Origin of the sequence: Caulobacter sp. UNC279MFTsu5.1 (assembly GCF_900114015.1) — a bacterium.
Taxonomy (GTDB): domain Bacteria; phylum Pseudomonadota; class Alphaproteobacteria; order Caulobacterales; family Caulobacteraceae; genus Caulobacter.
The window spans coordinates 1-53,529 of record NZ_FORN01000021.1 but is presented as its reverse complement, the minus strand read 5'-3'; the positions used below and the strand labels follow the sequence as shown (position 1 = coordinate 53,529).

60 protein-coding genes, 1 tRNA gene, 1 other RNA gene and 1 pseudogene (1 of these 63 only partly in view) are annotated in these 53,529 nt (G+C 69.0%); 28 read left to right on the top strand and 35 right to left on the bottom strand.

Annotated elements, in window-relative coordinates; translation table 11 throughout:
* The 5 genes in view from BM066_RS13545 to cobA are tightly spaced (at most 5 nt apart) and all read right to left on the bottom strand, a layout consistent with a single transcriptional unit that may run on beyond the window.
* On the bottom strand, window positions 1-328 hold the 5' end (the start) of the coding sequence (locus BM066_RS13545; RefSeq protein ID WP_255367581.1) for a phosphoadenylyl-sulfate reductase. Its footprint begins 464 nt before the window's first position; 328 of the gene's 792 nt are visible here — the first part of the coding sequence; the start codon lies at window positions 326-328; its stop codon lies beyond the left edge, outside the window.
* The gene (locus tag BM066_RS13540) at window positions 328-846 is read right to left on the bottom strand and encodes a DUF934 domain-containing protein (protein ID WP_089928835.1); all 519 of its coding nucleotides are present in this window, start codon (window positions 844-846) and stop codon (window positions 328-330) included. The genes BM066_RS13545 and BM066_RS13540 overlap by 1 nt, the downstream gene beginning before the upstream one ends.
* Window positions 830-2,488, bottom strand: a complete 1,659-nt coding sequence (locus BM066_RS13535) for a nitrite/sulfite reductase (protein ID WP_089928738.1) — start codon at window positions 2,486-2,488, stop codon at window positions 830-832. Before BM066_RS13535 ends, BM066_RS13540 begins: the two co-directional genes overlap by 17 nt.
* A gap of 5 nt (window positions 2,489-2,493) precedes the next feature.
* Window positions 2,494-2,871: a DUF2849 domain-containing protein gene (locus BM066_RS13530; RefSeq protein ID WP_089928737.1), complete on the bottom strand. Its 378-nt coding sequence runs from the start codon at window positions 2,869-2,871 to the stop codon at window positions 2,494-2,496.
* Complete coding sequence (gene cobA, locus BM066_RS13525) at window positions 2,868-3,812, bottom strand: uroporphyrinogen-III C-methyltransferase (RefSeq protein ID WP_089928735.1); 945 nt, start codon at window positions 3,810-3,812, stop codon at window positions 2,868-2,870. The genes BM066_RS13530 and cobA overlap by 4 nt, the downstream gene beginning before the upstream one ends.
* A 221-nt stretch (window positions 3,813-4,033) precedes the next feature.
* Here cobA and gcvA point away from each other — a divergent pair, with 221 nt between their 5' ends.
* Together gcvA and BM066_RS13515 are read left to right on the top strand one after the other, a co-directional pair.
* Window positions 4,034-4,990, top strand: a complete 957-nt coding sequence (gene gcvA / locus BM066_RS13520; RefSeq protein ID WP_089928733.1) for a transcriptional regulator GcvA — start codon at window positions 4,034-4,036, stop codon at window positions 4,988-4,990.
* Between the two features lie 71 nt (window positions 4,991-5,061).
* Window positions 5,062-5,391: a chorismate mutase gene (locus tag BM066_RS13515; protein WP_089928730.1), complete on the top strand. Its 330-nt coding sequence runs from the start codon at window positions 5,062-5,064 to the stop codon at window positions 5,389-5,391.
* Window positions 5,392-5,442: 51 nt separating this feature from the next.
* On the opposite strand, the gene BM066_RS13510 is transcribed toward BM066_RS13515, so the two are convergent.
* Together BM066_RS13510 and BM066_RS13505 are read right to left on the bottom strand one after the other, a co-directional pair.
* Window positions 5,443-6,270, bottom strand: coding sequence for a TIGR00266 family protein (locus BM066_RS13510; RefSeq protein ID WP_089928728.1), 828 nt, complete (start codon window positions 6,268-6,270; stop codon window positions 5,443-5,445).
* A 95-nt stretch (window positions 6,271-6,365) separates the two neighbouring features.
* The gene (locus BM066_RS13505) at window positions 6,366-6,704 is read right to left on the bottom strand and encodes an Hpt domain-containing protein (RefSeq protein ID WP_177218457.1); all 339 of its coding nucleotides are present in this window, start codon (window positions 6,702-6,704) and stop codon (window positions 6,366-6,368) included.
* Between the two features lie 81 nt (window positions 6,705-6,785).
* Between BM066_RS13505 and BM066_RS13500 the strand changes: the two genes are divergently transcribed.
* Window positions 6,786-6,861: transfer RNA gene (locus BM066_RS13500), tRNA-Lys, on the top strand.
* Window positions 6,862-7,234: 373 nt separating this feature from the next.
* Complete coding sequence (locus BM066_RS13495) at window positions 7,235-7,726, top strand: hypothetical protein (RefSeq protein ID WP_089928724.1); 492 nt, start codon at window positions 7,235-7,237, stop codon at window positions 7,724-7,726.
* Window positions 7,727-7,742: 16 nt separating this feature from the next.
* Here the strand turns inward: BM066_RS13495 and dxs are convergent, their stop codons facing one another.
* The 6 genes from dxs to BM066_RS13465 form a co-directional block, all read right to left on the bottom strand.
* A complete protein-coding gene (gene dxs, locus BM066_RS13490) occupies window positions 7,743-9,659 on the bottom strand; it encodes a 1-deoxy-D-xylulose-5-phosphate synthase (RefSeq protein ID WP_089928721.1) in 1,917 nt (638 codons plus the stop codon).
* 17 nt (window positions 9,660-9,676) lie between these two features.
* The gene (locus BM066_RS13485; protein WP_089928719.1) at window positions 9,677-10,561 is read right to left on the bottom strand and encodes a polyprenyl synthetase family protein; all 885 of its coding nucleotides are present in this window, start codon (window positions 10,559-10,561) and stop codon (window positions 9,677-9,679) included.
* Window positions 10,558-10,908 carry a tRNA-binding protein gene (locus BM066_RS13480; protein WP_089928718.1) on the bottom strand — a complete coding sequence of 117 codons (351 nt, stop codon included), beginning with the start codon at window positions 10,906-10,908 and terminating at the stop codon, window positions 10,558-10,560. Before BM066_RS13480 ends, BM066_RS13485 begins: the two co-directional genes overlap by 4 nt.
* Window positions 10,908-11,150, bottom strand: a complete 243-nt coding sequence (locus tag BM066_RS13475) for an exodeoxyribonuclease VII small subunit (RefSeq protein WP_089928716.1) — start codon at window positions 11,148-11,150, stop codon at window positions 10,908-10,910. The genes BM066_RS13480 and BM066_RS13475 overlap by 1 nt, the downstream gene beginning before the upstream one ends.
* 119 nt (window positions 11,151-11,269) lie before the next feature.
* Window positions 11,270-11,914, bottom strand: coding sequence for a histidine phosphatase family protein (locus BM066_RS13470; RefSeq protein WP_089928714.1), 645 nt, complete (start codon window positions 11,912-11,914; stop codon window positions 11,270-11,272).
* A 50-nt stretch (window positions 11,915-11,964) separates the two neighbouring features.
* Complete coding sequence (locus BM066_RS13465) at window positions 11,965-12,885, bottom strand: histone deacetylase family protein (RefSeq protein WP_089928832.1); 921 nt, start codon at window positions 12,883-12,885, stop codon at window positions 11,965-11,967.
* Window positions 12,886-12,901: 16 nt separating this feature from the next.
* On the opposite strand from BM066_RS13465, the gene BM066_RS13460 reads away from it, so the two are divergent.
* Window positions 12,902-13,435, top strand: a complete 534-nt coding sequence (locus tag BM066_RS13460) for a GNAT family N-acetyltransferase (protein WP_089928712.1) — start codon at window positions 12,902-12,904, stop codon at window positions 13,433-13,435.
* 122 nt (window positions 13,436-13,557) lie between these two features.
* Complete coding sequence (locus BM066_RS13455) at window positions 13,558-14,736, top strand: vWA domain-containing protein (protein WP_089928710.1); 1,179 nt, start codon at window positions 13,558-13,560, stop codon at window positions 14,734-14,736.
* A 101-nt stretch (window positions 14,737-14,837) separates the two neighbouring features.
* Here the strand turns inward: BM066_RS13455 and BM066_RS13450 are convergent, their stop codons facing one another.
* Entirely contained in the window at window positions 14,838-15,662 is an 825-nt protein-coding gene (locus BM066_RS13450; protein ID WP_255367580.1) for a DUF2306 domain-containing protein, read from the bottom strand.
* 103 nt (window positions 15,663-15,765) lie between these two features.
* Here BM066_RS13450 and BM066_RS13445 point away from each other — a divergent pair, with 103 nt between their 5' ends.
* A complete protein-coding gene (locus tag BM066_RS13445; protein WP_089928706.1) occupies window positions 15,766-16,776 on the top strand; it encodes an AraC family transcriptional regulator in 1,011 nt (336 codons plus the stop codon).
* A gap of 3 nt (window positions 16,777-16,779) precedes the next feature.
* Here the strand turns inward: BM066_RS13445 and BM066_RS26460 are convergent, their stop codons facing one another.
* Both BM066_RS26460 and BM066_RS13440 read right to left on the bottom strand, forming a co-directional pair.
* Window positions 16,780-16,926 carry a hypothetical protein gene (locus BM066_RS26460; RefSeq protein WP_177218456.1) on the bottom strand — a complete coding sequence of 49 codons (147 nt, stop codon included), beginning with the start codon at window positions 16,924-16,926 and terminating at the stop codon, window positions 16,780-16,782.
* Between the two features lie 34 nt (window positions 16,927-16,960).
* Window positions 16,961-17,836: a transglutaminase family protein gene (locus BM066_RS13440; RefSeq protein WP_089928704.1), complete on the bottom strand. Its 876-nt coding sequence runs from the start codon at window positions 17,834-17,836 to the stop codon at window positions 16,961-16,963.
* 126 nt (window positions 17,837-17,962) lie between these two features.
* On the opposite strand from BM066_RS13440, the gene BM066_RS13435 reads away from it, so the two are divergent.
* Complete coding sequence (locus tag BM066_RS13435) at window positions 17,963-18,640, top strand: UdgX family uracil-DNA binding protein (RefSeq protein ID WP_089928701.1); 678 nt, start codon at window positions 17,963-17,965, stop codon at window positions 18,638-18,640.
* Here the strand turns inward: BM066_RS13435 and BM066_RS13430 are convergent.
* The 4 genes from BM066_RS13430 to BM066_RS13415 form a co-directional block, all read right to left on the bottom strand.
* A complete protein-coding gene (locus BM066_RS13430) occupies window positions 18,637-19,989 on the bottom strand; it encodes a PepSY-associated TM helix domain-containing protein (protein ID WP_089928699.1) in 1,353 nt (450 codons plus the stop codon). The two genes, BM066_RS13435 and BM066_RS13430, sit on opposite strands and share 4 nt — an antisense overlap.
* 8 nt (window positions 19,990-19,997) lie before the next feature.
* Complete coding sequence (locus tag BM066_RS13425) at window positions 19,998-22,091, bottom strand: TonB-dependent siderophore receptor (RefSeq protein ID WP_089928697.1); 2,094 nt, start codon at window positions 22,089-22,091, stop codon at window positions 19,998-20,000.
* 317 nt (window positions 22,092-22,408) lie between these two features.
* Window positions 22,409-23,062 carry a TetR/AcrR family transcriptional regulator gene (locus BM066_RS13420; protein WP_177218458.1) on the bottom strand — a complete coding sequence of 218 codons (654 nt, stop codon included), beginning with the start codon at window positions 23,060-23,062 and terminating at the stop codon, window positions 22,409-22,411.
* A 190-nt stretch (window positions 23,063-23,252) separates the two neighbouring features.
* Window positions 23,253-23,558, bottom strand: coding sequence for a UvrB/UvrC motif-containing protein (locus BM066_RS13415; RefSeq protein WP_089928692.1), 306 nt, complete (start codon window positions 23,556-23,558; stop codon window positions 23,253-23,255).
* Window positions 23,559-23,653: 95 nt separating this feature from the next.
* On the opposite strand from BM066_RS13415, the gene BM066_RS13410 reads away from it, so the two are divergent.
* Together BM066_RS13410 and BM066_RS13405 are read left to right on the top strand one after the other, a co-directional pair.
* A complete protein-coding gene (locus tag BM066_RS13410) occupies window positions 23,654-25,111 on the top strand; it encodes an MFS transporter (RefSeq protein ID WP_089928690.1) in 1,458 nt (485 codons plus the stop codon).
* A gap of 144 nt (window positions 25,112-25,255) precedes the next feature.
* On the top strand, window positions 25,256-26,200 hold the full coding sequence (locus tag BM066_RS13405; RefSeq protein ID WP_255367579.1) for an MBL fold metallo-hydrolase: 945 nt from the start codon (window positions 25,256-25,258) through the stop codon (window positions 26,198-26,200).
* A 115-nt stretch (window positions 26,201-26,315) separates the two neighbouring features.
* Here BM066_RS13405 and BM066_RS13400 read toward each other — a convergent pair whose 3' ends face one another.
* The 6 genes from BM066_RS13400 to BM066_RS13375 form a co-directional block, all read right to left on the bottom strand.
* On the bottom strand, window positions 26,316-27,377 hold the full coding sequence (locus BM066_RS13400; protein ID WP_089928688.1) for a Leu/Phe/Val dehydrogenase: 1,062 nt from the start codon (window positions 27,375-27,377) through the stop codon (window positions 26,316-26,318).
* Between the two features lie 130 nt (window positions 27,378-27,507).
* On the bottom strand, window positions 27,508-28,539 hold the full coding sequence (locus tag BM066_RS13395) for an alpha/beta fold hydrolase (RefSeq protein WP_089928686.1): 1,032 nt from the start codon (window positions 28,537-28,539) through the stop codon (window positions 27,508-27,510).
* Entirely contained in the window at window positions 28,536-29,123 is a 588-nt protein-coding gene (locus BM066_RS13390) for a uracil-DNA glycosylase family protein (RefSeq protein WP_089928683.1), read from the bottom strand. Before BM066_RS13390 ends, BM066_RS13395 begins: the two co-directional genes overlap by 4 nt.
* A 54-nt stretch (window positions 29,124-29,177) precedes the next feature.
* Window positions 29,178-29,813: a glutathione S-transferase family protein gene (locus tag BM066_RS13385; protein ID WP_089928680.1), complete on the bottom strand. Its 636-nt coding sequence runs from the start codon at window positions 29,811-29,813 to the stop codon at window positions 29,178-29,180.
* Window positions 29,814-29,887: 74 nt separating this feature from the next.
* Entirely contained in the window at window positions 29,888-30,181 is a 294-nt protein-coding gene (locus tag BM066_RS13380; RefSeq protein ID WP_089928677.1) for a DUF3253 domain-containing protein, read from the bottom strand.
* Complete coding sequence (locus tag BM066_RS13375) at window positions 30,178-31,035, bottom strand: hypothetical protein (protein WP_143093728.1); 858 nt, start codon at window positions 31,033-31,035, stop codon at window positions 30,178-30,180. The genes BM066_RS13380 and BM066_RS13375 overlap by 4 nt, the downstream gene beginning before the upstream one ends.
* Window positions 31,036-31,180: 145 nt before the next feature.
* On the opposite strand from BM066_RS13375, the gene BM066_RS13370 reads away from it, so the two are divergent.
* A complete protein-coding gene (locus BM066_RS13370) occupies window positions 31,181-31,630 on the top strand; it encodes a PaaI family thioesterase (RefSeq protein ID WP_089928672.1) in 450 nt (149 codons plus the stop codon).
* A gap of 1 nt (window position 31,631) precedes the next feature.
* On the opposite strand, the gene BM066_RS13365 is transcribed toward BM066_RS13370, so the two are convergent.
* Complete coding sequence (locus tag BM066_RS13365) at window positions 31,632-32,249, bottom strand: glutathione S-transferase family protein (protein ID WP_089928669.1); 618 nt, start codon at window positions 32,247-32,249, stop codon at window positions 31,632-31,634.
* A gap of 63 nt (window positions 32,250-32,312) precedes the next feature.
* Entirely contained in the window at window positions 32,313-33,593 is a 1,281-nt protein-coding gene (locus BM066_RS13360) for a NupC/NupG family nucleoside CNT transporter (RefSeq protein ID WP_089928827.1), read from the bottom strand.
* 214 nt (window positions 33,594-33,807) lie between these two features.
* On the opposite strand from BM066_RS13360, the gene BM066_RS13355 reads away from it, so the two are divergent.
* Genes BM066_RS13355 through BM066_RS13345 form a run of 3 tightly spaced genes read left to right on the top strand, consistent with a single transcriptional unit; the run spans window position 33,808 to window position 36,724 of the window.
* Window positions 33,808-34,950, top strand: a complete 1,143-nt coding sequence (locus BM066_RS13355) for an ABC transporter permease (protein WP_089928666.1) — start codon at window positions 33,808-33,810, stop codon at window positions 34,948-34,950.
* Window positions 34,947-35,726, top strand: a complete 780-nt coding sequence (locus BM066_RS13350) for an ABC transporter ATP-binding protein (protein ID WP_089928663.1) — start codon at window positions 34,947-34,949, stop codon at window positions 35,724-35,726. Before BM066_RS13355 ends, BM066_RS13350 begins: the two co-directional genes overlap by 4 nt.
* Window positions 35,727-35,731: 5 nt before the next feature.
* Complete coding sequence (locus BM066_RS13345; RefSeq protein ID WP_089928660.1) at window positions 35,732-36,724, top strand: HlyD family secretion protein; 993 nt, start codon at window positions 35,732-35,734, stop codon at window positions 36,722-36,724.
* On the opposite strand, the pseudogene BM066_RS27020 reads toward BM066_RS13345, so the two are convergent.
* A pseudogene (locus BM066_RS27020) lies at window positions 36,721-36,828 on the bottom strand (hypothetical protein); the annotation flags it as partial. The gene BM066_RS13345 and the pseudogene BM066_RS27020 overlap by 4 nt on opposite strands.
* An 82-nt stretch (window positions 36,829-36,910) precedes the next feature.
* Here BM066_RS27020 and BM066_RS13340 point away from each other — a divergent pair.
* Entirely contained in the window at window positions 36,911-37,819 is a 909-nt protein-coding gene (locus tag BM066_RS13340) for an SDR family NAD(P)-dependent oxidoreductase (RefSeq protein ID WP_089928658.1), read from the top strand.
* Between the two features lie 277 nt (window positions 37,820-38,096).
* On the top strand, window positions 38,097-39,407 hold the full coding sequence (locus BM066_RS13335; protein ID WP_089928656.1) for an outer membrane protein transport protein: 1,311 nt from the start codon (window positions 38,097-38,099) through the stop codon (window positions 39,405-39,407).
* Between the two features lie 91 nt (window positions 39,408-39,498).
* On the opposite strand, the gene BM066_RS13330 is transcribed toward BM066_RS13335, so the two are convergent.
* On the bottom strand, window positions 39,499-40,611 hold the full coding sequence (locus BM066_RS13330; protein WP_089928654.1) for an Mrp/NBP35 family ATP-binding protein: 1,113 nt from the start codon (window positions 40,609-40,611) through the stop codon (window positions 39,499-39,501).
* Window positions 40,612-40,720: 109 nt separating this feature from the next.
* Here BM066_RS13330 and hflK point away from each other — a divergent pair, with 109 nt between their 5' ends.
* The gene (gene hflK / locus BM066_RS13325; RefSeq protein ID WP_089928651.1) at window positions 40,721-41,830 is read left to right on the top strand and encodes an FtsH protease activity modulator HflK; all 1,110 of its coding nucleotides are present in this window, start codon (window positions 40,721-40,723) and stop codon (window positions 41,828-41,830) included.
* Complete coding sequence (hflC, locus tag BM066_RS13320) at window positions 41,827-42,678, top strand: protease modulator HflC (protein WP_089928648.1); 852 nt, start codon at window positions 41,827-41,829, stop codon at window positions 42,676-42,678. Before hflK ends, hflC begins: the two co-directional genes overlap by 4 nt.
* Window positions 42,679-42,816: 138 nt before the next feature.
* Here hflC and BM066_RS13310 read toward each other — a convergent pair whose 3' ends face one another.
* The 3 genes from BM066_RS13310 to BM066_RS13300 are packed head-to-tail and all read right to left on the bottom strand — an operon-like array spanning window position 42,817 to window position 44,879.
* On the bottom strand, window positions 42,817-43,482 hold the full coding sequence (locus BM066_RS13310; RefSeq protein WP_089928642.1) for an HAD family hydrolase: 666 nt from the start codon (window positions 43,480-43,482) through the stop codon (window positions 42,817-42,819).
* Window positions 43,479-44,348 (bottom strand): phosphoserine phosphatase SerB, encoded by an 870-nt coding sequence (gene serB, locus BM066_RS13305; protein ID WP_089928639.1) that lies wholly within the window; start codon window positions 44,346-44,348, stop codon window positions 43,479-43,481. Before serB ends, BM066_RS13310 begins: the two co-directional genes overlap by 4 nt.
* A 57-nt stretch (window positions 44,349-44,405) precedes the next feature.
* Window positions 44,406-44,879, bottom strand: a complete 474-nt coding sequence (locus tag BM066_RS13300) for a hypothetical protein (RefSeq protein WP_018061603.1) — start codon at window positions 44,877-44,879, stop codon at window positions 44,406-44,408.
* A 56-nt stretch (window positions 44,880-44,935) separates the two neighbouring features.
* Here BM066_RS13300 and miaA point away from each other — a divergent pair, with 56 nt between their 5' ends.
* From miaA to BM066_RS13270, 7 genes are all read left to right on the top strand, one after another.
* Entirely contained in the window at window positions 44,936-45,865 is a 930-nt protein-coding gene (gene miaA, locus BM066_RS13295; protein ID WP_018061604.1) for a tRNA (adenosine(37)-N6)-dimethylallyltransferase MiaA, read from the top strand.
* An 85-nt stretch (window positions 45,866-45,950) separates the two neighbouring features.
* Window positions 45,951-46,433, top strand: coding sequence for a CinA family protein (locus tag BM066_RS13290; protein WP_018061605.1), 483 nt, complete (start codon window positions 45,951-45,953; stop codon window positions 46,431-46,433).
* A 118-nt stretch (window positions 46,434-46,551) separates the two neighbouring features.
* A complete protein-coding gene (locus tag BM066_RS27355) occupies window positions 46,552-46,599 on the top strand; it encodes a hypothetical protein (RefSeq protein WP_369744215.1) in 48 nt (15 codons plus the stop codon).
* 122 nt (window positions 46,600-46,721) lie between these two features.
* Entirely contained in the window at window positions 46,722-48,527 is a 1,806-nt protein-coding gene (locus BM066_RS13285; protein ID WP_018061606.1) for an acetolactate synthase 3 large subunit, read from the top strand.
* 160 nt (window positions 48,528-48,687) lie between these two features.
* Entirely contained in the window at window positions 48,688-49,236 is a 549-nt protein-coding gene (ilvN, locus tag BM066_RS13280; RefSeq protein WP_028039908.1) for an acetolactate synthase small subunit, read from the top strand.
* Window positions 49,237-49,238: 2 nt separating this feature from the next.
* Complete coding sequence (locus BM066_RS13275; protein ID WP_018061601.1) at window positions 49,239-50,096, top strand: hypothetical protein; 858 nt, start codon at window positions 49,239-49,241, stop codon at window positions 50,094-50,096.
* 93 nt (window positions 50,097-50,189) lie between these two features.
* On the top strand, window positions 50,190-50,630 hold the full coding sequence (locus BM066_RS13270) for a hypothetical protein (protein WP_018061600.1): 441 nt from the start codon (window positions 50,190-50,192) through the stop codon (window positions 50,628-50,630).
* A gap of 174 nt (window positions 50,631-50,804) precedes the next feature.
* On the opposite strand, the gene BM066_RS13265 is transcribed toward BM066_RS13270, so the two are convergent.
* Window positions 50,805-51,467 (bottom strand): aquaporin, encoded by a 663-nt coding sequence (locus BM066_RS13265; protein WP_089928637.1) that lies wholly within the window; start codon window positions 51,465-51,467, stop codon window positions 50,805-50,807.
* Window positions 51,468-51,591: 124 nt separating this feature from the next.
* Complete coding sequence (locus tag BM066_RS13260; RefSeq protein ID WP_026176496.1) at window positions 51,592-52,500, bottom strand: AraC family transcriptional regulator; 909 nt, start codon at window positions 52,498-52,500, stop codon at window positions 51,592-51,594.
* Window positions 52,501-52,745: 245 nt separating this feature from the next.
* Between BM066_RS13260 and BM066_RS27015 the strand changes: the two genes are divergently transcribed.
* From BM066_RS27015 to ssrA, 3 genes are all read left to right on the top strand, one after another.
* Window positions 52,746-52,874 (top strand): hypothetical protein, encoded by a 129-nt coding sequence (locus BM066_RS27015; protein ID WP_018061597.1) that lies wholly within the window; start codon window positions 52,746-52,748, stop codon window positions 52,872-52,874.
* Window positions 52,871-53,170 (top strand): Atu4866 domain-containing protein, encoded by a 300-nt coding sequence (locus BM066_RS13255; RefSeq protein ID WP_018061596.1) that lies wholly within the window; start codon window positions 52,871-52,873, stop codon window positions 53,168-53,170. Before BM066_RS27015 ends, BM066_RS13255 begins: the two co-directional genes overlap by 4 nt.
* Window positions 53,136-53,500: a transfer-messenger RNA gene (gene ssrA, locus BM066_RS13250) on the top strand. The genes BM066_RS13255 and ssrA overlap by 35 nt, the downstream gene beginning before the upstream one ends.
* Window positions 53,501-53,529: the final 29 nt, after the last annotated feature.

Sequence of the window (53,529 nt, the reverse complement as noted above, 5' to 3'; positions counted from 1 at the left end):
CGTCGGTCAGGCCGAGCTTGGCGGCCAGCGACTTACGGTAGTCCAGGGTCTGGCCGAACAGCATGCCGGTGTCGAGGAACAGCACGGGAATGGCCGTCGACACCTGGCTGGCCAGGTGCAGCAGCACCGCCGACTCCGCCCCGAACGAGCTGACCAGGGCCAGCTTGTCGCCGAACGTTTCGTAGGCCTTGCGCAGGATGGTCAAGGGATGAGCGTCGCGCAGCTCGGCGTCCAGCCGCGCCGCCAGGTCGGCGGCCCCGTTTTTCGGGACCAGGGGTTGCGTCGCGGCGGTCGGCTTCACCTCGGTCACGGTCTGGTCGTAGGCCATCAGACGGCCCTTTCCTCGAAGGCTTCGCGTTCTTCAAAGGCTGTCGGACGGCTGTCCGCGGCCCGCTGGTAGACATGGCGGTAGCGATGGGCGGCCTTGGTCCAGGCCTCGGGCGTGGCGCCGTCGTTGGGCTCGAAGGCGTCGAAGCCGCAGCGAACCATGAATCCGGCCTGCTCCTGCAGCACGTCGCCGACCGCCCGCACCTCGCCGGTGAAGCCCAGGCGCTCGCGCAGCAGGCGGGCCGAGGTGTAGGCGCGGCCGTCGCGGTACTTCGGGAAGGCCAGGGCCACCACCGACAGGCGCGGCAGGTCGTAGGCCAGGGCCTCGACCTCCTGGTCGGGCTCGATCCGCACGCCGACCCGGCGGCTGTTGGACAGCAGGATCTCGCCCTCGGCCTGGAAGCGGGCCAGGGACAGGATCACGTCGCCCTCGGGCAGAGCGTCGTCGTCGCCGACATGGGTGAAGATGTCTTCGGCCCACTCCGCCGCATCACCGGCGAGCTTAATCAGCTTGGGCATAGACCGCCTCCTTGAAGGGCTCGAGGCCGACGCGGCGATAGGTGTCGAGGAAGCGCTCGTCGTCGGCGCGGATGTTCAGATAGGCGTCGACCAGGGCGTCGATCGCCGGGGCGACCTTGTCGGCCGACAGGCCCGGACCCAGGATCCGGCCGATGCTGGCGTCCTCGGCCCCCGAGCCGCCCAGCGACAGCTGGTAGAATTCCTCGCCCTTCTTGTCGACGCCCAGGATGCCGATGTGGGCCACGTGGTGGTGGCCGCAGGCGTTGATGCAGCCGCTGATCTTGATCTTCAGCTCGCCCACCTTCTCGGCGCGATCGGGATCGGCGAACTTCTTGGCGATGTCCTGGGCGATCGGGATGGCGCGAGCGTTGGCCAGGGCGCAGTAGTCCAGGCCCGGGCAGGCGATGATGTCGCTGGCCAGGTCGATGTTGGCGGTGGCCAGGCCCGCGGCCTCCAGCGCCGCGTGCACGGTCGGCAGGTCGTCCAGCTTGACGTGCGGCAGGACCAGGTTCTGGGCGTGGGTCACGCGCAGGTCGTCCAGGCTGTAGCGCTCGGCCAGGTCGGCGACGACCTCCAGCTGCTCGGCCGTGGCGTCGCCCGGGGTCTGGCCGATGGCCTTCAGCGACACCTCGACGATGGCGTAACCGCTCTGCTTGTGCGGCTTGACGTTGTTGCGGACGAAGCGCTGCAGGGCCGGGCTGGCGGCGCGGGCGGCCTCGAAGGTCTCCGACACGGCCGGCAGGGCTTCGAAATTGGTCTGGGCGAAGGCGGCGCGGACCCGGGCCAGCTCGCTGGCCGGCAGGTTGGCGCGCGCGGCGTCGATCTTGCCCCACTCTTCCTCGACCTGGCGGGCGAACTCCTCGGCGCCCAGGGCGGCGACCAGGATCTTGATCCGGGCCTTGTAGATGTTGTCGCGCCGGCCGTGGCGGTTGTAGACGCGCAGGATCGCCTCGACATAGCTGAGCAGGTGCTCGGCCGGCAGGTAGGAGCGGATGGTCGGGCCCACATAGGGCGTGCGGCCCTGGCCGCCGCCGACGATCACCTCGAAGCCGATCTGGCCGTCACGACCCTTTCGCAAGATGAGCCCGATGTCGTGCACCTTGACCGCCGCGCGATCGGTCAGGGCGCCGGTGATGGCGATCTTGAACTTGCGCGGCAGGAAGCTGAACTCGGGGTGCAGGGTCGACCATTGGCGCAGGACTTCCGACCAGACGCGCGGGTCGTCGATCTCCTCGGCCGTGGCGCCGGCGTAGGGGTCGGCGGTGACGTTGCGGATGCAGTTGCCGCTGGTCTGGATGGCGTGCAGGTCCACCTCGGCCAGGGCGTCCAGGATGTCGGGCGCGTCCTTCAGCTTGATCCAGTTGAACTGGATGTTCTGGCGGGTGGTGAAATGGCCGTAGCCCTTGTCGTAGGTGCGGGCGATCCAGGCCAGGCGGCGGGCCTGGCGGGCGTTCAGCGAGCCGTACGGAATGGCGATCCGCAGCATGTAGGCGTGCAGCTGCAGATAGAGGCCGTTCATCAGCCGCAGCGGCTTGAACTGGTCATCGGTCAGCTCCCCGGCCAGGCGGCGGGCCACCTGATGCCGGAACTCGTTGGAGCGATCGATCAGGAATTCGCGGTCGATGGGGTCGTACAGGTACATGCGGCTTACTTCCTGCGGATCAGGTCGACGCGGCCGGTCGAGCGGGCCGCGCCCGCGGCGTGGCGCAGGGCCTCGATCACCTCGCCGCCGACGGCCTGCTTGCCGTGGGTGGGTTCGTTGGTGGGCCCCAGGGCCCGGATACGCTCGCGGTAGCTGACCGGGGCCAGGCCGCCGTCCACGCTTCCTGGGACCGGGGCCAGGTCGATCGGATAGGGATCGACGATCACGGTCGGCTGGGCCTTGGCGGCCGCCACCACGGTCTCGACGTCGGCATCCTGGGCGTCGTCGAACAGCTGGGCGTCTCCGAAGCCCTCGACCCAGGCGCCGGCCTTCCAGAACACGACCTCGCCGTCGATCAGGCGATTGGCGGTGATGGCTTTCATTTCAACTCTCCTCCCCTGCGAAGCGGGGGAGGTGTCATGGCGCCGATAGGCGACATGACGGAGGGGGCGTGCGCGGTGGACGCCCCCTCCACCACTTCGTGGTCCCCCTCCCCCGCAAGCGGGGGAGGAGTTTGAACTTCCGCCATCGCCATGGCCTCGCCGACCATCAGCAGCGCCGGGCCCTTCAGGCCCTCGGCGGCGACGGCCAGGCCGGCCAGGGTGGTCAGGATGCGGCGCTCGTCGGCGCGGCTGGCGTTCTCGACGACCAGGGCCGGGGTCGCGCCGGCCCGGCCCGCGGCGGTCAGGCGCTCGGCGATCAGGCTGGCGGTCGAGACGCCCATATAGACGACGACGGTCTGGTTCGGGCGGGCCAGGGCGGTCCAGTCCAGGTCCGGCTCTCCCGTCTCTCCATTTTGGGAGGCCCCGTGGCCGGTGACGAAGGTCACGGCCTGGGCGCTGCCGCGATGGGTCAGGGGCGCGCCGGCCCCGGCCGAGGCGGCCAGGGCGGCGGTGACGCCGGGCACGACCGCGCAATCGACGCCCGCCGCCCGGCAGGCGGCCAGCTCTTCGCCGCCGCGGCCGAACAGGAACGGATCGCCGCCCTTCAGCCGCACGACCGTCAGGCCTTCCAGGGCCAGGGCCACGATCAGCTGGTTGATATCGTCCTGCGGCAGGGTGTGGCGCGACTTGCGCTTGGCGACGTCGATCCGCCGCGCCGCGACGGGCGCCAGGTCGAGGATCTCGTCGGAGACCAGGCCGTCATGGACGACCACGTCGGCGGCCTGCAAGGCCTTCAGCGCCTTGATCGTCAGCAGCTCCGGATCGCCGGGACCGGCGCCGACCAGGGTCACGCGGCCGGGAACGCGCGCGCCCGCCCCGCCGCCGAGGGCGACGAGACCGGCCTTTGGCCGCGAAACGGATCGGACCGTGGGCCGAGCCATGCGATTCAGGTCCTCTATAAGCCAGACGCCACGCCCGACACGCCGGACCGGCGACCTCGCCAAACCGGTTACGCGCAAAGCATTGCGGGGCGAACCCTAGGGTCCGCCCCGCTCGCGTTCACCGACGAAAAGGGCCATCTCCGTCAGCGAACGCTTGCAAATTGGGCGGCGACGGGCCAATTCGCAAACAAGGTCTTCTGCCGGGGCGTTCAGTAAAACTCATGGAAAGACAGTCCGAACGGCGCCGCCTTCCGCCCTTGAACGCCCTGCGTGCGTTCGAGGCGGCTGCGCGTCACCTGAACTTCAGCCGCGCCGCCGACGAGCTGTCGGTGACGCCCGGCGCTGTGAGCCAGCAGATCCAGAACCTGGAGGACTATGTCGGCGCGGCGCTGTTCAAGCGCACGCCCAAGGGCCTGCTGCTGACCGACGCGGCCCAGACCGCCCTGCCCGCCCTGCGCGAGGCCTTCGACCGCCTGGCCGAGGCCGCGTCCCTGCTGACCGCCGCCGTAGACGGCCGCCGCCTGACCCTGACCGCCGCCCCCTCGTTCGCCGCCAAATGGCTGGTGCCGCGCCTGGGCAAGTTCGAGCAGGCCCAGCCCCAGGTCGACGTCTGGTTGTCGGCCGGCATGGAGGTCGTCGACTTCGCGGCCGGCGAGGTCGACCTGGCCATCCGCTACGGCTCGGGCCGCTATCCGGGGCTGGAGGTCATCCGCCTGCTCAGCGAGACGGTGATCCCCGTCGCCTCGCCGGAGCTCCTGGCGTCCAACCCCTTGGAATCGCCCGAGGATCTGGCCCGCCATATCCTGCTGCACGACGGCTCGCCCGACGCCGACGACAGCTGCCCGGACTGGGCCATGTGGCTGGCCGCGCGGGGCATCAAGTCGGTCGACGGGGCGCGCGGCCCGCGCTTCAACCAGTCCAGCCTGGTGATCGAGGCGGCCGCCAACGGCCGCGGCATCGCCCTGGCCAAGCAGACCCTGGCCCAGGCCGATCTCGACGCCGGCCGGCTGGTGATTCCGTTCGAGATCCCGACCGCCGTCGACTTCGCCTATTACGTCGTCCACCCCAAGGCCAAGGGCCGCCTGCCGCAGGTCAAGGCCTTCGTCGCCTGGCTCAAGGAAGAGGCCGCCGCCCATGAAGCGGCGCTGCTGACCATGGACAACGGCGCGGGCATCTAGGCCCGCTCAAGCTCAGAGCCGCGGTCAGGTTTGGGATGGCCCCGGCCGCTCAAACCGGCTTAAAGGGGCGCATGATCAAGACGACTCTCGAGGTCGACGCGCGCCTCGCCCCCGCCGACTGCCAGACCATGCCCGACGTTCGCCAGGGTGTGGACGCCCTGGATCGGGCGCTGGTGGCGCTGCTGGCCGAGCGCCAGGGCTACATGGACGCCGCCGCCCGCATCAAGGCCGACCGCTCCAAGGTGTTCGACCGCGCGCGGATCGAGGACGTGGTCGACAAGGTCAAGGCCGCCGCGCGCGAATCGGGCCTGTCGGAAGCCATCGCCGAGCCGGTCTGGCGCACCCTGATCGACCGCTGCATTGCGTACGAGTACGACAGCTGGGACCGGACGAAGGGCTGAGAAAGCCCTGTTGCTTCCTTCCCTCCCCTTCATGGGGAGGGACAAAGATGATCAGTTCCCGTCGATTAGGTTGCCGATCTGCCCCAGGATCGAGCCCTCGCCGCGATTGCCGCCGCCGCCCTGCGCCGCCGCCAGCATCCGTCCCGCCAGGCGCGAGAACGGCAGCGACTGGATCCACACCTTGCCCGGTCCACGCAGCCGCGCGAAGAACAGGCCCTCGCCGCCGAACAGCACGCTGCGCACGCCGCCGGCCGTGATCAGGTCGAAGTCGACGCCGGGCGTGTAGGCGGCCAGGCAGCCGGTGTCGACGTGCAGCTCCTCGCCGGCCTTCAGCTCGCGCTCGACGATCGTGCCGCCCATCTGGACGAACACCCAGCCGTCGCCGTCCAGGCGCTGCATGATGAAGCCCTCGCCGCCGAACAGGCCGGTCATCACCCGCTTCTGGAACTGGATGCCGATCGACACGCCGCGCGCGGCGGCCAGGAAGCTGTCCTTCTGGCAGATCAGGGTCCCGCCCAGCTGGCCCAGGTTGATCGGCAGGATCGCGCCCGGCGTCGGCGAGGCGAAGGCCACGCGGGCCTTGCCCGAACCGGTGTGGGTGAAGACCGTGGTGAACAGGCTCTCGCCGGTGACCAGGCGCTTGCCCGCCCCCAGCAGCTTGCCCATGAAGCCGCCGCCAGTGTCGCCCGAACCGTCGCCGAACACCGTGGTCATCTGGATGCTGGCGTCCTTCCAGACGAACGCCCCGGCCTCGGCCACGGCGCTTTCGCCCGGATCGAGCTCGATCTCCAGGAACTGCAGCTCCTGGCCCTTGATCTCGAAATCGACGTCGTCGGCGACGCTGGCGCTGCGCTGGTGCGACCAGGGGCTGTTGGTCATGGGATAGAGGCTCCGATTGAGGTGGGCGCAGCCTAGGCGAGCGGCGCGCATCGGGCCAATTACAGGTTCGTAAGTTGATGCGGCGCGCCCCAGCCCTACCCCTTCAGCGACCGCAGCGCCCGCTCGTGCGCATAGGCGGCGATGTCCAGCAGCGCCGCGTCGAGGGCGGTGCGCACCTCGCCCAGGCTCCGGGTCCCGGCCTCCGCTCCGGCGCAGACGTCGCCCAGGGCGAAAGCCCCGACGCCCCGCGCCGCGCCCTTGACCGTATGGACCGCGTCCATCCAGCCCGGATGGCTCTTGTCGAGCATCGGCGTCCACAGCGCGGCCTGTTCGCGGAACAGGGCCAGCACCTCGTCGATCACCGTGGAATCGTCCATCGCGAACCCTTCCAGATAGGCGAAATCCACGGCTCCGCTGATATCTCGTCTAGCCAAAAAATAGTCCCTTGCGTTCCAAGATTCTTTGCGTATGTTCCGCGCCTCGCCGCCGGGGCAAACCACTGCTTCGGGCCGAGCGGGCGCATAGCTCAGTTGGTAGAGCAGCTGACTCTTAATCAGCGGGTCGTAGGTTCGAATCCTACTGCGCCCACCATTTCCTCCCGAAAACCGATCCTCCAGACACTCCCCTCCGGGGATCCCGTCGCTTGCGGCGCGGAGGACGATAGCTCAATCCGTCGCGACTGACGCCCCTCGAAATCGCGTCCATCCCTAGGTTTTCGCCGGGAAGGTGGGATCGGCGATCTCGCGCAGGGTCAGGCGCTTGAAGGTCTCGACCAGCGCCGGCAGCTTCGAAGTCTATCGCCCGCACCGCGACCACCGGCGTCTGGAGCGCCTGAACAGACCGGCGCGGGGCCTTCCCGATCGGCCGAACAGGGACCTTGCGCGCAAGCGGCGGCGGGATCCTGGACTGGCGGCCCTGAACCCCTGGGGTGGGGCGGCGTTTCCCTTTCCGAAGGAACCCGTCCATGTCCCGCCGCATCCCGTCGCGCCGCCGCCTGTCGAACGCCGTGCTCTTGGTCCTGACCCTGGGCGGACTGACGTTGGGGGCCTGCGCCTATCATCGCCTCGGCGAGGCGGGCTACGCCTGGAACTACATGAACAGCGCCGAGGAAGGCCCCAAGCTGGCTTATGGCCGGCCTGACAGCGACGACGTGGTGCTGATGCTGGCCTGCGCGCCCCGCGCCCCGGCCGTGACCCTGACGGCGACGGGTCTGGCGGGCGACCGGATCGCCCTGGCCTCCGGCCGCTCGGTCAGTCGCCTGGCCGCCCAGGCCGCGCCCTCGGCCATGGGCGACGGCGTGCTGGAAGCCCGCACGACGGTGGACGCCTCGGCGCTGCGCGCCTTTCGCCGCACAGGGCGCCTCGACCTGTTGACGGCCGACGCGCGCCACAGCCTCGACGCCGTCCCCACCGACCAGGGGAAGGTGAAGGCGTTCTTCAAGGCGTGTTCGGTCTAGGGCATGCCCCGGACCGTCAGGCCCGCCGCCCCGCCGCGCTGACATTGTCGACGCCCAGGGCCGCGAGACAGCCGCGCAGGACGCCCTCGGCGTCGAGGCCGGCCTGGGCGTACATGGCGTCGGGCTTGTCCTGGTCCTGGAAGACGTCGGGCAGCACCAGGGTGCGGATCTTCAGGCCGCGGTCCAGGGCCCCGTGTTCGGCCAGGGCCTGCAGCACGAAGGCGCCGAAGCCGCCCATGGCGCCCTCCTCCACCGTGATGATCGCCTCGTGCTCGCGCGCCAGGCGCAGCAGCAGGTCGATGTCCAGCGGCTTGGCGAAGCGGGCGTCGGCGACGGTCGCCGAGAGACCGCGCGCGGCCAGCAGGTCGGCCGCCTTCAGGCACTCGGCCAGGCGCGTGCCCAGCGAGACGATTGCGACGCTGGTCCCTTCGCGGACGATGCGGCCCTTGCCGATCTCCAGCGGGGCGGCCAGGTCGGGGATGGTCAGGCCCAGGCCCTCGCCGCGCGGATAGCGGAAGGCGCTGGGGCGGTCGTCGATGGCCACGGCGGTCGAGACCATGTGGGCCAGCTCCACCTCGTCGGCGGCGGCCATCAGCACCATGCCGGGCAGCGCCCCCATGAAGCCGATGTCGAACGTGCCCGCGTGGGTCGGGCCGTCGGCGCCGACCAGGCCGGCGCGGTCCATGGCGAAGCGCACCGGCAGGCGCTGGATGGCCACGTCGTGGACCACCTGGTCGTAGCCGCGCTGCAGGAAGGTGGAATAGATCGCCGCGAACGGCTTCATGCCGTCGGCGGCCAGGCCGGCGGCGAAGGTCACCGCGTGCTGCTCGGCGATGCCGACGTCGAAGGTGCGGTCCGGGAAGGCCTTGCCGAACAGATCCAGCCCCGTGCCCGAGGGCATGGCGGCGGTGATGGCCACAATCTTGTCGTCGATCGCGGCGTGCTTGATCAGCTCCTGGGCGAAGACCTTGGTGTAGCTGGGCGGGCCGGCCGCCGGCTTCTGCTGCTGGCCGGTGACCACGTCGAACTTGACCACCGCGTGCAGCTTGTCGTCGGCGCCCTCGGCCGGGGCGTAGCCCTTGCCCTTCTGGGTGACGACATGGACCAGCACCGGCTTTTCGTCGAAGTTTTTGGCGTTGCTGAGCACGCTGACCAGGGCGTCCATGTCGTGGCCGTCGATCGGGCCGACATAGTGGAAACCCAGCTCCTCGAAGAAGGTGCCGCCGGTGACCATGCCGCGGGCGTATTCCTCGGCCTTGCGGGCCGCGTCGCGGATCGGGGTCGGCAGCTTCTCGACCACCGTCTTGCCCAGCTTGCGCGCCTTGCGATACGCGCCGCCCGAGACGAGGTTGGCCAGGTAGGCGCTCATGCCGCCCACCGGCGGGGCGATCGACATGTCGTTGTCGTTGAGGATGACGATCAGCCGCCTGGTGGTGTCGGTGGCCGCGTTCATCGCCTCGTAGGCCATGCCGGCGCTCATCGAACCGTCGCCGATCACGGCGATGACGCTGTTGTCCTCGCCCTTGGCGTCGCGCGCGGCGCAGAAGCCCAGGGCGGCCGAGATCGAGGTGGCCGCGTGGGCCGCGCCGAACGGGTCGTATTCGCTCTCGGCGCGCTTGGTGAAGCCCGACAGCCCGCCGCCCTGGCGCAGGGTGCGGATGCGGTCGCGGCGGCCGGTCAGGATCTTGTGCGGATAGGCCTGGTGGCCGACGTCCCAGATGACGATGTCCTTGGGCGTCTCGAACACGTGGTGCAGGGCGACGGTCAGCTCGACCACGCCCAGGCCCGCGCCCAGGTGCCCGCCGGTCACCGAGACGGCGTCGATGGTCTCGGCTCGCACCTCGTTGGCCAGTTGCTTCAGTTCGGCCACGCTGAGGCCGCGGGTGTCGGCCGGTGACGAGATGGTGTCGAGGAGAGGGGTCAAAGCAGGCATATCCGAAGAAAGCGCGGTCAGTTGCGGCGGTCCAGCACGAAATCCACGCTACGACGCAGATGTTCGGCCCGTTCGCCGAAAATATCGAGATGTGACCGGGTTTGAGCGGCCAGGAGGTTGACTCGTTCCTTGGCGGCCTCGAGGCCCAGCAGGGTGACGTAGTTGGCCTTGCCCTTGGCGGCGTCCTTGCCGCCGGCCGCCTTGCCCAGCACCGCTTCGTCGCCCTCGGCGTCGAGGATGTCGTCGACGATCTGGTAGGCCAGGCCGAGGTCCTGGGCGAATCCCATCAAGGCCGCCCGCTCCTCGGCCTTGGACCGCGCGATGATCAGCGGGATCTCGAAGGCGAAGGCGATCAGGGCGCCGGTCTTCAGGCGCTGCATGCGGGCCACGGCGCCCAGGTCGTCGCGGACGCCCAGCAGGTCGATCATCTGGCCGCCGCACATGCCCCTGGCGCCCGAGGCGATCGCCAGCTTGCGCACCAGCTCGGCGCGGACGTGGCCGTCGTCGTGGGTGTCGGGATGGGCCATGATCTCGAAGGCGGCGGTCTGCAGGGCGTCGCCGGCCAGGATCGCGGTGGCCTCGTCGTACTGCACGTGCACGGTCGGACGGCCGCGGCGCATGTCGTCGTCGTCCATGGCCGGCAGATCGTCGTGCACCAGGCTGTAGGCGTGGATGCATTCCAGGGCGCAGGCGGCGCGCAGGACCGGCCGCTCGGGCAGGTCGAACATCTTACCCGTCTCCAGGGCGAAGAACGGCCGCAGCCGCTTGCCCGGGCCCAGGGCCGCGTAGCGCATGGCCTCGGTCAGCCGGCTCTCGGGACCGTCGGCCCGGGGCAGCAGCTCGTCGAGCGCCACGGTGACGATGTCGGCGGCCTGGACGATGCGCTTTTCGAGGTCGATCAAAACAGCTTCCCCCCATTGGGAACGTCACGGTCCACGTCGACCAGCACCACGCCGCCCTCGGCGTCCGGAAAGCCCAGGCACAGGACCTCGGACTTCATCGGACCGATCTGGCGCGGCGGAAAATTGACCACGGCGGCCACGCGACGACCGATCAGTTCGCCCAGGCCGTAGTGCTTGGTCACCTGGGCCGAGGATTTCTTGACGCCGATCTCGGGGCCGAAATCGATGGTCAGCTTGTAGGCCGGCTTGCGCGCCTCCGGAAACGGCGTGGCCTCGATCACCGTGCCGATACGAATATCGACCCGTTCGAAGTCCTCGTAGCCGATCTGCGGCGACGCCTGACCCATCAGTTGAACTCGGCCGGTTCGGCGTTCACGGCTCCACCCTGACCCAGCACGATCTTCTCAACCTTCAGGCGAGCCGCCTCGAGCTTTTTCTCGCAGTGGGCCTTGAGGGCCGCACCGTCCTCGTAGATCTCGATCGAGCGCTCGAGCTCGGCCTTGCCGGACTCCAGTTCGCCGACGATCTGCTCCAGACGGGCCAGGGCCTGCTCGAAGCTCATGCCTTCAAGATCCTGTGGACTGATCATTTCTACTCCGGAGCGAATGGGCGCACCCTAGTGGCGGGCCGCGGCGCGGGCAACGCCGTTGGCGGGGCTTTTGGTGAACAGGGTCCGGGAGCTGGGGTCCCGGACGCTCGCGAAGGCGCCTAGAGCCGCTCGAAGCGCTTCACGCACCAGTACTGGAAACCCTGGTCCTGCGTCTTCTTCAGGCCGCGCTTCTGCAGCGACAGGCCGATCATGGTGTTGAAGAAGCCGTGGGCCACCAGCAACACCTCCTGGCCGTTCTTGGACAGGTCGATCAGCAGGTCGGCGGCCTGGTCGGCGCGCAGCTCGGCCTGCGCACGGCTTTCCTGGCCGGCGTGGTGATCGAAGAACCACCACCAGAACCGGGCGAAGAAGCCCCAGTGCTTGGGCGACATCTTGATCCAGCGCGGCCAGGGCGGCGGCGGCAGGGGCGCCTCGATGAACAGCGGGTCGGTGGCGAAGGCCTTGCCGTCGGCCACGGCCGCGGCGGTCTCGATCGAGCGGCGGCGGGTCGAGGCGATCATCGCCCCGGCCCGCCTGGCCGTGGCCTTCAACGAGTCCGGCGGGGTCTGGCCGGGCAGCAGGCCGCCTTCCTCATAGCGCGCCCACCATTCGCCGTAGGCCGGGGCGTTGAAGCGGACCTTGCGCGACAGGGCCGGCTCGCCGTGGCGGGCCAGGGTGATGGCGCCGGGCCGGACGCCAACGGCTCCGGAGGTCGCCGGTTCGGATTCCGGGGAGGAAAAGCGGTCGGCGGATTCGTCGGCCATAGATCTTGGAGGTCCGGCTTGTCGCCACCGGCGACTGATATCTGGACCTCTCACCCCTCCTGCAACGCTTTGACATGCGCCGCCGCCGAGCGGCCGAGCGCCTCTAGGTCGTAGCCGCCCTCGAGCGAGGAAACAATACGCCCGCCGCAACGGTGGTTGGCGACCGAGGCGATCGCCCGCGTCGCCCAGGCGAAATCCTCGGCCTCCAGGCTCTGGGCGGCCAGCGGATCGCGGACATGGGCGTCGAAGCCGGCCGAGACCAGGACCAGCTCGGGGGCGAATCCGTCGACCCTGTCCATCAGCCCCTCGAAGCGCCGCCGCCAGGTTTCGCGGGGCGCATGCGGCGCGACCGTGGCGTTGGCGATGTTGCCGACCCCGGTCTCGGACGGATCGCCGGTGCCGGGATACAGCGGCGACTGGTGGATCGAAGCGAAGAACACCGTCGGATCGTTCTCGAACGTCGCTTGGGTGCCGTTGCCGTGGTGGACGTCGAAATCGACGATCGCCACCCGCTTCAGCCCGAAGGCCTGGGCGGCCCGGGCCGCCACGGCGATGTTGGAGAACACGCAGAAACCCATCGCGGCGCTCGGCTCGGCGTGATGCCCCGGCGGCCGCACCGCGCAGAAGGCCCGCGTCCCCCGCCCGCCTGCCACCGCCCGGGTCGCGGCGACCACCGCCCCGGCGGCGCGCCGCGCGGCGGTCAGGCTGCCGGGCGACAGGATGGTGTCCGGGTCCAGGGCCCGGCGACCGCTGCCGGGCGCGGCGTCCAGCACGCCGTCGATGAAGCCCTGCGGATGCACCCGGGCCAGGTCGGCCAGCTCGACCAGCGGGGCGTCGAAGCGTTCCAGGTCCAGCGTCGCGTCGTCGTCCAGCGCGTCGACCACCGCCCGCAAACGCTCCGGCCGCTCGGCGTGGTTGTCTCCGGGCCGGTGGTCGAGCATATCCAGGTGGGTATAGAGCGCGACAGCCATGCCAGGATCGTATCCGTTGAACACCGCCCCGACCATCCTCTCCCCGACGCTCCGGCGCGCCACCGTCGACGACGCCGGCGCCGTGTCCAGCCTGGGCGCCCGCACCTTCACCGAGACCTTCGCCCACCTCTATCCAACACAGGACCTGGAGACCTTCCTGGCCTACGCCTACGGCTTGGAGCGCACGCGGCGCGACCTGGCGGATCCGGACAAGGCGACCTGGCTGCTGGAGCTGGACGACGAGGCGATCGGCTACGCCACGGCCGGCCCCTGCGGCCTGCCGCACGACGCCGTGAAGCCGGGCGACGGCGAGCTGTATCGGATCTACGTGCTCAAGGCCTTCCAGGGCGGCGGGCGCGGCAGCCTGCTGCTGAAGACGGCCCTGGACTGGCTGGAGAAGGACGGCCCGCGCCCCCTGTGGATCGGCGTGTGGTCCGAGAACTTCGGGGCGCAGAAGCTGTACGAGAGCAAGGGCTTCGAAAAGGTCGGGGAGTACCATTTCCCGGTCGGCGAGACGCGGGACCTGGAGTTCATCCTGCGGCGGGGGTGACCCCCTCAGTCGGCTTCGCCGACAGCTCCCCCAAAGGGGGAGGTGGCCCGGAGGGCCGGAGGGGGCCGTTGCGCAACACGCCATAAACCGCCATCCTTCGAACAACCGTTCGAAAGCCCGCCATGTTCCTGCGCTTCTTCTCCGAGCTCCGCGCCGCCAAGATCCCGGTGTCCCTGCGTGAATACCTCCAGCTCATGGAGGCCCTGGACAAGGACGTCATCGACCGGCGGATCGAAGACTTCTACTTCCTGTCGCGCGCCAGCCTGGTGAAGGACGAGAAGAACCTCGACAAGTTCGACCGGGTGTTCGGCCACGTATTCAAGGGGCTGGAGACCGTCGAGGAGGGCCTCACCGCCGACATACCGGCCGAGTGGCTGAAGGCCCTGACCGAGAAGTTCCTGACCGAGGAAGAGAAGGCCCAGATCGAGGCCATGGGCGGCTTCGAGAAGCTGATGGAGACCCTGCAGGAGCGCCTGAGGGAGCAGAAGGAGCGCCACGAGGGCGGCTCCAAGTGGATCGGCTCGGGCGGGACCAGCCCGTTCGGCAACAACGGCTACAATCCCGAAGGCGTGCGCATCGGCCAGGACAAGAGCCGCCACGGCCGGGCCGTGAAGGTCTGGGACAAGCGCGAATACAAGAACCTCGACGACTCGGTCGAGCTGGGCACCCGCAACATCAAGGTGGCGCTGCGCCGCCTGCGCAAGTTCGCCCGCCAGGGGGCCCTGGACGAGCTGGACCTGAACGGCACGATCCGCGGCACCGCCGAGAAGGGCTATCTGGACATCCAGATGCGCCCCGAGCGGCGCAACACCATCAAGGTGCTGCTGTTCTTCGACATCGGCGGCTCGATGGACGGCCACATCAAGCTCTGCGAGGAGCTGTTCAGCGCCGCCCGGACCGAATTCAAGCACCTGGAGTTCTTCTACTTCCACAACTGCCTGTACGAAGCGGTGTGGAAGGACAATCGCCGCCGCCAGGTCGAGAAGATCCCGACCTGGGACGTGCTCCACAAGTTCCCGCACGACTACAAGGTGATCTTCGTGGGCGACGCGACGATGAGCCCCTATGAGATCACCTATCCGGGCGGCAGCGTCGAGCACTGGAACGAGGAGCCCGGGGCCATCTGGATGAGCCGGGTCACCGACATCTATCAGAGCGCCGTCTGGCTGAACCCCACGCCCGAGCGGCATTGGGACTACACCCAGTCGATCGGGGTGATGAAGCAGTTGATGAACGACCGGATGTTCCCCTTGACCCTGGACGGGCTGGACAAGGCGATGCGGGAACTGGTGCGGGGCTGACCCCCCTCCGGCCCTCCGGGCCACCTCCCCCGGAGGCGGAGGGTCTTGGGCCGCGCTAGATGCTCCCCCTTTGGGGAGCTGTCGCGAAGCGACTGAGGGAGCTACAGCCTGGGCAGCCACATCCCCACGACCGCTCCGAACACGCCGAGCCCAGTCGCCAGCGCCGCCGCCCCGATCAGCCCCGCCATCCCCAGCTTCGCCGCCGCCCCGCCCCGGTCCCGGACCCACTGGTGCAGCTCCAGCACCGCCAGCGGCAGCAGGTAGCAACCGTACGCCCAGAACACGTCGAACGGGCCGTCGAAGCTGTCGGTGTGGCCTGCCGGTCCTCGGTTGACCAGGAACCAGGCCATCAGCCCGACGCGGTAGAACCACACCCCGCTGGCGACCATGAAGGTCCGCATGGCCCAGCGCCGGTGGCTGTCGATCCGGCGGGCCAGGGCCTGACGCCAGGCCATGGCCGCGCAGGCCAGGATCAGCACCCCGTCCAGGCTGATGGCGACGCTCATGATCGACCCGGCGATCGTGCCGCGTTTGGCCACCAGGTAGAAGGCCGCCAGGCTGGCCCCGATCGCCGTCACCACGTAGGCGCGACCGTTCCAGCGATGGAAGCCGATGAACCGCGCCCGGACCCAGGGGACCAGTTGCAGCGGGCCGCCGACGGTGACGATCCCGGCCAGCAGCAGGTGCAGCCCCAGGAACAGGTTGCTCGCCGGCTGGCCGGGGGTCACCCCATGGCCGCCCAGGACCTCGTTCCAGCGCTGGACGTCGCCCAGCACGGCCGCGCGCCAGTAGAAGGCGACGATGTAGGCGGCGAACGCCCCCTGCCCCAGGGCCGCGACCAGGAACCAGGCCGCGCCGGCCCGCTTCAGAATCCTGTCCGCCCCGGCGCCGGCCTCGACGCGCCGGCTCAAGATCGTCTCGCTCACGCTGATCATCCCCCGACTGAGGGCGTCAGCTTGACGTCCCGCGCGGCGCAACGACATGTCCGCCGAGGCCAGAGTCTTGGCCGAACGCGACAGAGGAAACGGGATGTCCGAGCCCACGGTGTCGGCGGGCTACGCCAGGGCGCTGCTGGCGTTCGCGGTCTCGAAGGGCGCGTCCCGCGAGGCGCTGCTCGGCCGCGCCGGCCTGCGGGCCGAGGACCTGGAAGACCAGGACGCCCGCGTGCCGATGAGCCGCTACATCGCCCTGATGACCGCCGGCCGGGACCTGTGCGCCGCCCCCGCCCTGGCCCTGGAGTTCTGCGGGGGCACCCGGTTCGAGGAGTTCTCGGTGGTCGGCCTGATCTGCCAGTCGGCCGACACCATGGGCGAGGCCCTGGCCGAACTGAATCGTTTCCGGCGCCTGGTCATCGAGATCGACGGCCTGGCGCCCGGCGAGCGCTTCAAGCTGACCCCGCGTGACGACGGCCTGTGGCTGGAGGATCAGCGGCCGCCCGACAACTTCCCCGAACTGACCGAACTCGCCTTCGGCCGCTTCATCTGCGAGGTGGCGCGGCACTATCCGGGTACGCCGTTCGTCAAGCAATTGCTCGTCACCCATGCCGCGCCGGCCCATGCCGAGGCCTACGACCGCATCCTCCAGGTCCCGGTGACCTTCGGCGCCGACCGCAACGCCATGCGGATCGACCCCAGCTGGCTGAGCCTGAAGATCCACAAGCCCAACCCGTATGTGTTCGGCGTGCTCAGCGCCCACGCCGCCGCGCTGCTGGAGGAGCTCCAGGCCAGCCGGACGATGCGGGGGCGGGTCGAGCGCCTGATCCTGCCGCTGCTGCACAAGGGCGACACCGTCGGCAAGGCCTTCGTGGCGCGCGAGCTGGGGGTCAGCGGCCAGACCCTCTATCGCAAGCTGAAGGCCGAGGGCGTCAGCTTCGAGCAGCTGCTCGACGACCTGCGCCACCGCCTGGCCGTGCACTATCTGGACGGCCGGAAGGTGTCGGTCAGCGAGACCGCCTATCTGGTGGGCTTCGCCGACGCCAGCGCCTTCTCGAAGGCGTTCAAGCGCTGGACCGGCGCCAGTCCGCGCGGCCGCAAGGCCTAGATCCTAGTGCGCCGGCCGCGGCTCGAACGAGCGCTTCTCCGGCGTCTTCAGGCACTCGGCGTCAGACTGCCGGCCGTGCTGCGGCGTGGGCTCGGGATGCGGCAGGTGGCCGCCGCCCTGGGGCGCCTGTTGCTGGAACGGTTTCATCATAGCGTCTTCCTCCCGAAACCTGTTGTCTTTCTTATCACGCCGCCGCCTCAAGGGCATCGAGCAAACGCACCTCGACCCTGACGCTCAGATGGGTCTCGCCGGGCTCGCCGATGATCGTGCCCGACACCGGCCGGGCTTCGCCCGGGGTGCGGGTGGCGGCCACCCGGATCAGGTCGGGCGACTCCGCCAAGCCGTTGGTCGGGTCGAACTCGGTCCAGCCCAGGTCGGGCAGGAACACCTCGCACCAGGCGTGGGTCGCCCCCGCCCCGCGAATGGTCGCGCCGGGGCTGTGGACGTAGCCGGTGGCGAACACCGCCGCATAGCCCAGCCGCCGCAGGGCCTCGACCATCAACCAGGCGAAGTCGCGGCACGTGCCGGCGCCCAGGGCGATGGTCTCGGCGGGCGTCTGGACGCCCGCCGCCTCGCGCGGGACGTAGTCGAACTGGTCGTGGATCGTACGGTTCATCCGCAGCAGGAAGTCGATCGCCGGCTCGTCGGGACGCTCCATCTGGCCGCGCAGCCAGCGCAGCAACACCCGGTCCTCGTCCTCGGTGGCCGGGGTGATGAACGGATTGAGCACCGCCCGGTCCTCGCGAGCGTAGACGATCGGCGAGACGGTGTGCGGGTCGTCGATGTGCAGGCTGGTCAGGGGCGCGGGAAAGCGGTCGATGACCAGCCGGCTGGTGATGGTCAGGCTGTCGGCCTCGCCCTGGGGCGTGAACCAGCAGACGCAGTTGCCGGCGGCGTCGTAGGTCCACCGGGTCGCGCCCGGCAGCGAGGTCTGCAGCGAGGCCTCGCTGATGCGGATGGCGTGGCTGTCGCGCGGCCGGATCAGCAGGCGATGCGCCCCGAAGCCGACCGGCCGGGCGTAGCTGTACCGCGTTTCGTGAAGGATGCCGAGCCGCGCCATAGGTCTACCATAACCCCAACGGAGCCGCGTTGTTCCGTCACAGGCGGGTGATCGGGCTGGAGGGAACCCGCCTCGCGCCGCAGCCATTCCGACCAGATCGGAAACGCCCGGAACCGCACCGAAACCATGGTCGCCGTCCATCCCGCCAAGCCCTCCGCCCGCGCGCCCAGGCCCGCCAGGCGGCGAGCGCGCGACGGGTCGCTCGGCGAGAGCGACCTGGTCGACCTGGAGGCCGTGGCCGCCGGGATCCAGGCCTGCCGCCGCTGCGACCTGTGGCGCGACGCCACCCAGGGCGTGCCGGGCCTGGGGCCGGCCGGGGCCGCGCTGATGATCGTCGGCGAGCAGCCGGGCGACCATGAGGATCTGCAGGGCGTTCCCTTCGTCGGACCGGCCGGCCGGCTGCTGGACCGGGCGATGGCCGAGGCCGGCGTGGCGCGCGACCGGGTCTTCGTCACCAACGCCGTCAAGCACTTCAAGCACGAGCCGCGCGGCAAGCGGCGTCTGCACAAGACCCCGGACCGGGGCGAGGTCCAGGCCTGCCGCTGGTGGCTGGACGCCGAGCGCCGGCTGGTCCGGCCCAAGGTGGTCCTGGCTCTCGGCGCGACGGCCGTGCGGGCGGTGTTCGGCAAGGCGCTGCCGATCGGCAAGACCCGCGGCCAGCGTCAGGCCCTGGACGGCGGCGAGCAGGGCCTGGTCAGCTGGCACCCGTCCTTCCTGCTGCGCATTCCCGATCCCGACGCCAGGGACCGCGCCTACGCCGAACTGGTCGCGGACCTGAAGCAGGCGTGGAGGATGGCGGGTTAGGCGGCCGCCCGCCTAAATCTCCGACGCCCCGCCCTCGCCCTGCGCTTCTTCAGCCAGATCACCACGCCGGTCACGCTGAGCGCCGCCACGACCACCCCGGTCAGAGAGATCAGGATCCGTCCCGGAACGCCCAGGATGCGCCCCGAGTGCAGCGGGAACTGGGCCTGGACGAAGATGTCGGCGGCCGTGCCCTTCCACGGCTGGGAGACGCCCACCAGGCCGCCGGTCCTGCCGTCGTAATAGAGGTAGGGCGGGCCGACGCCGGCCGCGCCGTGGTCGCCGCCGGGCTCGTGGAAGGCCACGCCGTAGATCCCGTAGTCTGGCGAATAGAAGGCCCCGCCAGCCGGCGCCCGCCAGCCGCGCCTGGCCGCCTCGGCCCGGGCGCTGTCCAGCACCTGGGCGTAGGTGCGGGCGGCGATGATCGGCGCATGATGGTCGGCCGGCTTGCGCAGGTCGAACGGGCCGGGCGTCACCTTCGAGACCTTGGACATGACCGGATAGAACACCTCGCTGTAGAGGTTCAGCGAGAAGGCGGTAAAGGCCACGGTGAACAGCACGCCCCAGAGCCACAGGCCGAACGCGCGGTGGATGTCGAAATTGATCCGGTAGGCGCTGGCCGAGGTCTTGATCATCCAGGCCGGCTTCCAGCGCGCCCAAAACCCCTTGGCCGGCTTGGCGCCGCGCGCCCCGGCCGCCGCCTTCTGGCGCGGCGGCAGGGTCAGGTAGAAACCGATGAAGCAGTCCAGCGTCCACAGGATCGCCACGCCGCCCAGCAGCCAGATCCCCCAGCGGTCGATCCCCCACATCGCCGGGATGTGCAGGCTGTAGTGCAGCACGTAGAGGAACGAGACGAAGGTCTCGCGGGTGATCGGCCAGACCGCGCCCCACTCGCGCCGCCCCTGCTCGGCCCCGGTCGCCGGATCGATGAACACCTGGTTGTAGTGCGGCTCGAACAGCTTGCCGGTGGCGGGGTTGCGCTTGGGCGCGACGCCGAACGCCAGGGTCCCGCCCGGCTCGGCCGCCAGGGGCAGGTAGGTCACCTGCACGCGCGGGTCGCGGGCCTCGATCCGGCGCGCCAGGTCCAACGGCGACAAGGCGGGACCGCCCTTCGACCGGGCGAACATCAGGTGCGGATTGAGCACGTCGTCCAGTTCGTGGTCCCACGAGATCACCGCCCCGGTGACGCCCGACACGAACAGGAATCCAGCGATGAACAGCCCCACCCAGCGATGGAGGAAGGTCAGGACGGGCCGAAGGCTGGACGGCGCGAACCGGGCGGCTCCCGAACGCGCGGGCGCGGGTCCGGCGTAGGGAGGAACCGGGGCGAGATCCTGGGTTCGCGCGTCCATGTCCGTCCTCAGAAGCTGTAGGTCAGGCGCAGCGACGCGCTGCGCGGCGCGGCGTAGTACGACTGGGTCCACATCAGGCTGGTCAGGTACGTCTTGTCGGCCGCGTTATCGACGTTGAGCGTGGCGCGCACCTTGTCGGTCAGGTCGACGCCGGCCATCAGGTCGACGACGCCGTAGGCCTTCTGCTCGACCGGCGCGATGTCGACCATCGACACCGCGCTCTGCCAGCGCACCGCGGCCCCGACCGTCAGGTTGCGCAGTTCGGGGAAGGTATAGGTGGTGGTGGCCTTGAAGGTCTTGCGCGGCAGGTACTCGCGATCCTGGCCGTTCTCGCCCTCGATCTTCAGCTGGGTCCAGCCGGCGCTGAGCGTCCATTGGTCGGTCAGGGCGCCGGTGGCTTCCAGCTCGTAGCCGGTCACCTTGGTGTCGAGACCGTCATAGACGGTCCGGGTTCCGTCCATGCCGACGGCGAAGGCCAGGTCCTTCTGCTCCGACTGGAACACCGCGCCGGTCAGATAGAGGCGATGGTCGAACCACTCGCTCTTGACGCCCGCCTCATAGGCCTGGCCATGGGCGGCGGGCAGGTTCTGGTTGTTCGCGTCCCGCTCGGACTGCGGATTGAAGATGTCGGTGTAGCTGGCGTAGAGCGAGACGTTCGGCGTCAGGTCGTAGACCGCGCCGACATAGGGGCTGACCTTCTTCTCGTCGCGCGGCGTGTCGGCGCCGTAGGAATAGCCCTTCGACTTCAGCTTCAGGGCGTTGAAGCCGGCCACGACCTTGAATGGGTCGGTCACGCTGAAGTGGGCGGCGGCGTAGAAGCGCGACAGGCGGTCGGTCTGGTCCGAGGCCTGGTACGCGCCGGGATAGGTCGGCTCGGCGACCTGCTGCGAGCCCCACAGGCCGACGGCCGGATAGAGGATCGTGTCGCCTGAGAAGTTCTCCCACTCCTTGCCGGTCGACTTGGAGGTCTGGCCGCCCACCACCAGCTGGTGCGTGCGGCCGAACAGCTGGAACGGGCCCGACGCGTAGGCGTCGAGGATGAAGTTCTCGTACTTCGACGGATAGACGCCGCTCATGCCCTTGACGCCCAGGCCGGTGGCCGGGTCGGGGTTGTCGTAGGCGTAGAGCAGCTTGGCGTTCTCGTTGAAGCGCTTGTAGGTGCCGGTGGCCTTGACCTGCCAGCCGTTGTCGAACCTGTAGTCCAGCTCGGTGAAGGCCGTCTGGTCCTTGACGTTCCAGTAGGTCCAGTCGGCCGAAGTGGAGGCCGAACGCGGATAGTCGACCCGCGTCCCGTCCGAATAGAGCAGCGGCAGGGCGCCCCACAGCACGCCGCGCGAGCGGTTGTCCTGCAACGCGTAGCCGGCGGTGGCGGTCAGCTTGGGCGTGACGTCCCAGGCCAGCAGGCCCGAATAGACGTTCCGGTTGACGTGGTAGTGATCCAGATAGGACCCCCTGTCCTCGTTGGCGTAGATCAGCCTGCCGCGCACAGCTCCCGCGGCGTCGAGCGGGCCCGAGACGTCGGCCTCCAGGCGGTAGTTCTCCCACGAGCCGTACTGCAGCGCGGCGCTGGCCTGGAAGCTGTCGGTCGGGCGCTTGCGCACGTAGTTGACCGTAGCCGACGGGTTGCCGGTGCCGGTCATCATGCTGTTGGCGCCGCGCACCACCTCGACGCGATCGAACAGCACGGTGTCCAGATCGCCGAACTGGATGCCCCAGATCAGCGGCAGGCCGATCCCGTCCACCTGGAAGTTGGTGATGTCGAAGCCGCGCGAGTTGTAATAGGTGCGGTCGGTCTCGACCTTCTCGACATTGACGCCGGTCACCTGGGCCAGCAGGTCGTTGACCGTGGTCAGGCCGAAGCTCCGGATCCGCGCCTGATCGAGGATCGTCACCGACTGCGGCGTTTCGCGCAGGCTCATGTCCAGGCCCGTCACCGCCGAGGTGCGAGTGCGGGCCCCTGTGACGACCACGCCGTCCACCTGGTTCTCGGCCACGCCGGCCTCGGCGGCGGGCGCGGTCTCCGCGGCTCGAGCGACGGCGCCGGAAGACAGGGCCAGGACGGCGGCGCCGGCCATCAGCAGGGCGCGCGGGGAGACGATCATGGGACAGGGCTCGCTTGCGAACAATAATGAGTCGCAAATGCAATAGGAGGTAAGGGCGCGGCCTGTCAAACCGCGAGGACGGCTTTACGCGACATTTGTCGGATCAGGGCGCGGGTGTGGGCTCAGACGGCCAGGCGTCCGAAGGCCCGGCTTCAACCAAGGTTGTCGTCCCGGAAAGCGCGCACCGCTTGTCCGGGCTCCGGGGGCGGCTGCACCGTGCTTGCCCAGTCCCCTGGGTCCCGGACAGCCTCTACGAGGCTTCCGGGATGACAACGGCATGACTCTCCGAGCGGCTTCCTTCGGAACGCGATCGGCCCCTAAGCCGAAAACCCCGCCTCGGCGAAGGCCAGCATGCGGCCCAGCAGGGCCTCGACGTCGGCTTCGCTGGTCGCGCCTTCCGACAGCACGTTCAGGCGGTCGAACTCGGCGAAGCGGTTGTTGTGCAGCATGCCCAGGGTGAAGTGCAGCCGCCAGTAGATCTCCTCGGACGGCAGGTCCGGCCGCGCCTTGAGCAGGGCGTCCGAGAAGCGCCGCAGGTGGGTGACGTCGGTCTGCAGCACCTTGCGGATCTCGTCGGTGCCTTCGCTGCGGGCGCGGATCAGGAACTGCAGCGAGATGCGGCGCTCGTGGTCCGGCGCCAGCCACTTCAGCGGCGGGGTCAGCAGGGCGGCCAGGATCTCGCGCACCGGCGGATTGCCCGCATGGCGGTCGGTCGCCTCGTGCAGCTTCTTGGCCCGCTCGCGGTTCAGCTCGACCGTGCGCCGCCGGAAGATCTCGTACAGCAGCGCGTCCTTGGAGCCGAAGTGATAGTTCACCGAGGCCAGGTTGACGCCCGCCGCGGCGGTGATGTCGCGCACCGACACGTTCTGGAAGCCGTGCAGCGCGAACAGCCGCTCGGCGGCGACGAACACCAGGTTCTTGGTGACGGCTTCGTTGTCGACGCCCTCGACATCGGTTTCTGGCGCGGTGATGACGGTCGCGCCGTCGCTCTTCGGACTCACTACGGTATCCCCTTTACCTGTGGGGAAGTCTTACGGCCGTTCGAATTTGGCGCAAGCGTCAAGATGGAACGCGGACGGAGGAATTCTGCAAGCGGGGCCAGGCCGCCATGAAGGCGGGCGCCCCGCGCGCCTGAAAGCAGATCGATGCGCGCCCGCGCTCTCAGCCCCTGGAACGCCGGCCGCCCTTGGAATGTCCCGTCGTCATCGGGTCGGGCTTGGCGGGCGGAACCCAGCCCCTGGGCGGAACATGGCGGGGCTGGTCGGTCCCCAGCCCCATCTTCCCCGGTTCCTGGCGACGAAGATAGGAAGCCTGGGGCGCGTCGGCGCCGGGCTGCTCCATGATCCGCTGGTCGCGCCGGATCTGGTCGATCTGGTCGCGCAGGGCCGAGGCGGTTTCGAAATCCTCGGAGGCGACGGCCTGGGCCATCTCCTCCTCCAGTTCGGACAGATGGGTTTCCTGAGTCATCGCGGGCTCCCGGCGGGTGCATGCATGATAACGCGCGAGACGCCCGATCGGGCCGCGGCTTGAGATCGCCGGCCGACAGGCGTAAGCCGCCCGTCGTGTCGACCGATCAGCCCGCCCCTTCGCCAGACCCGTCGGTTCTTGGAACCCGGCTGATCTCGCTGGCCGTGGCCAGCGCCCTGCTGATGGAGTTCATCGACTCCACAGCTCTGTCGACCGCCCTGCCCACCCTGGCCCACGCCTTTCGCGTCGACCCGATCCACCTGAAGCTGGCCCTGACCTCGTACATCCTGGCCCTGGCGGTGTTCACCCCGGCCAGCGGCTGGGCGGCGGAAAGGTTCGGCGCGCGGCGGGTGTTCCTGACGGCGATGATCGTGTTCCTGACCGGCTCGGCCCTGTGCGGCCTGTCGCGGAACCTGGAGGCCCTGGTCGCTTCCCGGATCCTGCAGGGGATCGGCGGGGCGATGATGACCCCGGTGGCCCGGCTGATCGTGGTCGGTTCGACGCCCAAGGACAAGCTGATCCGAGCCATGGGCTGGTTCACCATGCCCGCCCTGGTCGGCCCGCTGATCGGCCCGCCCCTGGCCGGCTTGGTGCTCAGCGTCGCCGACTGGCCGTGGATCTTCTATCTGAACCTGCCGATCGGCCTGCTGGGCATGACAGCGGTGATGCGCTTCGTGCCCAAGAGCCAGCCCAACAAGGAAATGGGCCGATTCGACACCCTGGGCTTCCTGCTGTCGGCGATCGCCATCAGCGGCCTGGTGGTGGTGGCCGAGACGGCGGGGCTGTCCTTGCTGCCGCCCTGGGCCCAGGCCGCCGTGCTGGCCCTGTCGCTGGGCGCGGGCTGGCTCTATCTGCGCAAGGCCAAGGTCACGCCCAGGCCGATCCTCGATCTGGCCCTGCTCAAGTATCGCACCTACCGCGCCAGCCTGCTGGGCGGGGCGTTCGTGCGGCTGGGCATCGGGGCCAGTCCGTTCCTGCTGCCGCTGCTGCTGCAGGTCGCCCTGGGCTGGAGCCCGCTGAAGGCCAGCGCGGTCACCCTGGGGACCGGGGTCGGCACGCTGATCGCCCGGCCGTTCGCGGCGGCGGGCCTCAAGCGCTTCGGCTTCCGCACCTCGCTGGCGGTGTTCGTGATCGCCACGGCGGTCCTGACGGCCGCGCCCGGCTTCTTCACCCTGGCGACGCCGATGGCGGTGATGGCCGGCGCCCTGTTTCTGGCCGGCTTCGCGCGCTCCAACCAGTTCATCGCCACCAACACCATCGCCTATGCCGACGTGCCCCAGCCCCGGGTGGCCGCCGCCTCGACCCTGGCGGCCGTGGCGCAGCAGGTCGGGCTGGCCCTGGGCGTCAGCTTCGGCGGCCTGATGCTGCACCTGGCGCGCGGCCACCAGGCCCACCTGACCCCGGACCGCTTCACCTGGCCGTTCGTGGCGATCGGCCTGGTGACGCTGCTGGCCCTGCCGGTCTACCTGCGGCTGGACCGGGACGCGGGGGCGGAGATTTCGGGACGGGTCCGCGCGACGGATCCCCTCGCCCAAAGGTCTTCAGACCGGTGACATCGGTGACGGGTGTTTGGAGGCATCCGTGACGGTTGAGACGATCATATCGGCGCCGTGAGCTTCACCGAGAATTTCAGGAGGCGTCTGGCGTCCCCGTCCAGCGAGCCCATATCCCCGGTTCAACTTGGGAGTCGCTCGCTCGTGCCTATCCACACCCTGCGCAATCTCGGTCTGGCGGGACTTCTCGTCCTGGCGACAGGAGTCTCCGCCGATCCGCTTCAGGCCCAGCCTGCCCGATCGGCCGTCGCACCTGCTGTCTTGGCCGCACCCGCGCACGACATCACCCGTTTCAAAATTGGAGCACTCGAGGCGGCGGCCCTGTTCGACGGGACCATCACCGTCGCGAACGACGGGAAGACTTTCGGCGTTGGCCGTTCGCCAGCCGAAGTGGCGGCGGTGCTCAAGACGAACGGGCTGCGGCAGGACCAGTTGGAGCTCGGGATCCAGCCGCTCCTGGTGCGTAGCGCCAGCCGGATCCTGCTCTTCGACACCGGGGCCGGCGACGCCAGCTTCGCCCGCGGAGACGCTCTCCAGGCCTCCCTGCGAGCGGTCGGCGTGAACCCCGCCCAGGTCACGGACATCTTCATCTCGCACGCCCATCCCGATCACGTGGGCGGACTTCTCGGTCCGCGCGGCGGCCTGGCCTTTCCCAACGCCGCCATTCACCTCTCCGCGCCGGAATGGGCGGCCATGAGGGACAACAAGGACCAAAGCGTGCTTGCAGCCGCCATCGCGCCCAAGGTCGTCACCTTTGTCCCCGGCGCCGTCGTCTTGCCGGGCCTGGTCACGGCCGTGCCGGTGAACGGGCACACCCCAGGTCACAGCGCCTACGAAGTCGCGTCGGGGCGAGATCGCCTGCTCTACATCGGCGACAGCGCGCATCACTCGGTGGTTTCGGTGCAGAAGCCGGACTGGACCGTGGAGTTCGACGGCGACGCGGCGACCGCTCAGGCCAGCCGCCGGGCGCTGCTGCGGCGCGCGGCCGATGAGAACCTGCGGCTCTACGCCGTCCACTTCCCTTACCCCGGCCTTGGCCGTGTGAAGGCGCAGGGCGACGGGTTCGTCTGGATCCCGGAGACGCGTTAGAACAAGCCGGGGCTATATCAGGATCCCGGGCTCCGTCCATCACGCCGGTTGGTTCAGATCTGCATCGCCCGCCATACGTCGCGCGGGCCCGCCCACTTCCATGGGAAAGGGCGGGTCAGGAACGCGCCGCCGCGATGCGCGCGCGGGCGATCTCGTCGGCGACCAGGTTTGCGGGGCGCTGGTCGACCAGCGAGTGGTCCAGCACCTCGCCCAGGGTCTGGGCCAGGCGGTCCAGCTTGGCCGCCACCCAGTCCGGATCGAAGGCCGCGCCGGCCTCCAGGGCCCGGATCTCGCCGGCCACGTTGATGATGCCGCCGCCGTTGATCACATAGTCGGGGGCGTAGAGGATGCCGCGCTCGAACACCGCCTGGCCGATGGTCTTGTCGGCCAGTTGGTTGTTGGCCCCGCCGGCGATCACCTTGACCTTCAGGCGCGGCAGGGTCGTGGCCGAGATCGCGCCGCCCAGGGCGCAGGGGGCGAAGACGTCGGCTTCGACGTCGAAAATGGCGTCGGTCGAGACGATCCGGGCGCCGGTCCTGGTCGCCACCTCGTCGAGGGCTTGCGGGTTGACGTCGGCGATGACCAGCCTGGCGCCGGCGGCGTGCAGCTTCTCGGCCAGATAGGCGCCGACATGGCCCACGCCCTGGATGGCGACGGTGACGCCGTTCAGGTCGCGGTTCAGGGCCCGCTGGACGCACAGGCGTACGCCGCGGAACACGCCCTCGGCGGTGACCGGCGACGGATCGCCCGAGGCGGCCGCGTGGCCTTCCAGCCCGGCGACATAGCGGGTGGTCCGGCGCGTGGCGACCAGGTCGGCCGGCGAGACGCCGACGTCCTCGGCCGTCCAGTACCTGCCGGCCAAGCTGTCGACGGCGCGGCCGAAGGCCTCGAACAGCTCCGGGCTCTTCTGGCTGCGGGCGTCGCCGATGATCACGGCCTTGCCGCCGCCGAAGTCCAGGTCGGCCATGGCGTTCTTGTACGACATGCCGCGCGACAGCCTCAGGGCGTCGGTCACGGCGGCGTCGGCGCTGGAATAGTCCCACATCCGGCAGCCGCCGGCGGCCGGACCGCGGGCGGTGGAGTGGACGGCGATGATCGACTTCAGGCCGGTTTTTTCGTCAAAGAACGCGTGAACGCCTTCGTGTCCCTCGAAATCCGGGGAATCGAACAAGGTCATGCCGTCAGTCCTGCCCTAGGTCAGAAAGTTTGCGCGCGGGTGTACGCTGGCGGGGGCTGGGTCACAAGGCCTCACCTCGCCGCACCCAAAAACCCCGCTCATCCCGCGAACGCCGGGATGAGCGGAGGAACTATTGTTTTGAGATCTGCGAGCGCACCACGTTCGGCGCGGTCGGCGCGCCGGGGATCGGCGGGGCGCCGGACGGCAGGTCGGCCTGCGGGTCCTTCAGGAACGAGGCCGCGTCGGTCCACACCACCTGGGCCTGGTTGTCGACCAGCAGCAGGTGCCAGCCGTTGGCGTAATAGGCCGAGCGGTCGTCGGGCTTGAGCCGGCGGACCGCCTCCATGGTCGGCTCCTTGGGGATGATATGGTCGTTGGCCCCGTAGAAATAGGCGACCGGAACCTGAACCTTGCCCAGCGACGCCCAGGCCTTCTCCATCAGCCCGACTAGGCCGTAGAGGGTGTCGGAGCGCGCGCCCCAGATCATCAGCGGGTCGCGGCCCATGCGCCGCAGCTCGTCGATATTGTCGGTGGGCTGGACGTTCCTGACCAGCCATTCCGGCGGCTTGACCACCCAGCCGCGGGTGGTGTGAGCGGTGATCCACAGGCTGGTCTTGTAGGGCAGCGGCTGGTTCGACCAGCCCCAGACGGCCGGGGCGAACAGCAGCACGCGGTCGGCGGCGGGCGGCCGATCCGAGGCCATGGCGACGATGGCCAGGGCCCCGCCCATGCTCTCGCCGGCCAGGGCGACCTTGGCCTCGGGATGGGCCTCGCGGACCAGGGCGACGGCGGTGCGGATGTCTTCGATCACCAGGTCCGGCGGCGCCCAGACGCCGCGGTCGGGCGAACGGCCGAAGCCCCGGATGTCGATGGCGTAGGTGGCGATCCCCTGTCCGGCCCAGAACGGTCCGGACAGGTGGAAGGCGTTGGAATAGTCGTTCATGCCGTGCAGGGCGACGATCACGTGGGTGACCGGCCGCCCCTCGGGCGGCAGCCACTTCATCAGGCCCAGCCTCGTCCCGTCGAAGCTGAACAGGCCGTCCTCGTCCAGCCGGGGGCCGCGATAGCCCAGCTCGCCCGGGCCGGGATGCTGGGTGACCGGGGCGCAGGCGGCCAGGCTGGCCGCGCTGGCCGCCCCGAGAAGAAGAGTCCGACGGTTCATGACGCCAGAATGCCCGCCACTCGGCGGCGAAGATAGGGCGCGACCTCGGCCTCGAACCACGGGTTGCGCTTGAACCAGCCGGTGTTGCGCCACGACGGGTGCGGCAGGGGCAGGACGCCCGCGTCGATATGGTCGCGCCAGGCGGCGACGGTGTCGGTCATGCTGGCCTTCATCCGTTCCCCCAACGCCCAGGCCTGGGCATGGCTCCCGACCAGCAGGGTCAGCTCGACCCTGGGCAAGGCGGCCAGCAGCTGAGGCCGCCACAGGGCGGCGCAGCGGGCCGGCGGCGGATAGTCGCCGCCCTTGGGGTTGGTCCCGGGAAAGCAGAAGGCCATGGCCGCCACGCCGATCTCCTGGCGGCCGTAGAAGGTCTCGCGGTCGATCCCCATCCAGTCGCGCAGGCGGTTTCCGGACGGGTCGTTGAACGGCAGGCCGGTCTCGTGCACCAGCCGGCCCGGCGCCTGGCCGCAGATCAGCAGGCGGGTCGCCGGGCTGACCCGCACCACCGGCCTGGGCGCATGCGGCAGGTACGGCGCGCAGGCCCGGCAGGCGGCGATGTCGGCGAGGAGAGCATCCAGCGGCATGGCGTGCAGTTAGGAGGCCCGCCGCCGCCCGACAAGCGCGACCAAGCGCGGCGCCTAGGCGGCCAGCAGGCGTTTTTCCCTGGCGATCAGTCCGGCGAACGACGGCCGGGCCAGGATCGCCTCGGCATAGGCCCGGGTCCGAGGCCAGGCCGACAGGTCGAAGCCCAGGTGGCCGAGATTGGCGAACGGGCTGGCCACGGCGATGTCCGCCAGGGTGATGCGGTCCTCCAGCAGGAAGCCGCCGCCGTCGGGAACCGTGCGTTCGAGATAGTCCAGCAGCGGCGGGATCGTCTCGCGCTCGGCCTTCAGGCAGACGCCCTCGTCGCCGGTCTTGCCCATGAAGCGCGGGCCGACGATGCGGTTGAAGAACAGCGGCCCGGCGGCGGCGACCACGAGGGTGTCGGCGAACTCCTCGAACCACACCGCCCGCGCCCGGTTGCGCGGGTCCGGCGGGATCAGGTTCGGCTCGGGGTGCAGAGCTTCCAGATAGGTGATGATCGCCGAGGAGTCCGAGATCAGGAAGTCGCCGTCCTTGAACCCGGGAATCTTGCGGAACGGACTGCAGGCCAGGAAGTCGGGATCCGGCTCGCCAGGCCGCGAGACCTTGTTCTCCAGCGTCAGCCCCTTCTCGGCCCCGAAGGCTAGGGTCTTGCGCACATAGGGCGACAACGACGAGCCGTAGACGATCATGGCGGACCCTCCCTTATGAGTTCCCCTCATAGGTCCACGGGTTGGGTTTTAATTCAAGACTTAGGTGACCGGGGCTATTCCTCGCCGCCCTCGTCCGCCGCCTCCTCGAAGCTGGTCGGATCGCCTTCCTGGCGCAGGCGCAGCCGGTAGACGCCGCGGAACTTCTCCGGATTCACCGGCTTGTTGTGGCGCAGAATGACGATCTTGCCCTCGCGGGCCAGCTCGACGGCGTTGGTCCGCACGTGGCCCAGCACGCGCTGCCAGCGCTCGGGCTCGATGGCCTTGGCGACCGACATCGGATCGATGGACTTGCCGGCGGCCACGGCGGCCAGTTGCGAGAGGATGGTGTCTTGGATCGGGGTGGTCATGGTTTTCGCTCGAGCACCGACCAGACGCCGTCGTGACGGATGAACATGGTCGTGGAGATGATTTCGGGGTCGCCGGCGATTTGATCGACGAACATCGCGACGCGTTCCAGCCGGTCCTTATCCCCGCCGTCGGCCAGCAGCAAGAGATTGCGCTGCGAGAAGACGGCGACCGGATCGCCGGTCATGGTCACGCCGTGGATCTTCCAGGTCTCGGGCTGGGTGACGAAGTTTAAAGCCAGACTGCTCTCGTTGGTGATCGTCCAGACCCCGGGCTCCAGGGTCTCGATCTCCATGCGTCCCATCTTGGCGCGCGTGTTGGCCTCGGCCCGCGCCCAGGCCGCCGCCACGTCGGGGAACAGCGGCATGATCTTGTCGGCGGGCGTCATCGTGAAGGTTTCCTCCCCGTCGACGGCGACGATCTCGATGAAGTCGCCCGCGAACGGCCGCGTCAGCAGCTTGAAGTTCTCGGCGCCGGGCTGGGTCACGTAGTCCATGGGCCGGATCAGCACGACCAGGCTTTCCGGGGTGACCGCAGCCAGATCGTTGTCGCCCAGCGCCGACCGCGCCATCTGGCCGACGATGGTCTCCAGTTGCTCGGGCTTGTTCAGATAGCGCTGATAGGCGTTGCCGATGAACAATGAGACCCCGTCGTCGGGCTTGGATCCAGGCGGAAAGACGCGCAGCGTGTCGTCGCCGACCATCTCGATCCTGGCCTTCGGCGACATCCGGTGGATGGCGTCGCGCAGCTCCAGCCGGAACTCGAACGGCGACATCACGCCGGCCCAGGCCGGACCCGCCAGCATCAGCGCGACGATCCCCGCCGCGATCCGCGCCATCCACTTTCCAACCGCCATGAGCCCCTCCCGCCGAGTCGCCCGGACTGTGCACGGCGCACCTACGGATCGTCACGCCGATTGTTGCTGACAGCGCCTGGTCCGCGCCGACTTGCGCGCTTCGCCGCCGGGCCTTAGGTCCTCAAAGACAACGAAGGGGCGGAACATGGACGGCGGCAACGAGATCTGGGACGGGCCCAAGCTGGTGACCGACGGCGAATGGGCCGGCTGGCGCACCTGGGCGGGCATGGACGCCTTCGAGGACCAGACCGGGCCGTTCTACTTTCGGGAGGAAAACGGCGTGATCCGCAACGCCTTCCGCGCCGAAACCCGCCACATGAACGGCGGCGGCTTCATGCATGGCGGCTGCATGATGACCTTCGCCGACTATTCGCTGTTCTCGATTTCGTGGGCGCACCTGAAGGACGTGCGGGCCGTGACCGTCAGCCTGAACGGCGAGTTCCTGGGTCCGGCCAAGGCCGGCGACCTGGTGGAATCGACCGGCGAGGTCACCAAGGCCGGCGGCTCGTTGCTGTTCGTGCGCGGGCTGGTGTCGACAGGCGGATCGCCAATGCTGAACTTTTCCGGGGTGATCAAGAAGATCAGGCCGCGCTGACCTACACCCCCGCCTTCGCCGCCGGCCGGGCCATCATGCCCTCCAGCCAGCGCTTGACGTTGACCAGCTCCGGATCCGGGCGGAACCGCGCCATGCGGGCGAAATCGAGACCGGTCGCCGCCAGGATATCGGCGATGGTCAGCCGCTCGCAGGCGATGAATTCGCTGTCGGCCAGGCTACGGTCGAGCATCTTCAAGCCCTTCTCGGCCATGGCCCGGTTGGCGGCGGCGATCTCGGGGAGCTGGGTCTCGATGGCCGCCAGGGCCGGGTGGCTGTGGCGCACCAGCATCATCAGCGGGGTGGCGACCATCATCTCGGCGCGGCGCGTCCACATCTCGATCACCGCGGACTCGCAAGGATCCTCGCCGAACAGGTTGGGCTCGGGATAGAGCGCTTCCAGGTAGCGGCAGATGGCCACCGACTCGGTGATGGTCCGGCCGTCGTCCATCTCCAGGGCGGGCACGTTGGGCAGGCCGGCCTTGGCCAGGTATTCGGACGTGCGGTGCTGGCCGCCGAAGATGTCGATGTCGACGACCTCGATGTCCTCGATCCCCTTCTCGGCCATGAACCAGCGCACGCGGCGGGGATTGGGCGCGCGGCGGCTGTCGTAGAGCTTCAAAAGGAAATCCTCCCGGCTTTTGACCGGGAGGATGCTTCGGTTCCGCGGCGGAAGAAAAGGTGTTTAGAGCCCGAACCAGGCCCGCGGCATCAGGCCGATCAGCGAACCGGTCAGGCAGGTGGCCAGGAAGCCGGCCATCATCGCCTTCCAGACCAGGCCCAGCACCTCCTGCCGGCGGTTGGGCACCAGCACCGAGAAGCCGGCGACGTTCATGCCCACCGAGCCGATGTTGGCGAAGCCGCACAGGGCGTAGGTCATGATGATCCGGGTGCGCGGGTCCAGCAGCTCCGGGCCGGTCTTGGCCATCTGGATGAAGGCGGTGAACTCGGTCAGGATCAGCTTGACGCCCAGCAGGCCGCCGGCCGCGCCGGCTTCCTTCCAAGGCACGCCCATCGCCCAGGCCAGCGGCGAGAAGATCACGCCCAGGATGCGGGCGATGCTCAGGTGTTCGCCGCCCACCATCGGCAGGGCGAACAGGATCTTGTCGACCATGGTGGCCAGGGCGATGAACACGATCAGGGTGGCGCCGACGTTGAGGGCGATCTGCAGGCCGTCGGTGGTGCCCTTCATGACCGCGTCGATCGAGCTGCCATAGGTCTTGTCGCCCTCGGCCAGGTCCAGGTCGTCGGACTTCTCGCTGGGGTCGCCGGGCACCATGATCCGGGCCAGCAGCACCCCGGCCGGGGCCGAGATCAGCGAGGCGGCCAGCACGTGGGCGGCGGCGTTGGGCAGCACGTCGTGCAGGATGGTGGCGTAGGCCACCATGGTCGAGCCGGAGACGCAGGCCATGCCGACCGCGATCAGCATGAACAGCTCCGAGCGGGTCAGGCGTTCCAGATAGGCGCGGATGAAGATCGGCCCCTCGATCTGGCCCATGAAGATGGTGGCGGCGGTCGCGAGAGCGGGCGGGCCGCGCAGGCCCAGGGTCTTCTGGAACAGGAAGCCCAGCCCCTTGGCCAGCCACTTCAGGATGCCCCAGTGCCACAGCAGGGCCGACAGGGCGCAGACCACCAGGATCACCGGCATGACACGGAAGGCGAACAGGAAGCCGGCCCCCGGATTGGTCTCGGCATAGGGCGGCGTGGTGCCCGACAGGTAGCCGAACACGAAGTTGGTGCCCGCCTGGGTCGACGAGGCCAGCCCCTCGACAGCGCCGTTCACGCCCTGCAGGGCGTCGCGCATGGCCGGCAGCCGGAACAGCACGAAGACCAGGATCAGCTGGATGGCGATCGCGCAGACGGCCAGCACCAGCGGGAAGCGCTTGCGGTTCTCGGACACCAGCCAGCAAAGGCCGAGGATCAGCGCCACGCCCGCCAGGGCCTGGACGTTCTCGGGAAGGAAGATCAAGACGGAAGGACCCCAAATGAGCGACGCGCCCCCGCGACGCAGCCAAGGGACCAAATGACTATGAATGGGGGGCGCGACGCAAGCGCCTTGCGACGATCCGGATCGTCGGGCCGCCGATGGCCCCTGCTTGGGCGCCTTACTCCGATTTAACTTGGCCGCTTGAAGTTCGCCGGGCATTGCTGCAACCCTGGATTTGGGGAGCGTTGCGAGCATGTCGTTGGCCTTGGCCACACTGTTGTACGAGTGGCGCCGGTACATGGCGGCCGTGGTCGCCCTGGCGTTCGCGGGCCTGCTGGTCCTGGCGCAGGTCGGCATGTTTACCGGCATAGGCAAGGGCTTCACCGCCACCATCGACCGATCCCCAGCGGACATCATGGTGCTGGGCCCCAAGGCCGAGAGCCTGATGAACGGCGGCAGCGGCCTGCCGCGCCGCGTCATGGCCCAGATGTACATGCATCCCGAGGTCACCGAGGTCGCCGATCTCGATGGCGGCAACGGGCTTTGGACCAACGTCCCCGCGCCGGGCAAGAAGCAGGTGCGCGAATGGATCCAGACCTCGGCGGTCGATCCGCGCTCGGACTCCGTGACTTGGCCCAAGGACTACAACGAAAACATTCGCATCGCCCTGCTCGAGCCCTACGCCGTGGCGATCGACCGGACGGGCATGGCCAAGCTGGGGATCAAGAAGGTCGGCGACACCGCCGCGATCAACGGCCAGACCGTCCATGTCCGCTATATCCTCGACGGCTATCCCAACATGATGCAGCCGACGATCGTCATTTCGCGCGACACCCTGCGCCTGCTGGGCCAGGCTTCGAACGGCAGCCGCGTGGGCCCGCTGATGATCCGCATCAAGCACCCCGAAATGGCCGAACGGGTGCGCGACCAACTCAACGCCAGCTCCGAAAAGAAATATCGCGCCTGGACCCGCCAGGAGCTGTCGGACGCCAATGACGGGGCGATGATGAAGGAGAGCTTCATCGGCATCATGCTGATCTCGTCGCTGATCCTGGGCCTGTTCATCGGCGTGGGCATCACCTCCCAGACCCTGCGCGGCGCGATCCTGGCCAACATCAAGGAGTTCGCCGCCCTGCGCGCCCTGGGCGTCTCGATGGGCTCGCTGCGCATGGTCGTCATCGAGCTGGGCTTCTGGACCGGCGTGGCCGGCCTGGCGGCCACGGCCGTGCTGGTGTTCGGCGTCACCCTGCTAGCCAAGTCCAATGGCGTGCCGATGAGTTTCCCGATTCCGATCGTCATCGGCGTGGCCGTGTTCCTGATCCTGATCTCCGTGCTCTCGGGGCTGATGGCCTTGGGCATCCTCAAGAAAAGCCAACCGGCGGACCTGCTGCGATGAGCGTCTCTTTTCCTGCAGGCAAGCGCGCTGTCGTCGCCAAAGGCCTGAACAAGCGCTTCAAGACCGGGCGCACCTACATCGAAGTGCTCAAGGACGTCGATTTCGACGCCCTGCACGGCGACGTGACCATGGTCATGGGTCCCTCGGGCTCAGGCAAATCGACCCTGGTGGCTTGCCTCTCGGGCCTGCTGCGGCCCGACGCCGGCAAGGTGGAGGCCTTAAGCGTCGACCTCTGGGGCGGTCCCGACGGGCGTCCCAAGGGCCTGAGCGCCGGCAAGCTGGACCGCTTCCGCCTCGATAACTGCGGCTTCATCTTCCAGGGCTTCAACCTGTTCCCGGCCCTCAGCGCGTTGCAGCAGGTGACCACGGTGCTGAAGTACCAGGGTCACAGCCCGGACAAGGCTCGCGCTATGGCCGTGACCGCGCTGGAAGAGGTGGGCCTGGGCAAGCGGATGAACCAGAAGCCGGCTGAGCTGTCAGGCGGGGAGAAGCAACGCGTCGCCATCGCCCGCGCCCTGGCCAAGCAGCCCAAGCTGCTGTTCGCCGACGAGCCGACCTCGGCCCTCGACGGCGAGAACGGCCAGGTCGTCACCAGGCTGCTGCACCGCGCCGCCAAGGAGCACGGGGCTGCGGTGATCTGCGTCACTCACGATCCGCGCCTGGAAACCTTCGCCGACCGCGTGATCCACATCGAAGACGGCCGCATTCTCGACGACCGTCGCGTTACCTCCGCCTCGACCACCGTGTCGAGCGATCGCCCCCTGATCGGAGCCTGAGTTCCATGCCCGCCCTGCTTCGCCGTCCCTCTTTCTGGGTCGTCATTCTGATCGTTCTCACCCTCGTCTCGGTCTTCTTCGTGATGAGCGGTCAGGCCAAGACCAAGAAGGCCAAGATGGCGGCGATCGCCGCCGCCGCGCCGGCCACGCCCTATCAGGCGGTGGCCGACGGCAAGGCCGACGTCGAGGGCGGGGTTATTCAGGTGGCCGCCCGCCGTCAGGGCATCATCCGCGAGGTGCTGGTCCAGGAAGGCGACGTCGTGACCAAGGGCCAGGTGCTGGCCAAGCAGGAGGACGACGACGCGCGCCTGGCCGCCGAGACCTCCGCCGCCAACCTGGCCCAGGCGCGTTCGCAGATCGCCGTCATCGAGGTCCAGCGCCGCAGCGCCGAGCGCGAACTGGCGCGCCTGCAGACCCTGACCACCTCCAACTTCGTCGCCGCCCAGAAGCTGGATCAGGCCCGCGACGCCGTGGCCAAGGCCGACGCCGATCTGGCCGCCCAACGCGCCGCCATCGGGGTCTATGCCGCCCAGCTGAACCAGGCCCGGTACAACCAGGAACTGACGATCATCCGCGCCCCGGCGAACGGCCGCATCGCTCGCCGGTACGCCAATCCTGGAGCCGGCGCCTCGTCGCTGAACGTCACCCCGATGTTCGACCTGGAGCCGCAGACGGCCCGCATCGTCCGCGCCGAGATCAGCGAGTCGGCCATCCCTTTCGTCACCCTCGGCCAGTCTGTCGAGATCATCCCCGAGGCCGACCAGACCAAGGTCTACACCGGCAAGGTCCTGCGTCGCGCCGCGGTGTTCGGGGCCCGCAAGCTGCAGTCGGACGACCCGTCCGAGCGCACCGACGCCCGGGTGGTCGAGGTGGTGATCAGCGCGGACGGCACGCCGTTCCTGATCGGTCAGCGGGTGCTGGTGAAGTTCATGAAACCCGGCGCCGTGGCCGGGGCCAAGCGCCCGGCCAATACGCAGCCGGATCCGGCCAAGAGCTAATACCGTGCGTCCTTCGAGGCCCGCTTCGCGGCCGCCTCAGGATAAGGAGTTCTGTTGCTGACTTCCTCATCCTGAGGTGCGAGGCGAAGCCGAGCCTCGAAGGAGGTACGGTCTCACCCTTGACGCCCCCCCTCCCGCGCCGCAAAAACGCGCCAAACCAAACAGGCGTTTGAGGGAGATACGAGCATGGCGGACGACATCCGGTTCGACGGTCAGGTCGCGATCGTCACGGGGGCCGGCGGAGGCCTGGGCCGGCAGCATGCGCTGGAGCTGGCGCGGCGCGGGGCCAGGGTGGTGGTCAACGACCTGGGCGGCAGCGTCGACGGCTCAGGCGGTTCGTCCGAGGCGGCCAGGGCCGTGGTGGCCGAGATCGAGGCCCTGGGCGGCCAGGCCATCGCCCACGGCGCCTCGGTGACCGACGACGCCGGCGTCGCCGACCTGGTCAAGACGACCATGGAGACGTGGGGCCGGATCGACATCCTGATCGCCAACGCCGGCATCCTGCGCGACCGCACCCTGAGCAAGATGGAGCTGGCCGATTTCGAGGCCGTCATCCAGGTCCACGTGCTGGGCACCTTCAAGCCGATCAAGGCCGTCTGGGACATCATGAAGGCCCAGAACTACGGCCGTATCGTCGTGACGACCTCGTCGTCGGGCATGTACGGCAACTTCGGCCAGTCCAACTACGGCGCGGCCAAGATGGCGGTGCTGGGCCTGATGAACACCCTCAAGCTCGAAGGCGCCAAGAACAACGTCAAGATCAACGCCATCAGCCCGGTGGCGGCCACCCGCATGACCGAAGGCCTGATGCCGCCGGAAGTGCTGGAGAAGCTGAAGCCGGAATATGTAACCCCGGGCGTCGTCTACCTGGTGTCGGACGACGCTCCGACCGGGGCGATCCTGACGGCCGGCGCCGGAGCCTTCGCCCTGTCGCGGATCTTCGAGACCGAGGGCGTCTATCTGGGCGAAGGCGGCCTCTCGGCCGAGGAAGTCCGCGACAACTGGGACGCGATCACCGCCGAGCCCGGCCAGAAGGCCTATTACAACGGCGGCGAACAGGGCGCGAAGTTCTTCCGCAAGCTGGCGGGCGGCTAGAACGTCCGGGAAACACCAAAATTGAATTGTGACGCGAACTGGGCTGGCGTAGATTTCCCTTACGTCAACTTGTTTGCGTCCTTTTCAGGCAACTTCGAGCATAACTGACGGAACATCGAAATACAGACTCGGCCCAAAGCTCGGTTTTCTTTGACGCTCTGCACAAAATTCACGGTTTCGCGAATAAATAGCAACGTTTTTTGACTGAATGCGTTAGAGCGACGGCAACCGGCGCCACCAAGGTCGCCGGAGCTTCCTCCCCAGAAGGTCGTCTCTCATGTCCCTTTCGCGTATCTCCCTCGCCGCGGGCGTGGCGCTCGCCACGCTGGTCGCCGCTTCGCAAGCCTCGGCCGCCGCCTTCTACCTGCAGGAACAATCGGTGCGCGGCGCCGGCCGCGCCTATTCGGGCGAAGTGGCCGACCGCGGCGCCGCCAGCCTGTGGTGGAACCCCGCCTCGATCGCCGGCCTCGACAAGAACGAGATCTATGGCGGCGTTCACCTGGTTCAGGTCGATTCCCAAGTCAACAACGCCGGCTCGACCCTGACCCGTCCGGTCATCCCGGGCGGCCTGACCACCCCGGTGGGCGGCGAGCCCTATGCCGGCGGCCCGATCAACAACGGCATCGTCCCCAACCTGGCCGGCGCCTTCCGCGTCAACGACAAGCTGGCCGTCGGCCTCTCCGTCGCCGCGCCCTACAACTTCACCACCGACTACAACAGCCGCAGCTGGACCCGCTACGACGCCCTGAAGTCGAACCTGAAGACCATCGACGTCAACGGCGTGGTCGCCTACCGCGTCAACGACATGCTCGACCTTGGCGTGGGCGTTTCGGCCCAGTACACCGACGCCGAACTGACCTCGGCCCTGCCGAACCTGTCGCCCCTGCTGCCCGACGGCTCGTCGTCGCTGAAGGGCGAAGGCAACTGGGACTACGGCTGGAACGTCGGCGCCCAATTCCACGCCACCCCGGCCCTGACGATCGGCGCGTCCTACCGTTCGCAGATCAAGCACGAACTGGACGGCAAGGTGCTGGTCACCGGCCTGCTTGGCCCGCTGACCGCCGCCAACGTCAACACCGACGGCCTGGCCAAGATCACCACCCCGTGGATGGCCCACCTGGGCGCCCGCTGGCAGGTGACCGACAAGGCCACCCTCAACGCCTCGGTCTCGCGCATCGGCTGGAGCGAGTTCGACAAGATCGTCGTCACCTATACGGGCGGCGGCAGCGTCAGCCAGCAGAACTACAAGGACACCACCACAGTGGCGGCCGGCGTCGACTATGACGTCAACCCGAAGCTGACCCTGCGGGCCGGCGTACAGTACGACCCGACCCCGACCCCGGATGTCGGCCGCACCGCCCGCGTGCCGGACGGCGACCGCATGCTGTACGCCATCGGCTCGACCTGGAAGGCCACCGACGCCATCCAGTGGGACGCGGCCCTGTCGTACATCAGCTTCGACGACACCAAGATCAACCGCACCGAGACGATCTACGCCGGCACCCCGGCGGCGACGACCCTGAACATGAAGGGCGACGTCGGCGGCTCGGCCGTGGTCCTGTCGACGGGCCTGCGCTGGAGCTTCTAGGCTTCGACGCGAGTTGAACGGGATGAGGCCGTCCGGGGAAACCCGGGCGGCTTTTTTCTTTGCTCCCCTGTGGGCGTCCCCGCCCTTCGCCTTAGCCCTTCATTCCATCCCAAAGCGCCCGGGCCGCCTCCGCGAACGCCTTGGCCGCCGCGCTGTCCGGCGCACGCAGCACCACCGGCGTTCCGGCGTCGCCGGCCTCGCGCACGGCGATCTCGATCGGAACCTGGGCCAGGACCGGCACGCCCAGGGCCTTGGCCTCCGCCACCCCGCCGCCGGCCCCGAAGATCGGGATCGGCGCGCCTGTCGCAGGATCGGCGAAGAAGGCCATGTTCTCGATCAGCCCCAGGATCGGGGTGGCGGTCTTGCCGAACATCGCCGCCGCGCGGCGAGCGTCGATCAGGGCGATCTCCTGCGGGGTGGTGACCAGCACCGCGCCGTCGATCCGCAGCTTCTGGACCAGGGTCAGCTGGATGTCGCCGGTGCCGGGCGGCAGGTCGACGACCAACACGTCCAGCGGCGCGGCCTCCGAGCCCCAGGCCACGTCGTGGATCATCTGGCGGACGGCCGACGAGGCCATCGGGCCGCGCCAGATCATCGCCTTGCCCTCGTCGACCAGGAAGCCGATCGACATCAGCCTGATCCCATGGGCCTGCAGCGGCTGCAGCTTGCCGTCCTCGAAGCTGGGCTCGCCGTCGACGCCCATCATGCGCGGGGCCGAGGGGCCGTAGACATCGGCGTCCAGCAGGCCGACCCGCAGGCCTTGGGCGGCGAAGGCGCAGGCCAGGTTGGTGGCCACGGTCGACTTGCCCACCCCGCCCTTGCCCGAGGCCACGGCGATCACGTGCTTCACGTGGGCCGGCTTTTCGGCCTCCGGCGGCGGGACCAGCCGGGCCTGGCCGTCTTCCGAGACCTTGGCGCCCTTGCGCACCCGCGTCGCGCCCTCGGCCGCCTGGGCGGTCAGCACCACCTGGGCGACGTCGACGCCGGGCAGGCCCGCCAGGACCTTTTCGGCCGCCTCGCGCACCGGAGCGTAGGTCGCCGCCTGGGAAGCCGGAACCTCCAGCATGAAGCCGGCGCGGCCGGCGCGCACGACCAGGCCCTGCACCAAGCCGGCCGCCACCAGCCCCTCGCCGGAGACCGGATCGACGACTAGGTCCAGCGCCGCGCGGGCGTCGTCGAGAGTGGCGGGGGAAGCTGCGGTCACGGGATTGTCTTGCCTTGTACTGCGGGGGCTTTCATATCCGCGTGCGGGGGTGGTTTTACAACCCGCCATTTGGCCCGCCATTCGCTGTGACCGGAAGACCAGACCGCCCATGCCCTGGAACGACAACGCCGGCCCCGGACCCTGGGGGTCCCCGCCGAACGACGACAAGAAGGACGCGGACCGGAACCGGGGCGAAGAGCCGCGCCCCGATGGTCCCGGCAGCCCCGGCGACGCACCGCCGCCCATCGACCTCAACGCCATGCTCGATCGGCTGTCCAATCGCATGCGCCAGACCTTCGGCGGGCCCCGCCGATCGCGCGCGGTCGGCGCCGCCGCCTTGGGCGTGATCGCGCTGTGGGCCATCTCCGGCTGCTATGTGGTCCAGCCCAAGGAACAGGCGGTGGTCACCACGTTCGGCGCCTACAGCCGCACCGCCCAGCCCGGCCTGCGCTACCACCTGCCCTGGCCGATCGAGCACGCCGAACTGGTGCCCGTCACCTCGATCCAGACCCTCGACATCGGCGGCACGGTCAGCCAGCCGCTGCCGGACGAGCGCCTGATGCTGACCGGCGACGAGAACATCGTCGACCTCAGCTTCACCGTGCAATGGAAGGTCTCGGACGCGGCCAAGTACGCCTTCAACGTTCGCGACCCCGACACCGTGATCAAGGACGTGGCCGAAAGCGCCATGCGCGAAGTGGTCGGCCGCACCGCCCTGACCCCGATCCTGACCACCGGCCGCGGTCAGGTGCAGGACCAGACCGAGCAGCTGATGCAGCGCATCCTCGACCGTTACGACGTCGGGGTCTCGATCCAGAGCGTCAACATCCAGGCCGCCACCACGCCGGGTCCGGTGCTGGAGGCCTATCGCGACGTGCAGCGCGCCGCCCAGAACGCCGAATCCGCCGCCAACAACGCCCGGGGCGAAGCCGCCCAGATCAGGCAGGCGGCCCTGGGCTATCGCGAGCAGGTGGTGCGCGAAGCCGCCGGCGACGCCGATCGCTTCAACCAGGTCTACGCCCAGTACAAGCTGGCCCCCGCCGTCACCCGCGAGCGCCTCTATATCGAGACCATGCAGCGGGTGCTGGAACGGTCCAACAAGGTGATCATCGACAACAAGGGCGCCACGGCCCCGGTGATCCTGCCCCCCGACGCATTCAGGCCCAAGGGTCCGTCGGTGTCCCCCTCCGTTTCCGGCAGCGAGGGAGTTGTCCGATGAACCGCCTCAACAACGGACCCGTCGTCGTCGCCGGCGTCGGCGCGCTGTTCCTGCTGATCCTGGCCAATTTCACCCTGTTCCAGGTGGACCAGCGGCAGCAGGCCCTGCTCGTCCGCCTGGGCGATCCCGTGGCGACGGTGACCACGCCGGGCCTGCACCTGAAGAGCCCGTTCGACACCGTCATCCGGTTCGACAAGCGCAACATCGAGATGATCAACGCCCAACCGGAGGAGGTCACCGCCGCCGACCAGGAGCGGCTGGTGGTCGACGCCTTCGTCCGCTACCGCATCACCGACCCGCGCCAGTTCTACCGCACCCTGGGCCAGGAGAGCGTCGCCACCGACCGCCTCGACCGCATCGTCAACGCCGCCTTGCGCGAGGAGATCGGCCGCTCGACCTCGGAAGAGGTGATCGCCGGCAAGCGCGCCCAGGTGATGACCGCCATCCGCGAACGCGTCGCCCGCCAGGTGGCCGCCTCCAACCTGGGCGTCCAGATCATCGACGTGCGCATCAAGCGCGCCGACCTGCCGCCCACCAACGAGCAGGCGGTGTTCGAGCGCATGCAGACCGCCCGCAAGCAGGAAGCCGCCGAGCTGCGTGCTATCGGCGAACAGAAGCGCCGCGAGATCGTCGCCACGGCCTACGAAGAGGCCGAAAAGATCCGCGGCGACGCCGACGCCCAGCGCGCCCAGCTGTTCGCCGAAAGCTTCGGCCGCGACCCGGGCTTCGCGGCCTTCTACCGGTCGATGTCGGCCTACGAGAAGGCGCTGGGCCAGGGCGACACCACCCTGGTGCTCTCGCCCGACAGCGCCTTCTTCAAGTACTTCGAGAAAGGTCCGGCGGGGTAGGCGTCAATCGCCTTGCGCCCTTCGAGGCCCGCTGCGGGGGCGCCTCAGGATGAGGAGCTTTGTTGCTGACTTCCTCATCCTGAGGTGCGAGCCGTAGGCGAGCCTCGAAGGACGCAGCGCTTGCGGACAGAAAGACCGCTAAGCCGCCGCCTTCAGCAGATCCATCACCACGTGCAGGCTCTCGGCGATGTGCACGCACTTCTCCGCGATCTCCTCGGTGGGATCCAGGATGTCGGGCACCATGATCGTCATCATCCCCGCCGCGTGGGCCGCGCGGACGCCGGGGTGGGAGTCCTCGAGGGCCAGGCACAGGGTCGGATGCACGTTCAGCCGGCGGGCGGCCTCCAGATAGGGATCCGGATGCGGCTTGTGACGCACGACGTCGGCGTTGGCGACCACCGCGTGGAAGCGTTTGACTAGGTCGAAGCGGCCCAGATAGCGGTCCACCGCCTGACGGCTGTTGGAGGTGGCGATGGCCCGCGGCACGCCCAGGGCGTCCAGATAGTCGAGGATCTCCATCACCCCGGTCTTCAGCCGCACCTCGGCCTCGAGAATCGCCTCGACGTCGCTCCAGGTACGGGCGAAGTAATCCTCGACCGGAAAGCTGGGCCCATAGAGCTCGCGCAGCATCACGCCGCATTCCGGATTGGTCTTGCCGACCATCGAGCGGTAGGTGGCGGCCGTGAAGTCGACCCCAAACGCCTGGCCCGCCTCGATCATCGCCGCCTGGTAGACCGTCTCGGTGTCCAGCAGCAGCCCGTCCATGTCGAACACCACCGCCTGGACGCCGCGCGGGAAGGTCACGAAACGAACTCCGCCTGGGTGTAGCCCTGGAAGTACAGCAAGGCGGTCAGGTCGGCGTGGTCGACTTTCGCATGCGCCTGGGCCGCGACGATCGGCTTGGCGCGGTAGGCGACGCCCAGCCCCGCGACCTCGATCATCGCCAGGTCGTTGGCGCCGTCGCCCACCGCCAGGGCGTCGGCCGGGGTCAGGCCCCGGGCCGCGGTCTCTTCCCGCAAGGCCGCCAGCTTGGCTTCCTTGCCCAGGATCGGTTCGCCGACCGTCCCGGTCAGCCGGCCGCCCTCCTCGATCAGGGTGTTGGCGCGGTTCAGGTGGAAGCCGGCGGCCTGGGCCACCCGCGCGGTGAAGAAGGTGAAGCCGCCCGACACCAGGGCGCAGCGGGCGCCGTGCTCGGCCATGGTCCGCACCAAGGTGCGCGCGCCCGGATTGAGCTTCACGCGGTCGTCGTAGCAGGCCTGCAGGGCGTCGACCGACAGGCCCTTGAGCATGCCCACCCGTTCGCGCAGCGCGCCCTCGAAGGCCAGTTCGCCGCGCATGGCGCGCTCCGTGATCTCCGAGACCTTGTCCTTGACCCCGGCGAAGTCGGCCAGCTCGTCCAGGCACTCCACATTGATGATCGTGGAGTCCATGTCGGCGATCAGCAGGCGCTTCCTGCGGTTCCAGTCTGACTGAACAGCGAAGTCGACGGGCCGGTCGCCGACCGCGGCCTTCACCGCCTGGTGCGTCTCCACTGGCGGCAGGTCGGCCAGCAGGTCCAGCGCCCCCTCGCCCAGCCGGGTTTCGGACGAAGGCGTCAGGACGGCGCGCACGGCGGCGGCGGCCTCCGCCAGGGCGGCGGGATCGGGCGAGACGAGGGTGATCGCGAGCATGAGGGGCGGCTATTGGAGGAAGCCGCCCGCGTCAACCTTCAAGCGTCGCGACGGGCCTCAGGATTGGGGCGCAGCCACCGACATGCAGCGGCTGAACACCGCCATGGCCTGGTCCTTGCCGCCGCCGCCCTGGTTGATCCTGGCCGACAGGGCCGCCACGCCCCGGCGATACAGCGCCGACGGCGCCGCGCCCTGGGCCACGCCCTCGGCATAGGCCTTGTCCAGCACCTGCCCGCCGCTAACGCCCAGCAGCTTGAACATCGGGACCATCGTCGCCCCAGCGCTGTTGCCCTTCGAGAAACTCGCCGCCAGTTGCGGATTGCGCTGCAGCACCTCGTCGATGGTCACCAGCATCACGCCGCAGCCCAGGCGCTCGTCCAGGCTGGGCGGCCCTTCGGCCTCGGGCGCCTTCTCGACCGGGGTCTGAGTCGGGACCTGGGTCGGCGTGGTGCGGTCACCCGAAGCCGCCAGGGCTGGAGACGCCGCCAGAACAAGAACGCCGGCCAGGATGGCGCCGAAGGTGGTTTTCATGGTTTGTCCCCGAAGACGCCAACCCCTCGAGACCAGAAAAAGGACTCGACCCGAGATTGCCTGATACAAAGATCGTCCTTATCGCCGGGCCGACGGCCAGCGGCAAGTCGGCGCTGGCCCTGAACCTGGCGCGCGAGACCGGCGGCGAGATCGTCAACGCCGACTCCATGCAGATCTATGCCGGCCTGCGGGTGCTGACGGCCGGGCCGTCCCCCGAGGACCTGGCCCAGGCGCCGCACCACCTGTTCGGCGTCGCCGACGCCGCCGACGGCTGGTCGGTCGGGCGCTGGTTGACGGCGGCGACGCAGATCCTGGCCGGCATCGCCGCCCGCGGCCGTCCCGCCATCGTGGTCGGCGGCACGGGCCTCTATTTCCGCGCCCTGACCCACGGCCTGGCCGACGTGCCGCCGGTGCCCGAGACCCAGCGCGAGATCTCGGCCCTGCTATACGCCGCCCAGGGCGAGCCGGAGTTCCGCGACATCCTGGCCGGGCTCGACCCTCAGGCCGAGGCCCGGATCGAGATCGGCGACCGCCAGCGCCTGGTCCGCGCCCACGCCGTGGCCGTGGCCACCGGCAAGTCGCTGACCGCCTGGCAGACCGACACCCGGCCCGCCCTCGAGGCGGGAACCTGGCGCGGCGTCGTGCTCGACCCGTCCCGCGCCGAGCTCTACGCCCGCTGCGACGCCCGCCTGGGCCTGATGGTCGAGCACGGGGCGCTGGACGAGGTGGCCGCGATGGAAGCGCGCGGCCTGGACCCGTCCCTGCCGGCGCTGAAAGCGGTCGGTTACCGCGAACTGGCCGCGCACCTGCGGGGCGAGACGGATCTGGACGCGGCGCTGGACGCCGCGCGCCAGGAGACGCGGCGATATGCCAAACGGCAGATGACCTGGTTCCGAAACCAGACGCCGGATTGGGAACGGGTCGCCGCACTTCCCCCCTACGGATCGCTTCGCGATCGTCTTCCCCCAGAGGGGGAAGAGCCTTAAGGCAAGCGCTCCGCCCCCTATGGGGGCGGACAGGCGGCGAAGCCGCCAGGTGGGGGCAAGTCCCCCGACACACAGGACTGACCTCATGACCGAACTCGCCCGCCTCGCCGCCGCCGTGGCCGCTCGCCTGACCGAACGGAGCGAGACGCTCGCCGTGGCCGAATCTTCGAGCGGCGGCCTGATTTCCGCGGCCCTGCTGGCCGTGCCGGGCGCGTCGAAGTTCTATGTCGGCGGGGCCGTGGTCTACACCGCCCGCGCCCGCCTGACCCTGCTGGACATCCCGCAGAAGGCCATGGACGGCCTGCGTTCGGCCAGCGAGCCCTACGCCGTGCTGCTGGCCCGAGTGGCCGGCAAGAACCTGAAGGCGACCTGGGGCCTGTCGGAAACCGGCGCGGCCGGGCCGGACGGCAACCGCTATGGCGACGCGGCGGGCCACAGCTGCGCCGCCGTGGTCGGGCCGGATAAGGAGGTCAGTCTTACCGTCGAGACGGGCCTGGACGACCGCGAGACCAACATGCGGCGCTTTGCCGAGCACGCCCTTGCCCTGTTGTTGGAAACCCTGAGCTGAATTTCGCCCCGGACGACGCCGTTGCCCCCGCGCAACGGGTCGTTTCTTGCGTCAAAGCGCGCCTTGACGCCCCTCGGCGAGCATGGCATTTCCCGAACATCCATTTGGAGCAACACTCGTGCGCAACACCATGATCGTACTTATGGAGCGGCCGTTCACGGCGTGACCTCGAAGTCACGCTGATAGATCGGTCGCGCGCACAAAGGTCCTTCGGGGCCTTTTTTCTTTTCCGCTTCCCCGCTGCCCCATTCCCCGCTGCCCAGTTTCCCAACCCCAGGGATCACCGCCATGACCGCCCACCAGACCATCGAGAGCTCGACCGCCGTCGACACCGCCTCCCGCGCCATGACCGGCGCCGAGATCGTGGTCCGCGGCCTGGTGGACCAGGGCGTCGAGGTGCTGTTCGGCTATCCGGGCGGCGCGGTCCTGCCGATCTACGACGCGCTGTTTCACGAGCCGCGCCTGCAGCACATCCTGGTCCGCCACGAGCAGGGCGCCACCCATGCCGCCGAAGGCTATGCGAGGAGTTCGGGCAAGCCGGGCGTCGTCCTGGTCACCTCGGGCCCCGGCGCGACCAACGCCATCACCGGCATCATGGACGCCCTGATGGACTCGATCCCGATGGTGGTCATCACCGGTCAGGTCCCGACCCACCTGATCGGCACGGACGCCTTCCAGGAAGCCGATACGGTCGGCATGACCCGTTCGTGCACTAAGCACAACTACCTGGTGAAGGATGTCCGCGACCTGCCGCAGATCATCCACGAGGCGTTCAAGATCGCCACCACCGGCCGCCCCGGCCCGGTGCTGATCGACATCCCCAAGGACGTCCAGTTCGCCAAGGGCGAATATTTCGGTCCGACCGAGGTCGCCTCGACCCACGCCTACAATCCGCGCATCAAGGGCGATCAAAACCGCATCGCCGAGGCCGCCCGGCTGATCGCCCAGGCCCGCCGGCCGATCTTCTACACCGGCGGCGGCGTGATCAACGCCGGCCCCAAGGCCAGTGAGGCCCTGCGCGAGTTCGCGGCCCTGACCGGCGCGCCGGTCACCTCGACCCTGATGGGCCTGGGCGCCTTCCCGGCGGCCGACCCGGCCTGGCTGGGCATGTTGGGCATGCACGGCACGTTCGAGGCCAACAACGCCATGCACGATTGCGACGTGATGATCTGCGTCGGGGCTCGCTTCGACGACCGCGTCACAGGGCGTCTCGACGCCTTCTCGCCGGGCAGCAAGAAGATCCACATCGACATCGACGCCTCGTCGATCAACAAGAACGTCCGCGTCGACCTGCCGATCGTCGGCGACGCCGGCAGCGTGCTCGAGGATCTGATCGCCGCCTGGAAGGCCGCCGGCCACCAGGCCAACAAGGCCGCCCTGACCGACTGGTGGGCCCAGATCGACCAGTGGCGCGCCCGCCAGTGCCTGGCCTATCGCCGCTCTGACACGGTCATCAAGCCGCAGTACGCCATCGAGCGGCTGTACGCCCTGACCCGCGACAAGGACGTCTACATCACCACCGAGGTCGGCCAGCACCAGATGTGGGCCGCCCAGTTCTTCCGCTTCGAGGAGCCCAACCATTGGATGACCTCCGGGGGCCTGGGCACCATGGGCTACGGCCTGCCCGCCGCCCTAGGCGTGCAGTTGGCCCATCCCAAGAGCCTGGTCGTCGACATCGCCGGCGAGGCCTCGATCCAGATGTGCATCCAGGAGCTGTCGACGGCGATCCAGTTCGACTTGCCGGTCAAGATCTTCATCCTGAACAACGAATGGATGGGCATGGTCCGCCAGTGGCAGCAGCTGCTGCACGGCGAGCGCTACAGCCACTCCTATTCCGACAGCCTGCCCGACTTCGTGAAGTTGGCCGAGGCCTATGGCGCCGTCGGCATCCGCTGTGACGATCCAGCCGAGCTGGACGGCAAGATCCTGGAGATGATCAACAGCGACAAGGTCGTGGTCTTCGACTGCCGCGTCGAGAAGCACGAGAACTGCCTGCCGATGATCCCCTCGGGCAAGGCCCACAACGAGATGATCATGGGCGACGTCGAGGACATCGGGAACGTCATCGGCGCGGCAGGCGCGGGGCTGGTCTAGCCTCTATTCCTTCCCTCCCCTTCATGGGGAGGGTGGCCCCGAAGGGGTCGGGTGGGGCTTGATGAGTCAAAGGGACGGAAACCCCACCCACCAGCTTCGCTGGTCCCCCCTCCCCACGAGGGGGAGGGAAACTTCAAACTTTAGGGGCTACAGTAACGCGATGACCGACCTCCAACCCGCCTCCGCCTACGACATGGCCCCCAACGAACAGGTCGAGCAGACCGCGACCTTCGCCCTGCTGGTCGACAACGAGCCGGGCGTGCTGCACCGGGTGGTCGGGCTGTTCGCCGCGCGCGGCTACAACATCGAGAGCCTCACCGTCGCCGAGACCGATCGCAAGGCCCACACCAGCCGGATCACCGTGGTCACCCGCGGCACCCGTCACGTGCTCGACCAGATCGAGGCCCAGCTGAACAAGGTGGTCAATGTCCGCCGCGTGCACGACGTGACCCGCGACCCCAACGGCGTCGAGCGCGAGCTGGCCCTGGTCAAGGTGCGCGGCCAGGGCGTCGACCGCGTCGAGGCCCTGCGCATCGCCGAGATCTTCCGCGCCAAGCCCGTGGACACCACCCTGGAGAGCTTCGTGTTCGAGATTTCGGGCGCGCCCTCGAAGATCGACAAGTTCCTAGACCTGATGCGGCCGCTGGGCCTGGTGGAACTGTCGCGCACCGGCGTGCTTTCCATCGAGAGGGGCGTTGAAGGGATGTAGCCATGACGGGCGCGATGCTTCTGGCCGGCCTCCTGACGGGGTTCGCCCTCGCCGGCCAGCAACCCGCCCCTCAAACCGTTCCCGCCCCGCCGCCCGACCCGGCGGTGTGGTGGGCCCCGGAAATCCCCAAGCCGCCGCCCGAGCAGGACCCGTTCCAGGGCCGCCGCCTGCGTCCGGGCGAGACCCTGGTGCCGATCGACAACGGCGTGGATCCCCTGCTCTACCGTCTCTGGGGCCTGCAGCCCCTGCAGAGTCAGCTGATCAAGCGCGGTGAGCTGGTGCTGGAGGTCTGGGCGCGGCCGGCGACCGGGGTGCGCCAGGCGGTGGTCCGGGTCACCGTGCGCCGCGACGGCCGCGCCTTCGTCCAGGCCCGGGCCGGCCTCGGCTGCTGCACGCCGGAGATCGGCCGCCGCGTCGATATCGACGCCGAGCTCGCCCCCCAGCAGATCCCGCCGCTGAAGGCCCTGGTCGGCGCGCCGATGTGGGGCCAGCCGCGCTCGGTGATCGTCGACTACGGCGGCGGCGCCGTGGAGCCCGTGTGCCTGGAGGGCGTCTCCTGGGATGTCACCCTGCTGGTCCCCGGCCAGGCCCGCCACCTGCGCCGGGCCTGCGATGACGCCGAGGTGGGCTCCATCGCCCCGGCCCTGGCGGCGGCCTTGTCGACGGCCTCTGGACGCGACGCCCGGTTCGACGCGATGTTCGCGCGCGGCGGCGACTTCTCGCGCCAGCAACGGGCCTACGACTCGCTGATCGCCTCTGGCGGCCGACTCAAGGCCGGAACCAACAGCCGTCCCCAGCCGCCCGCCGTGCCCGTTCCGCCCGAAGACGAACCGGAAACGCCCTCCAGCCCGCCGACCTAGCGCCTGACGCGCTCCCCGCGTAAACACCCTTTAAAATTGCAATTCCCGGATAACGCCGGTATCAACCTTGACCATGACTCCGGGAGGGAAACCATGGTCAAGATCGTCGCCCTGAAATCCATGCTGGCCGCGGCCGGCGTCGTCGTCGCCCTGGGCGCGGCCTGCGCCGTCCAGGCCCAGGCCGTGCCGCATACGCCGCAGATCAAGTACGACCCAATCGGGGAGGCGCCCGCGGTTCCCCCGGGGCTGCAGGTCGTCTGCGTCAAGGTTCCGGACGACGGCGCGCAGATGAGCAAGACCTGCCCCGTCATCTACTACGGCGCCTACAGGACCTGGATCTACAGCTTCGCCGACAACCGGACGTCCTTCGCCCTGGTCACCTACGACGCCGGCGGCAAGGTCGTGCAGAACATCACTCGCGACGGCGCCCGGTACGTCTTCGATGCGCTCAGCGACGACAAGGGCCAGAAGATCACCATCGTCGGCCAGGCCAAGAACCATGTCATGATCAACTGGTCCGACCTGCCGCATTGAGGGTCGGGACCTATCCGAAACCAACCCTAATGTTGTCATCCCGGTCGTGGCGAAGCGGAAGGCCGGGATCCAGGACCACCGCATTGCGCCGGCCCTGGATCCCGGACAGCCTCCGCGAGGCTTCCGGGATGACAACGATTTGGGCGACCTAGGCGCAGGCCGTTCAGGCTCGCCTCAGCCCACCTTCAGCACGTTGAAGCGATAGAGCAGCGCGCCCAGCACCGCGCCGATCGCCGGGGCGACGAAGAACAGCCACAGCTGCGCCACGGCCTGGCCGCCGACCAGGACGGCCGGACCGAAGCTGCGGGCCGGGTTGACCGATACGCCGGTCACCTGGATGCCGACGATGTGGATCACCGCCAGGGCGATGCCGATGCCCAGCCCCGCGAAGCCCGGTGCGGCGTCGGTGCCGGTCGAGCCCAGGATGACGATCACGAACAAGGCGGTCATCACCACCTCGAACACGAAGGCCGCCTCGATCCCGAAGCCGCCGCCATAGCCCGGTCCCCAGCCGTTCTGGCCCAGGCCGTGCGCCGTACCCCCGGCGATCAGCAGCAGCACCGCCGCCCCCGCCGTCGCGCCGACGAACTGGGCGACCCAGTACAGCAGCATCTCCTTGACGCTCATCCGCCCGGCCACGAAGGCCGCCAGGCTGACCGCCGGATTGACGTGGCAGCCCGAGACCGGACCGATGCCGTAGGCCATGGCCACGATCGCGAAGCCGAACGCCAAGGCTATGCCAAGTTGTCCGACATGGTCGCCCCCCAAAACGGCCGCACCGCAGCCGAACAAGACCAAAGCAAAGGTGCCGATGAACTCGGCAACAATTTTTGACATTTCGCGATCTCCCACTCCGCGCCCGCGCTTCACCTTGAAGACAAGCCCCGCGAGCTTGTCTCTATTTGGCGAGTCCTGGAATAGGGGAAATTCGCCAGGCGGTCGACCACAGGTGGCGAGCGCGTCAGGTGTCCAACAGCATGTCCGGCCGGCCCCTCAGGCGCGCCGCGTCGCGCAGGGGCGGCGCGCCGAACAGCCGGGCATATTCGCGGCTGAACTGCGAGGGGCTGTCATAGCCCACCGCATGGCCGGCCGAACCTGCGTCCAGCCGCTGGGCCAGGATCAGCTTGCGCGCCTCCTGCAGGCGGATCTGCTTCTGGTACTGCAAGGGGCTGAGCGCGGTGACCGCCTTGAAGTGGCGATGCAGGGCCGAGGGGCTCATCCGCGCCTCGGCCGCCAGTTCCTCGATGCTGAACGGCTGGTTGAAGTGCTGGGTGATCCAGCCGATGGCCCGCTTGACCTGGCGCATGCGGCCGTCGGCTCGGGCGACCTGGGCCAGGCGCGGCCCCTGGTCGCCCAGCAGCATGCGGTAGAGGATCTCGCGTTCGATCAGCGGGGCCAGGACGGCGGCGTCGCGCGGGGTGTCGACCAGCCGAACCATTCGCATCACCGCGTCCAGCAGGGGCGGGTTGACCCGGCTGACCGCCATGGCCCCGACCAGCGGCCCGGCGTCCTGGGCCAGGGCCGGCTCGCCGCCCAGCTGCAGCAGCAGATCGCCGATCACCGCCGGGTCGAGGGTCATGCGAAACGAGAGATACGGCTCTTCCGGCGAGGCTTCGATGACCTGGCCGATCACCGGCAGGTCGACCGAGGCGACCAGGTAGTTCAGCGGATCGTAGACCAGCACCGATCCGCCGCTGAGCACTTGCTTGCGACCCTGGGCCACCACGCAGACCGCCGCCCCGAACACGCCGTGCTTGGGTTCGGTAGGCTGGCTCGAGCGGTGCAGCGAGACCTTGTCGCAAACCTCGTGATCGCCATCGTGAGGCGCGTATCGTTCAATCAGAGCGGCGAGTTCGCCTTGCTCGACCATCGACATTTCCTTGTGTTGAAGGATGTTGTCCTACGCCCGGCGAAACGGCCCGTCACGCCTGTCACAGGTGATGTGCAGGATCGTGCAATCAAGGGGCAGCATCGGTCTATCGGGAACGGCGATCCGTGGGTCATGGTGGGAATGTCCCGCCCCGCCGCCGTCGCCGCCCCTTCCCGGGCCCGTCCTCTCCCGAGGTCCGGACCCGGGATCGAGCGACGCAGCGGCCGTCCGCCCCCGAGGATATCATGACCCGCTACACGCCCCGCCAGCCCCAGGCCGCGCCTCGGTGGTTCGTCGCCGCCTGGCTGACCGCCACCGCCCTCGTCACCGCCGCCTCCGCCGTGAATGGCGTCCATTGGGGAGCGGTCCATTGATCGGCCGCCGCGTGTCCGGCGTCTGGGCCAGCGCCAACCGGGCGGTGAGCCTGGAGCTGCGCCTCGACGGCCGGTTCGAGGAGCATCACGACGGCGAGCTGGTGTTCGCCGGCCATTACGAGCTGGTCGGCGACGACGTGCGCCTGTTCGAGGACGGCGGCGGCCAGCTGGCCGGCCGGCTGACCGAGGGCCGTCTCAGCCTGGCGCCGCCGCCCCGCGCCCAGCGCCGCCGCCATCCCGGACATGGCCCCGGACACGGACGGTCTTCCATCCGCGAGCCCCAGCCCCTATATTGAATCTGCTCGGGTTCGCCCGGACTATGGGGATAAACGCGCACGTAATAAGCGGACTGGACCCGGGTGCGATTCCCGGCGGCTCCACCAAAACCTCCCGAGTTATCACGGGAATCCATGGGGCCGATCAGCATCGACAGACGTGTAAAGGTGTATGCTTTCTCTCGGCGTGGCTCACCGTATCGGGCCGCTAAACTAACTGCGAACGATAACTTCGCTGAAGAGTTCGCCATCGCCGCGTAATGCGGTGCGGGTGATCTCGCCTCTTAAGTCCTAGGGGTTCAGATCCCTAGGCGGGGCCCGGAGGGAGCCTGCCAACAGAATCCCTCCACTTCCCACGACATCGCCGAGGCTCCCTCCTC

Bases quoted from the DNA above. Each gene is read 5' to 3' on its own strand.
- BM066_RS13540 (WP_089928835.1), bottom strand. From the start codon at position 846: ATGCCCAAGCTGATTAAGCTCGCCGGTGATGCGGCGGAGTGGGCCGAA.
- BM066_RS13535 (WP_089928738.1), bottom strand. From the start codon at position 2,488: ATGTACCTGTACGACCCCATCGACCGCGAATTCCTGATCGATCGCTCC.
- BM066_RS13530 (WP_089928737.1), bottom strand. From the start codon at position 2,871: ATGAAAGCCATCACCGCCAATCGCCTGATCGACGGCGAGGTCGTGTTC.
- cobA (WP_089928735.1), bottom strand. From the start codon at position 3,812: ATGGCTCGGCCCACGGTCCGATCCGTTTCGCGGCCAAAGGCCGGTCTC.
- gcvA (WP_089928733.1), top strand. From the start codon at position 4,034: ATGGAAAGACAGTCCGAACGGCGCCGCCTTCCGCCCTTGAACGCCCTG.
- BM066_RS13515 (WP_089928730.1), top strand. From the start codon at position 5,062: ATGATCAAGACGACTCTCGAGGTCGACGCGCGCCTCGCCCCCGCCGAC.
- BM066_RS13510 (WP_089928728.1), bottom strand. From the start codon at position 6,270: ATGACCAACAGCCCCTGGTCGCACCAGCGCAGCGCCAGCGTCGCCGAC.
- BM066_RS13495 (WP_089928724.1), top strand. From the start codon at position 7,235: ATGTCCCGCCGCATCCCGTCGCGCCGCCGCCTGTCGAACGCCGTGCTC.
- dxs (WP_089928721.1), bottom strand. From the start codon at position 9,659: ATGCCTGCTTTGACCCCTCTCCTCGACACCATCTCGTCACCGGCCGAC.
- BM066_RS13480 (WP_089928718.1), bottom strand. From the start codon at position 10,908: ATGGGTCAGGCGTCGCCGCAGATCGGCTACGAGGACTTCGAACGGGTC.
- BM066_RS13475 (WP_089928716.1), bottom strand. From the start codon at position 11,150: ATGATCAGTCCACAGGATCTTGAAGGCATGAGCTTCGAGCAGGCCCTG.
- BM066_RS13470 (WP_089928714.1), bottom strand. From the start codon at position 11,914: ATGGCCGACGAATCCGCCGACCGCTTTTCCTCCCCGGAATCCGAACCG.
- BM066_RS13465 (WP_089928832.1), bottom strand. From the start codon at position 12,885: ATGGCTGTCGCGCTCTATACCCACCTGGATATGCTCGACCACCGGCCC.
- BM066_RS13455 (WP_089928710.1), top strand. From the start codon at position 13,558: ATGTTCCTGCGCTTCTTCTCCGAGCTCCGCGCCGCCAAGATCCCGGTG.
- BM066_RS13445 (WP_089928706.1), top strand. From the start codon at position 15,766: ATGTCCGAGCCCACGGTGTCGGCGGGCTACGCCAGGGCGCTGCTGGCG.
- BM066_RS26460 (WP_177218456.1), bottom strand. From the start codon at position 16,926: ATGATGAAACCGTTCCAGCAACAGGCGCCCCAGGGCGGCGGCCACCTG.
- BM066_RS13440 (WP_089928704.1), bottom strand. From the start codon at position 17,836: ATGGCGCGGCTCGGCATCCTTCACGAAACGCGGTACAGCTACGCCCGG.
- BM066_RS13435 (WP_089928701.1), top strand. From the start codon at position 17,963: ATGGTCGCCGTCCATCCCGCCAAGCCCTCCGCCCGCGCGCCCAGGCCC.
- BM066_RS13430 (WP_089928699.1), bottom strand. From the start codon at position 19,989: ATGGACGCGCGAACCCAGGATCTCGCCCCGGTTCCTCCCTACGCCGGA.
- BM066_RS13425 (WP_089928697.1), bottom strand. From the start codon at position 22,091: ATGATCGTCTCCCCGCGCGCCCTGCTGATGGCCGGCGCCGCCGTCCTG.
- BM066_RS13415 (WP_089928692.1), bottom strand. From the start codon at position 23,558: ATGACTCAGGAAACCCATCTGTCCGAACTGGAGGAGGAGATGGCCCAG.
- BM066_RS13400 (WP_089928688.1), bottom strand. From the start codon at position 27,377: ATGACCTTGTTCGATTCCCCGGATTTCGAGGGACACGAAGGCGTTCAC.
- BM066_RS13395 (WP_089928686.1), bottom strand. From the start codon at position 28,539: ATGAACCGTCGGACTCTTCTTCTCGGGGCGGCCAGCGCGGCCAGCCTG.
- BM066_RS13390 (WP_089928683.1), bottom strand. From the start codon at position 29,123: ATGCCGCTGGATGCTCTCCTCGCCGACATCGCCGCCTGCCGGGCCTGC.
- BM066_RS13385 (WP_089928680.1), bottom strand. From the start codon at position 29,813: ATGATCGTCTACGGCTCGTCGTTGTCGCCCTATGTGCGCAAGACCCTA.
- BM066_RS13380 (WP_089928677.1), bottom strand. From the start codon at position 30,181: ATGACCACCCCGATCCAAGACACCATCCTCTCGCAACTGGCCGCCGTG.
- BM066_RS13375 (WP_143093728.1), bottom strand. From the start codon at position 31,035: ATGGCGGTTGGAAAGTGGATGGCGCGGATCGCGGCGGGGATCGTCGCG.
- BM066_RS13370 (WP_089928672.1), top strand. From the start codon at position 31,181: ATGGACGGCGGCAACGAGATCTGGGACGGGCCCAAGCTGGTGACCGAC.
- BM066_RS13355 (WP_089928666.1), top strand. From the start codon at position 33,808: ATGTCGTTGGCCTTGGCCACACTGTTGTACGAGTGGCGCCGGTACATG.
- BM066_RS13350 (WP_089928663.1), top strand. From the start codon at position 34,947: ATGAGCGTCTCTTTTCCTGCAGGCAAGCGCGCTGTCGTCGCCAAAGGC.
- BM066_RS13345 (WP_089928660.1), top strand. From the start codon at position 35,732: ATGCCCGCCCTGCTTCGCCGTCCCTCTTTCTGGGTCGTCATTCTGATC.
- BM066_RS13340 (WP_089928658.1), top strand. From the start codon at position 36,911: ATGGCGGACGACATCCGGTTCGACGGTCAGGTCGCGATCGTCACGGGG.
- BM066_RS13335 (WP_089928656.1), top strand. From the start codon at position 38,097: ATGTCCCTTTCGCGTATCTCCCTCGCCGCGGGCGTGGCGCTCGCCACG.
- hflK (WP_089928651.1), top strand. From the start codon at position 40,721: ATGCCCTGGAACGACAACGCCGGCCCCGGACCCTGGGGGTCCCCGCCG.
- hflC (WP_089928648.1), top strand. From the start codon at position 41,827: ATGAACCGCCTCAACAACGGACCCGTCGTCGTCGCCGGCGTCGGCGCG.
- serB (WP_089928639.1), bottom strand. From the start codon at position 44,348: ATGCTCGCGATCACCCTCGTCTCGCCCGATCCCGCCGCCCTGGCGGAG.
- BM066_RS13300 (WP_018061603.1), bottom strand. From the start codon at position 44,879: ATGAAAACCACCTTCGGCGCCATCCTGGCCGGCGTTCTTGTTCTGGCG.
- BM066_RS13290 (WP_018061605.1), top strand. From the start codon at position 45,951: ATGACCGAACTCGCCCGCCTCGCCGCCGCCGTGGCCGCTCGCCTGACC.
- BM066_RS13285 (WP_018061606.1), top strand. From the start codon at position 46,722: ATGACCGCCCACCAGACCATCGAGAGCTCGACCGCCGTCGACACCGCC.
- ilvN (WP_028039908.1), top strand. From the start codon at position 48,688: ATGACCGACCTCCAACCCGCCTCCGCCTACGACATGGCCCCCAACGAA.
- BM066_RS13275 (WP_018061601.1), top strand. From the start codon at position 49,239: ATGACGGGCGCGATGCTTCTGGCCGGCCTCCTGACGGGGTTCGCCCTC.
- BM066_RS13270 (WP_018061600.1), top strand. From the start codon at position 50,190: ATGGTCAAGATCGTCGCCCTGAAATCCATGCTGGCCGCGGCCGGCGTC.
- BM066_RS13265 (WP_089928637.1), bottom strand. From the start codon at position 51,467: ATGTCAAAAATTGTTGCCGAGTTCATCGGCACCTTTGCTTTGGTCTTG.
- BM066_RS13260 (WP_026176496.1), bottom strand. From the start codon at position 52,500: ATGGTCGAGCAAGGCGAACTCGCCGCTCTGATTGAACGATACGCGCCT.
- BM066_RS27015 (WP_018061597.1), top strand. From the start codon at position 52,746: ATGACCCGCTACACGCCCCGCCAGCCCCAGGCCGCGCCTCGGTGGTTC.